Source organism: Kitasatospora sp. NPDC022856, assembly GCF_055561235.1.
Window position 1 is genome coordinate 1 of the sequence record NZ_JBVHHE010000001.1, and the last position, 55,163, is coordinate 55,163.

The 55,163-nt window shown below is 74.8% G+C and carries 50 protein-coding genes and 2 pseudogenes (1 of these 52 running past the window's edge); 30 read left to right on the top strand and 22 right to left on the bottom strand.

Annotation, left to right across the window (positions count from 1 at the left end):
- Positions 1–182 precede the first annotated feature (182 nt).
- Entirely contained in the window at positions 183–851 is a 669-nt protein-coding gene (locus ACZ34W_RS00005) for a TetR/AcrR family transcriptional regulator (protein WP_465600149.1), read from the bottom strand.
- A 259-nt stretch (positions 852–1,110) separates the two neighbouring features.
- Here ACZ34W_RS00005 and ACZ34W_RS00010 point away from each other — a divergent pair, with 259 nt between their 5' ends.
- Complete coding sequence (locus ACZ34W_RS00010; protein ID WP_359834249.1) at positions 1,111–2,145, top strand: medium chain dehydrogenase/reductase family protein; 1,035 nt, start codon at positions 1,111–1,113, stop codon at positions 2,143–2,145.
- Positions 2,146–2,220: 75 nt separating this feature from the next.
- On the top strand, positions 2,221–2,748 hold the full coding sequence (locus ACZ34W_RS00015) for an SRPBCC family protein (protein WP_465600152.1): 528 nt from the start codon (positions 2,221–2,223) through the stop codon (positions 2,746–2,748).
- A 47-nt stretch (positions 2,749–2,795) separates the two neighbouring features.
- On the opposite strand, the gene ACZ34W_RS00020 is transcribed toward ACZ34W_RS00015, so the two are convergent.
- Positions 2,796–4,277: an MFS transporter gene (locus ACZ34W_RS00020; RefSeq protein WP_465600155.1), complete on the bottom strand. Its 1,482-nt coding sequence runs from the start codon at positions 4,275–4,277 to the stop codon at positions 2,796–2,798.
- Positions 4,278–4,574: 297 nt separating this feature from the next.
- Between ACZ34W_RS00020 and ACZ34W_RS00025 the strand changes: the two genes are divergently transcribed.
- Positions 4,575–5,129, top strand: coding sequence for a MarR family winged helix-turn-helix transcriptional regulator (locus tag ACZ34W_RS00025; protein ID WP_465600158.1), 555 nt, complete (start codon positions 4,575–4,577; stop codon positions 5,127–5,129).
- A 40-nt stretch (positions 5,130–5,169) separates the two neighbouring features.
- On the top strand, positions 5,170–5,703 hold the full coding sequence (locus ACZ34W_RS00030; RefSeq protein ID WP_465600161.1) for a GNAT family N-acetyltransferase: 534 nt from the start codon (positions 5,170–5,172) through the stop codon (positions 5,701–5,703).
- Here ACZ34W_RS00030 and ACZ34W_RS00035 read toward each other — a convergent pair.
- On the bottom strand, positions 5,700–6,476 hold the full coding sequence (locus ACZ34W_RS00035) for an AraC family transcriptional regulator (RefSeq protein WP_329487139.1): 777 nt from the start codon (positions 6,474–6,476) through the stop codon (positions 5,700–5,702). The genes ACZ34W_RS00030 and ACZ34W_RS00035 overlap by 4 nt on opposite strands.
- A gap of 55 nt (positions 6,477–6,531) precedes the next feature.
- Between ACZ34W_RS00035 and ACZ34W_RS00040 the strand changes: the two genes are divergently transcribed.
- Positions 6,532–7,830, top strand: a complete 1,299-nt coding sequence (locus tag ACZ34W_RS00040; protein ID WP_465600165.1) for a CynX/NimT family MFS transporter — start codon at positions 6,532–6,534, stop codon at positions 7,828–7,830.
- Between the two features lie 92 nt (positions 7,831–7,922).
- Here the strand turns inward: ACZ34W_RS00040 and ACZ34W_RS00045 are convergent, their stop codons facing one another.
- Both ACZ34W_RS00045 and ACZ34W_RS00050 read right to left on the bottom strand, forming a co-directional pair.
- Complete coding sequence (locus ACZ34W_RS00045) at positions 7,923–8,432, bottom strand: methylated-DNA--[protein]-cysteine S-methyltransferase (protein WP_329487141.1); 510 nt, start codon at positions 8,430–8,432, stop codon at positions 7,923–7,925.
- Positions 8,429–9,949, bottom strand: a complete 1,521-nt coding sequence (locus tag ACZ34W_RS00050; protein ID WP_465600170.1) for a DNA-3-methyladenine glycosylase 2 family protein — start codon at positions 9,947–9,949, stop codon at positions 8,429–8,431. The genes ACZ34W_RS00045 and ACZ34W_RS00050 overlap by 4 nt, the downstream gene beginning before the upstream one ends.
- A gap of 258 nt (positions 9,950–10,207) precedes the next feature.
- Between ACZ34W_RS00050 and ACZ34W_RS00055 the strand changes: the two genes are divergently transcribed.
- Positions 10,208–10,612, top strand: a complete 405-nt coding sequence (locus ACZ34W_RS00055) for an ASCH domain-containing protein (protein ID WP_329492068.1) — start codon at positions 10,208–10,210, stop codon at positions 10,610–10,612.
- Between the two features lie 65 nt (positions 10,613–10,677).
- Here ACZ34W_RS00055 and ACZ34W_RS00060 read toward each other — a convergent pair whose 3' ends face one another.
- The 3 genes from ACZ34W_RS00060 to ACZ34W_RS00070 all read right to left on the bottom strand — a co-directional run bounded on the left by ACZ34W_RS00060 (position 10,678) and on the right by ACZ34W_RS00070 (position 14,048).
- Entirely contained in the window at positions 10,678–11,259 is a 582-nt protein-coding gene (locus ACZ34W_RS00060) for a YdeI/OmpD-associated family protein (RefSeq protein ID WP_465600173.1), read from the bottom strand.
- 76 nt (positions 11,260–11,335) lie between these two features.
- Positions 11,336–12,457 (bottom strand): ribosome small subunit-dependent GTPase A, encoded by a 1,122-nt coding sequence (gene rsgA / locus ACZ34W_RS00065; RefSeq protein WP_396486818.1) that lies wholly within the window; start codon positions 12,455–12,457, stop codon positions 11,336–11,338.
- 304 nt (positions 12,458–12,761) lie between these two features.
- A complete protein-coding gene (locus ACZ34W_RS00070; protein ID WP_465600177.1) occupies positions 12,762–14,048 on the bottom strand; it encodes a YihY/virulence factor BrkB family protein in 1,287 nt (428 codons plus the stop codon).
- A gap of 177 nt (positions 14,049–14,225) precedes the next feature.
- On the opposite strand from ACZ34W_RS00070, the gene ACZ34W_RS00075 reads away from it, so the two are divergent.
- The 11 genes from ACZ34W_RS00075 to ACZ34W_RS00125 all read left to right on the top strand — a co-directional run bounded on the left by ACZ34W_RS00075 (position 14,226) and on the right by ACZ34W_RS00125 (position 24,305).
- Positions 14,226–14,309 carry a putative leader peptide gene (locus ACZ34W_RS00075; protein WP_329492070.1) on the top strand — a complete coding sequence of 28 codons (84 nt, stop codon included), beginning with the start codon at positions 14,226–14,228 and terminating at the stop codon, positions 14,307–14,309.
- Positions 14,310–14,507: 198 nt separating this feature from the next.
- Positions 14,508–16,232, top strand: a complete 1,725-nt coding sequence (locus tag ACZ34W_RS00080; protein WP_329487145.1) for a nitrite/sulfite reductase — start codon at positions 14,508–14,510, stop codon at positions 16,230–16,232.
- Between the two features lie 73 nt (positions 16,233–16,305).
- A complete protein-coding gene (locus tag ACZ34W_RS00085) occupies positions 16,306–16,503 on the top strand; it encodes a hypothetical protein (protein ID WP_329487146.1) in 198 nt (65 codons plus the stop codon).
- Positions 16,484–17,185 (top strand): phosphoadenylyl-sulfate reductase, encoded by a 702-nt coding sequence (locus tag ACZ34W_RS00090; RefSeq protein ID WP_465600182.1) that lies wholly within the window; start codon positions 16,484–16,486, stop codon positions 17,183–17,185. Before ACZ34W_RS00085 ends, ACZ34W_RS00090 begins: the two co-directional genes overlap by 20 nt.
- 73 nt (positions 17,186–17,258) lie before the next feature.
- Positions 17,259–17,840 carry an adenylyl-sulfate kinase gene (gene cysC, locus ACZ34W_RS00095; RefSeq protein ID WP_465601119.1) on the top strand — a complete coding sequence of 194 codons (582 nt, stop codon included), beginning with the start codon at positions 17,259–17,261 and terminating at the stop codon, positions 17,838–17,840.
- Positions 17,837–18,775: a sulfate adenylyltransferase subunit CysD gene (cysD, locus tag ACZ34W_RS00100; RefSeq protein ID WP_465600185.1), complete on the top strand. Its 939-nt coding sequence runs from the start codon at positions 17,837–17,839 to the stop codon at positions 18,773–18,775. Before cysC ends, cysD begins: the two co-directional genes overlap by 4 nt.
- The gene (locus ACZ34W_RS00105) at positions 18,776–20,101 is read left to right on the top strand and encodes a sulfate adenylyltransferase subunit 1 (protein WP_352290309.1); all 1,326 of its coding nucleotides are present in this window, start codon (positions 18,776–18,778) and stop codon (positions 20,099–20,101) included.
- 268 nt (positions 20,102–20,369) lie between these two features.
- Positions 20,370–21,539: an aliphatic sulfonate ABC transporter substrate-binding protein gene (locus ACZ34W_RS00110; RefSeq protein ID WP_465600189.1), complete on the top strand. Its 1,170-nt coding sequence runs from the start codon at positions 20,370–20,372 to the stop codon at positions 21,537–21,539.
- Positions 21,540–21,785: 246 nt separating this feature from the next.
- Entirely contained in the window at positions 21,786–22,589 is an 804-nt protein-coding gene (locus ACZ34W_RS00115) for an ABC transporter ATP-binding protein (protein WP_329487151.1), read from the top strand.
- Entirely contained in the window at positions 22,576–23,478 is a 903-nt protein-coding gene (locus ACZ34W_RS00120) for an ABC transporter permease (protein WP_329487152.1), read from the top strand. Before ACZ34W_RS00115 ends, ACZ34W_RS00120 begins: the two co-directional genes overlap by 14 nt.
- A 20-nt stretch (positions 23,479–23,498) precedes the next feature.
- Complete coding sequence (locus ACZ34W_RS00125) at positions 23,499–24,305, top strand: sirohydrochlorin chelatase (RefSeq protein ID WP_465600194.1); 807 nt, start codon at positions 23,499–23,501, stop codon at positions 24,303–24,305.
- 122 nt (positions 24,306–24,427) lie between these two features.
- On the opposite strand, the gene ACZ34W_RS00130 is transcribed toward ACZ34W_RS00125, so the two are convergent.
- The 3 genes from ACZ34W_RS00130 to ACZ34W_RS00140 form a co-directional block, all read right to left on the bottom strand.
- On the bottom strand, positions 24,428–26,077 hold the full coding sequence (locus ACZ34W_RS00130; RefSeq protein ID WP_465600197.1) for a DEAD/DEAH box helicase: 1,650 nt from the start codon (positions 26,075–26,077) through the stop codon (positions 24,428–24,430).
- Between the two features lie 157 nt (positions 26,078–26,234).
- Entirely contained in the window at positions 26,235–26,438 is a 204-nt protein-coding gene (locus ACZ34W_RS00135; protein WP_329487154.1) for a cold-shock protein, read from the bottom strand.
- 298 nt (positions 26,439–26,736) lie between these two features.
- Positions 26,737–28,911, bottom strand: a complete 2,175-nt coding sequence (locus ACZ34W_RS00140; protein ID WP_329487155.1) for an MMPL family transporter — start codon at positions 28,909–28,911, stop codon at positions 26,737–26,739.
- 552 nt (positions 28,912–29,463) lie between these two features.
- Here ACZ34W_RS00140 and ACZ34W_RS00145 point away from each other — a divergent pair.
- From ACZ34W_RS00145 to ACZ34W_RS00155, 3 genes and pseudogenes are all read left to right on the top strand, one after another.
- Positions 29,464–30,851, top strand: a pseudogene (locus ACZ34W_RS00145) (MMPL family transporter); the annotation flags it as partial.
- Positions 30,852–31,004: 153 nt separating this feature from the next.
- Positions 31,005–31,898: a phosphotransferase enzyme family protein gene (locus tag ACZ34W_RS00150; protein WP_465600201.1), complete on the top strand. Its 894-nt coding sequence runs from the start codon at positions 31,005–31,007 to the stop codon at positions 31,896–31,898.
- 125 nt (positions 31,899–32,023) lie between these two features.
- Positions 32,024–33,109: a polysaccharide deacetylase family protein gene (locus ACZ34W_RS00155; RefSeq protein WP_465600204.1), complete on the top strand. Its 1,086-nt coding sequence runs from the start codon at positions 32,024–32,026 to the stop codon at positions 33,107–33,109.
- A 247-nt stretch (positions 33,110–33,356) separates the two neighbouring features.
- On the opposite strand, the gene ACZ34W_RS00160 is transcribed toward ACZ34W_RS00155, so the two are convergent.
- The 3 genes and pseudogenes from ACZ34W_RS00160 to ACZ34W_RS00170 all read right to left on the bottom strand — a co-directional run bounded on the left by ACZ34W_RS00160 (position 33,357) and on the right by ACZ34W_RS00170 (position 36,767).
- On the bottom strand, positions 33,357–34,058 hold the full coding sequence (locus ACZ34W_RS00160) for an exonuclease domain-containing protein (protein WP_329487158.1): 702 nt from the start codon (positions 34,056–34,058) through the stop codon (positions 33,357–33,359).
- An 893-nt stretch (positions 34,059–34,951) separates the two neighbouring features.
- A pseudogene (locus ACZ34W_RS00165) lies at positions 34,952–35,401 on the bottom strand (GNAT family N-acetyltransferase); the annotation flags it as partial.
- Between the two features lie 88 nt (positions 35,402–35,489).
- Positions 35,490–36,767 (bottom strand): SAV2148 family HEPN domain-containing protein, encoded by a 1,278-nt coding sequence (locus ACZ34W_RS00170; protein ID WP_329487159.1) that lies wholly within the window; start codon positions 36,765–36,767, stop codon positions 35,490–35,492.
- Between the two features lie 444 nt (positions 36,768–37,211).
- Between ACZ34W_RS00170 and glgX the strand changes: the two genes are divergently transcribed.
- The 3 genes from glgX to treZ all read left to right on the top strand — a co-directional run bounded on the left by glgX (position 37,212) and on the right by treZ (position 43,667).
- Entirely contained in the window at positions 37,212–39,344 is a 2,133-nt protein-coding gene (gene glgX, locus ACZ34W_RS00175; RefSeq protein WP_329487160.1) for a glycogen debranching protein GlgX, read from the top strand.
- Positions 39,345–39,483: 139 nt separating this feature from the next.
- Complete coding sequence (treY, locus tag ACZ34W_RS00180) at positions 39,484–41,925, top strand: malto-oligosyltrehalose synthase (RefSeq protein WP_465600209.1); 2,442 nt, start codon at positions 39,484–39,486, stop codon at positions 41,923–41,925.
- A complete protein-coding gene (gene treZ / locus ACZ34W_RS00185; RefSeq protein ID WP_465600212.1) occupies positions 41,922–43,667 on the top strand; it encodes a malto-oligosyltrehalose trehalohydrolase in 1,746 nt (581 codons plus the stop codon). The genes treY and treZ overlap by 4 nt, the downstream gene beginning before the upstream one ends.
- A 44-nt stretch (positions 43,668–43,711) precedes the next feature.
- Here the strand turns inward: treZ and ACZ34W_RS00190 are convergent, their stop codons facing one another.
- Positions 43,712–44,605: a transketolase family protein gene (locus ACZ34W_RS00190; protein WP_465600215.1), complete on the bottom strand. Its 894-nt coding sequence runs from the start codon at positions 44,603–44,605 to the stop codon at positions 43,712–43,714.
- Positions 44,606–44,663: 58 nt separating this feature from the next.
- Entirely contained in the window at positions 44,664–45,365 is a 702-nt protein-coding gene (locus ACZ34W_RS00195) for a thiamine pyrophosphate-dependent enzyme (protein WP_329487164.1), read from the bottom strand.
- 56 nt (positions 45,366–45,421) lie between these two features.
- Here ACZ34W_RS00195 and soxR point away from each other — a divergent pair, with 56 nt between their 5' ends.
- Positions 45,422–45,952: a redox-sensitive transcriptional activator SoxR gene (soxR, locus tag ACZ34W_RS00200; protein WP_465600219.1), complete on the top strand. Its 531-nt coding sequence runs from the start codon at positions 45,422–45,424 to the stop codon at positions 45,950–45,952.
- A gap of 66 nt (positions 45,953–46,018) precedes the next feature.
- On the opposite strand, the gene ACZ34W_RS00205 is transcribed toward soxR, so the two are convergent.
- Positions 46,019–46,939, bottom strand: a complete 921-nt coding sequence (locus ACZ34W_RS00205; RefSeq protein WP_465600222.1) for a PfkB family carbohydrate kinase — start codon at positions 46,937–46,939, stop codon at positions 46,019–46,021.
- 277 nt (positions 46,940–47,216) lie between these two features.
- Between ACZ34W_RS00205 and ACZ34W_RS00210 the strand changes: the two genes are divergently transcribed.
- From ACZ34W_RS00210 to ACZ34W_RS00225, 4 genes are all read left to right on the top strand, one after another.
- Complete coding sequence (locus ACZ34W_RS00210; RefSeq protein WP_329487167.1) at positions 47,217–48,077, top strand: helix-turn-helix domain-containing protein; 861 nt, start codon at positions 47,217–47,219, stop codon at positions 48,075–48,077.
- The gene (locus ACZ34W_RS00215; RefSeq protein ID WP_329487168.1) at positions 48,067–48,270 is read left to right on the top strand and encodes a DUF397 domain-containing protein; all 204 of its coding nucleotides are present in this window, start codon (positions 48,067–48,069) and stop codon (positions 48,268–48,270) included. Before ACZ34W_RS00210 ends, ACZ34W_RS00215 begins: the two co-directional genes overlap by 11 nt.
- A 34-nt stretch (positions 48,271–48,304) precedes the next feature.
- Complete coding sequence (locus tag ACZ34W_RS00220; RefSeq protein ID WP_465600227.1) at positions 48,305–48,991, top strand: HAD family hydrolase; 687 nt, start codon at positions 48,305–48,307, stop codon at positions 48,989–48,991.
- Positions 48,992–49,270: 279 nt separating this feature from the next.
- Positions 49,271–49,999, top strand: a complete 729-nt coding sequence (locus tag ACZ34W_RS00225) for a class I SAM-dependent methyltransferase (RefSeq protein ID WP_465600230.1) — start codon at positions 49,271–49,273, stop codon at positions 49,997–49,999.
- A 95-nt stretch (positions 50,000–50,094) separates the two neighbouring features.
- Here ACZ34W_RS00225 and ACZ34W_RS00230 read toward each other — a convergent pair whose 3' ends face one another.
- Positions 50,095–51,276, bottom strand: coding sequence for a hypothetical protein (locus ACZ34W_RS00230; protein ID WP_465600233.1), 1,182 nt, complete (start codon positions 51,274–51,276; stop codon positions 50,095–50,097).
- 259 nt (positions 51,277–51,535) lie between these two features.
- Here ACZ34W_RS00230 and ACZ34W_RS00235 point away from each other — a divergent pair, with 259 nt between their 5' ends.
- Positions 51,536–51,952 (top strand): hypothetical protein, encoded by a 417-nt coding sequence (locus ACZ34W_RS00235; protein WP_465600236.1) that lies wholly within the window; start codon positions 51,536–51,538, stop codon positions 51,950–51,952.
- Positions 51,953–52,026: 74 nt separating this feature from the next.
- On the opposite strand, the gene ACZ34W_RS00240 is transcribed toward ACZ34W_RS00235, so the two are convergent.
- Positions 52,027–52,908: a LysR family transcriptional regulator gene (locus ACZ34W_RS00240; protein ID WP_465600239.1), complete on the bottom strand. Its 882-nt coding sequence runs from the start codon at positions 52,906–52,908 to the stop codon at positions 52,027–52,029.
- Between the two features lie 76 nt (positions 52,909–52,984).
- Between ACZ34W_RS00240 and ACZ34W_RS00245 the strand changes: the two genes are divergently transcribed.
- On the top strand, positions 52,985–53,707 hold the full coding sequence (locus ACZ34W_RS00245; protein WP_465600242.1) for a CTP synthase C-terminal region-related (seleno)protein: 723 nt from the start codon (positions 52,985–52,987) through the stop codon (positions 53,705–53,707).
- A 50-nt stretch (positions 53,708–53,757) separates the two neighbouring features.
- Here ACZ34W_RS00245 and ACZ34W_RS00250 read toward each other — a convergent pair whose 3' ends face one another.
- The 3 genes in view from ACZ34W_RS00250 to ACZ34W_RS00260 are tightly spaced (at most 48 nt apart) and all read right to left on the bottom strand, a layout consistent with a single transcriptional unit that may run on beyond the window.
- Positions 53,758–54,309: a GNAT family N-acetyltransferase gene (locus ACZ34W_RS00250; RefSeq protein ID WP_465600245.1), complete on the bottom strand. Its 552-nt coding sequence runs from the start codon at positions 54,307–54,309 to the stop codon at positions 53,758–53,760.
- 38 nt (positions 54,310–54,347) lie between these two features.
- On the bottom strand, positions 54,348–54,944 hold the full coding sequence (gene coaE / locus ACZ34W_RS00255; RefSeq protein ID WP_329487177.1) for a dephospho-CoA kinase: 597 nt from the start codon (positions 54,942–54,944) through the stop codon (positions 54,348–54,350).
- Positions 54,945–54,992: 48 nt separating this feature from the next.
- Positions 54,993–55,163 carry the 3' portion of an MBL fold metallo-hydrolase gene (locus ACZ34W_RS00260; RefSeq protein WP_329487178.1) on the bottom strand. The gene runs 471 nt beyond the window's last position, so 171 of the gene's 642 nt are visible here — the last part of the coding sequence; its start codon lies beyond the right edge, outside the window; its stop codon occupies positions 54,993–54,995.

The window sequence follows — 55,163 nt, forward strand, 5'->3', positions numbered from 1 at the left end:
CCTGGGTTTTCCCTTTTTACCCCCTACTGCCCCCCGGCGGGCGCCCCCCCCCGGGTGGCGCCGCGGGCAGCGCCCCCCCCCCCCCCCGGGGGGGGGGGGGGGGCGGGCCCCCCCCCCCCCCCCCCGGCCGTCTCACCCCCGGCCGTCTCTCCCATCGGACGGGGCCGCCCGGTGGGCGGGCGTCACGGGGTGAGGGAGGCCACCTCGGCGGCGTAGAGCAGCTCCGGGTCGAGGTCCATCCCGGTGAAGTGGCCCGCCAGTTCCAGCGAGAGCGTGCCGTGCAGGCGGCTCCAGAAGGCGAGCGCGCGGCGCAGCTCGGCCGGGCGGGCGCCGGGGTGTCCGGCGGCCCAGGGGCGGTGGTGCTCCAGGTAGGCGTCGAGCGCGGCGGCCGGCCCCACCGGCTCCGGCCCCGGACCGGCGGCGACACAGGCGTCGAGCAGGGTCGACATGATCTCCGATGCGATCACGGTGGTGTCCTCGGGAGCGTGGTAGCCCGGGACCGGGGTGCCGTAGACGAGGAAGTAGCGGTGCGGGTCGGCCAGCGCCCAGCGGCGCAGGGTCCGGGTCAGCTCCAGCAGGTCCGCCGGGTGGGTGCCCCCGGCGGAGCCGGTGGCCAGCAGGGCGTCGGCGAGGCTGCGGTAGGCGTCCCGGACGAGCTCCGTGATCAGCTCGTCGCGGTTGGCGAAGTACCGGTACAGCGCGGGTCCGCTCAGGCCCATCTGCTTGGCGATCGCGTTCAGTGAGAGCGCGGACGCGCCCACCCCGGCGATCTGCTCCCAGGCCCGTTCCTTGACCTCCGCGCGGACCTGCTGCCGGTACCGCTCGCGTGGGGTAGGCGCCTTGTCGGCCATGTCTGTCTCCTTATTCCGCTCGCCCCGGGACCCGCCCGTCCCGGGATCGGTCCCTCCCGAGATCGGTCCGTCGCCGCACCCGCTCGCCCGCCCCGGCCGCCCGCCGGGTACGGGGACCACAGCACGGGTTAGACGGTATCACTCACGGCAGAGGCGCTCACGATCGATGGATTCGCTCGCTTGACACGACCCTCGGCGGCATTCATTATAGTTATAGCTTCTAACGGAAGCGATAACATCAAACACAGAGGAGATCACCATGGTTGCCACCGAGTACGTCGAGGTCGTCCTGCCGGGCAAGGTCGAGCCGGAAGGCCTGGAGGTCCGTTCGGGGCTGCCGCTCCCGGTGCCCGCCGCCGGTCAGGTGCTGGTCGGGGTGGAGGCCACCGGGGTCTCGTTCGCCGAGCAGCAGATGCGGCGCGGCCGCTACTACGACCAGCCGGCGTTCCCCTTCGTCCCCGGGTACGACCTGGTCGGTACGGTCCTGGCGGCCGGCCCCGGCGTCGGGCCCGAGCTGGTCGGCCGTCGGGTCGCCGCCATGACCAAGACCGGCGGCTGGGCGAGCCACGTCGCGCTGGACGCCGCGGACCTCGTCGAGGTGCCGGACGGCGTCGGCGCGGCGGCGGCCGAGACGGCGGTCGTCAACGGGCTGACCGCCTGGCAGATGCTGCACCGCAAGGCCCGGGTGCGGGCCGGTCAGACCGTCCTGGTCCACGGCGCCAACGGCGGGGTCGGCTCGGTGCTGGTCCAGCTGGCGCTCGGCGCCGGCGCCCGGGTGATCGGCACCGCCTCGGGCCGCCACCACGACGCCCTGCGGGCCCTCGGCGTCACGCCCGTGGACTACCGCCGCGAGGATGTCCCCGCCCGGGTCCGGGAGCTGGCCCCGGGCGGCGTGGACGCCGTGTTCGACCACGTCGGCGGCCCCGGCATCACCGACTCCTGGCGGCTGCTCGCCCCCGGCGGCACGCTCGTCTCCTACGGCAGCGCCGCCACCCGCGACGCCGAGGGCTCCAAGCAGCTGCCCGTGCTCGCGCTGCTCGGCCGGGTGTGGCTGTGGAACCTGCTGCCCAACGGGCGCCACGCCTACTTCTTCAACGTCTGGGCCGGCCGCGCGTTCGCCCCGAACCGGTTCCGGGCCCGCCTGCGCGCCGACCTCTCCCAGGTGTTCGCGGCCCTGCACCGGGGCGAGATCACGGCCCGGGTCGCCGCCGAGCTGCCGCTGGCACGCGCCGCCGAGGCGATGCGCCTGGCGGAGTCCGGCACCGTCGCCGGGAAGGTCGTCCTCGTCCCGTAGGCACGGCCCCGCCCGACCGCCCCCCAGGCATCCCCCTCAGGCATCCCCCTCAGGCACCCGACCAGGAGACCCACCGTGTTCACCACCCTCGCCGCCAGGGCCGCCGCCCTGCCCGTCGCCGTCGTCACCGGACTCTGCGGAGGCGGCGGGCAGCAGCCCGCCGTCCGGATCGACCACCGGGCCCCGGTGATCACCCGCTACGACATCGTCATCCACGCGCCGCTGGAACGGATCTGGCGGATCCAGACGGACATCGGGGCCTGGCCGTCCTGGCAGCCCGACGTCACCCGCACCGAGTGGCTGACTCCCGGCCCGCTGCGCACCGGCTCGGTGTTCCGCTGGTCGGTGCACGGCCTGAGCGACATCACCTCCACCGTCCGGGAGGTGCGCCCGCCGCACCGGATCGTCTGGGGCGGCCCGGCCCAGGGGATCACCGCCGTGCACGTCTGGACCTTCACCCCGGTCCGGGACGGCGTGCGCGTCCACACCGAGGAGTCCTGGGCCGGGGCACCGGTGGAGGCCGCCCGGCCGAAACTCCAGGCGGCGCTGGACGCCTCGCTGGACGCCTGGCTGCACCACCTCAAGGCCCGGGCCGAGGGATGACGGGTCAACGGGGCCGGCGCCCCGGGCCCCCTCCGCGGCGCCACCGGTCAGGCCCCGCCCGGCTCCGGCCGCCCCGGCGTCCGCCCGGCCGGGCGGACCAGCGCCACCGCGAGGACGGCCACGGCGGCGAGCGCGAGCAGGACCGTCCGCCCGCCGGACGCCGCGCCCGCCAGATGGACACCGAGGACGGGCAGCGCGGTGCCGAGCGCCGTTCCCAGGCTGCGGGCCATGTTGACCATGCCGCCGCCGACCGCCGAGCACTGCGGCGGGATCGCCCGCATCACCAGCGCGTTGTTGGCCGGCAGCAGCAGCCCCAGCCCGTACCCGGCGACCAGCAGCGGGCCCGCCGCCGTCGCCGCCCCCACCGGCAGCAGCGCGAGCAGCAGCAGCCCGGCGCCCGCGACGGCGGCGCCGAACCGGCAGCGGCCGACGTCCGACCAGCCCCGCGGCAGCAGCGCGCCGCCGACGGTCGCGGCGAGCGCGAAGGCGGCCGGGAGCAGGGTGATCACCAGACCGGCCCGGACCACCGGGACGCCCGCCCCGGCGAGCAGCACCGGGCCGAGCACCAGCGGGCAGAACAGCAGCAGATAGCCGATCAGCGCGACGGCCAGCCCGGACCGCACGCCCGGGGTGTTGACCAGCCCCGGCGCCAGGATCGGCCGGGCGGCCCGCCGCTCCTGGCGGACCAGGCCGAGGGTGAGCAGCGCCGAGGCGAGCAGCAGGGCCGCCGCGGCCCAGCCGGGCAGGGGCAGGCCGGAGGCGGTGGAGAGGGCGAGCAGCAGCGCGGTGGTGGCTCCGGTGAGCAGCAGCAGTCCGGACAGGTCGAACCGGCCGCCCCCGGTAGCGCCCCCGCCCCCGCCCCCGTCGCCGTCGCCGTCGGCGACACCGGGGACCCACGCCCGGGCGCGGGTGCGGGGCAGCAGGAACCAGCCCGCCAGGATGCCGAACAGTCCGATGGGCACATTGATCCAGAACACCCAGCGCCAGGAGGCGTGTTCGACCAGCAGCCCGCCGAGGCTGGGCCCGAGCGCCAGGCCGAGGCCCTGGGCGGCCGCCTGGATGCCCAGCGCCCGGCGCATCGCGTGGCCGGGGACGCCGCGGGCCACGAGGGCGACGCTGTTGGCCTGCATCATCGCGCCGCCGACCGCCTGCACGGCCCGGCAGGCCACCAGGATCCAGAGGCCCCCGGCGAACCCCGCGCCGAGCGAGGCCAGTGCGAAGACGGCGAAGCCGCCGAGGTACATCGTCTTGCGCCCGACCAGGTCGGAGAGCCGGCCGACCGGGGCCAGCAGGGCCACCAGCACCAGCAGATAGGCCAGCGCGACCCATTCCACCGCGGCGAAGTCGGCCCGGAAGTGCCCGCCGAGCGCGGGCAGCACCAGGGCGGTGATGCCGGCGGTGAGCTGGCCGAGGAACGCCCCGAGGCAGACGGTGCCGACGGCCAGCCAGTGGGCGTGCCGCCACCCGGCGATGCCGCGCGGCCGGGGGCGCTCGGCGAGCAGCCTGGTGGCGAGGGCGGTGGCGTTCATACGGCGAAATATATCGGATACAGATATGTTCCTTCTACGAGCTGATCGGTCACCGATGGGTGTCGGCCCGGTGTCGAGACGGTACGCGACCGGCGGCCGCGGCCTCCGGCGGGCGGCCGGGGGTGGGCGGTCGGCGGGCGGTCGGGGGTGAGCGGTCGGCGGGCGGCCTGGGGTGGGCGGTCGGCGGGCGGCCTGGGGTGGGCGGTCGGCGGGCGGCCTGGGGTGGGCGATCGACCCCTTTCTCGGCAGGTGATCAGGCCGACGGCGCGGCCGCCACCAGGCGCTACGCTGTCCGCCATGCCGTCGTCACCCCCCGTTCCCGACCCCGCCGCCGCGCCTGCCGACACCCAGGCCGCCCCCGGGATCCCGGCGGAGCTCCCCGCTCCGGCGATCGAACGCGCCCGGCGGCTGACCGACGTGGTCACCCGGCTGCGCCGCGCCCTGCGCAGCAGCATCCGCACCGAGTACCCGTGGGAGTCCCTGCCGATGGCGCAGGTCGAGCTCCTCCAGACGCTCGCCGCCGCGCCGCTGCGGGTCGGCGAACTCGCCGCCCGCCAGCGGCTGGCCCCGAACACCGTCAGCGGCCTGGTCGGCAAGCTGCTGGAGGCCGGCTTCGTCGACCGCCAGGCCGATCCCGGCGACCGCCGGACCGCCCGGATCGCGCTCACCCCGGCGGGCCTGCGCCAGCTGGACGACTGGCGGCACGCCCACGAGCGCCGCATCGCCACCGCCCTCGCCACCCTGACCGCCGCCGACCGCGAGGCCGTCATGCAGGCGCTCCCCGCCCTCGACCGGCTCGCCCGCGCGCTGGCCGACCCGGGTGCGCCCGAGCAACCGACCGGGCCCGAATAGTCGGGTGACGAGCGGGCCCGGCGGCGGCTACCGTCCGTGGATGGAGAGCACTCGGGCGGACGCCGCACGGATACGGATCGAGCCCTGGACGGACGCCGATCTGGCGCTGCTCCGCCAGGTCAACGCCCCGGAGATGAAGCGGCACGTCGGCGGCCCGGAGACGGAGCGGCAACTCCTCCACCGGCACCGCCGCTACCTCGACTTCGTCCCCTCCGGCGTCGGCTGCATGTACCGCATCGTGCTGCTCCCCGGCGGCGAGCCGGTCGGCACCGTCGGCTACGGCACCCGGACGTGGCAGGGCGCGACCGTCCACGAGATGGGCTGGAACGTCCTGCCCGCCCACCAGGGCCGGGGCATCGCGGTGGCCGCCACCAGGGCCGCCGTCGCCGCGGCCCGCCGCGAGGCCCGCCACCCCCATCTGCACGCCTTCCCCGACGTGGCCAACCCCGCCTCGAACGCCGTCTGCCGCAAGGCCGGCTTCACCCTCCTCGGCGAGACCGCCTTCGAGTTCCCGCCCGGGCGCCCCATGCGCAGCAACGACTGGCGGGTGGACCTCCGCGCGGACCCCGCCTAGCCACGCCCGCCGGGGAGTTGACGGGTGCGGTAACGGCCGGGGGTCTCGCCGACGAGAGCGGCGAAAGCCTCGATGAAGGTCGTCGGATTGGCCCAGCCGCAGGCGAGAGCGGTCTCGGTGACGGACTTCCCCGCGGCGAGCCGGGTGAGCGCGTGGTGGACGCGGAGCTGAGTGCGCCACTGGTGGAAACTCATCCGCAGCTCCTGCCCGAAGAGCCGGCTGAGCGTGCGCTCACTCGCCCCGACCCGCGTCCCGAGCTCGGCGAGCGTCTGCTGGTTGGCCGGGTCGGCGTAGAGGATGCCGGTCAGCGCCCGGAGCCGGTCGTCGGCCGGCTCGGGCAGGTGCAGCGGCTGCTCGGGCGCCAGGGCGAGCTCGTCGACGACGACGGCGTGCAGCCGGTCGACCGCCTCCGGCTCCCGCCCGCCGGCGGCAGCCTCCTCGGCCGTGAGGGCGAGCAGGGCTTCGCGGGCGAGCCCGGAGACGCTGAGCACGGCCGGACGCGCGGGCAGCCGTGCGGCGAGCGCGTCGACCAGGAACAGAATCCGCATGTCCGCGTTGCCGTGCGCGGTGTGGTGGTGCTCGAAGGCCGCGGGAGTCCACGCCACCCGGGTCGGCGGGGCGATCCACGTGCCCCCGACGGTGGTCACGGACAGCACTCCGGTAGCCGGATAGACCAGGTGACCGCGGTCGTGGGCATGGACGGGCAGCCGCTGCCCGTGCGCCAGGGCGATGCGGCCGCGTTCCGCAGGATCGAGATGGCGTGTTTCCCTCATAGCTTGGCATCCTATCGGTGGCCCGCCAGGCCGGCTCCGGCCGAGAGTGGACGGCATGACCAGCCCAGTGACCCATCAGGCCCCAGTGACCCATCAGGCGCCTGCGGCCCACCCGTCGGCGTCCCGGCAGCCGTCCCTCCCCGGACCGGCCGGAGCACGCGCCGTACAAGCCGCTCTCGCGTTCAGCCTGGCCGCGCTGAACCTGCGCATCGCCGTCGCGTCCCTGTCCCCCGTCCTCGCGGAGGTCGAGCACGACGAACACCTCTCGTCGTTCGGCGCCGGAGCCCTCTCGACGGTGCCGGTCGTCTGCTTCGGGGCGTTCGCGTTCCTCGCGCCCCGGCTCACCCGCCGCTTCGGCCCCCACCACCTGCTCTGGTACGCGCTGCTCGCGCTGGCCGGCGGCATCGTGCTGCGCTCCGTCCCGGGAGCGCCCGCCCTGTTCGGCGGGACCCTGATCGCCGGGGTGGCGATCGCGGTCGGCAACGTCCTCATGCCGCAGCTCATCAAGCACGACTTCGCCGGCCGCGCCGGGCTGATGCTCGGCTGCTACTCCCTGGCCCTGTCCGGCGGGGCCGCGCTCGCCGCGGGCCTGGTCGTCCCGCTGGCGTCGGCCACCGGCTGGGGCTGGCGGCCGGTGCTCGCGCTGTGGGCGGTCCCCGCCCTCATGGCCGCTCTCGCGTGGCTTCCCGAACTAATCGCGCCGGACCGGCGTTCGGCGAACCGCCGGCGACCGGAGCCGGTGCAGCGGGGAGGAGCCGATACCGCCGCACCCGGGTCGCTGTGGCGCGACCGGACCGCCTGGGCGGTGACCCTGTACATGGGTCTGCAGTCCCTCGGCTACTACGCGATCCTCTCCTGGCTGCCGACGCTCCTGCGGGACCACGGCATGAGCGACAGCGAGGCCGGCTGGATGCTCTCCTTCTCCAGCTTCCCCGGGATGGCCGCGTCCTTCGCGGCCCCCTGGCTGCAGCAACGGCTGCGCCGGGCCTTCGTCCCGCCCCTGGCGGCGTCCCTGCTGTGCGCCACCGGCTTCGTCGGCCTGCTCACCTCCCCCGTGTCGGGCGCCTACCTCTGGATGACCGCGCTCGGGCTGGGCCAGGGCCTCGCCATCGGTCTCGCCCTCGGCTACATCGTCGCCCGCTCGCCCGACGCTCACCACACCGGCCGGCTCTCGACCATGGCCCAGGGGATCGGCTACCTCATCGCCTGCCTCGGCCCGCTCGGTCTCGGCCTGCTGCACTCCGCGAGCGGGGGATGGTCGCTGCCGGTCGTCGTGCTGCTCGCCGTGCTCGTCGCCCAGACCGTCGCGGCCTTCGGCGCGAGCCGTGACCGCCACGTCCTGGCGTCCTCCTGACGGACCGGAGCGGTCCTCCTGAAGGACCGGGGCGGTCCTCCTGACCGGACCGGGCCCGGCGGGGACCACGCCGGGCCCGGTCCCCGCCGGGCTCAGAACAGCGTGCCGCCCTCCAGCTCCAGCAGCCAGCGCTTGCGGTCCACCCCGGCGGCGAAGCCGGTGAGGGAGCCGCTGGCCCCGATCACGCGGTGGCAGGGCCGGACGATCAGCAGCGGGTTGGCCCCCACGGCGCCGCCCACCGCGCGGACGGCGTTCGGCGAGGCACCGGCCAGCTCGGCGAGCCGGCCGTAGGTGACCGTCTCGCCGTACGGGATGCCGTCCAGTGCCGCCCAGACGCTCCGGCGGAAGTCGGTCCCGACCGGGGCCAGTGGGAGGTCGAAGGCGGTGCGCTCACCGGCGAAGTAGGCGGTGAGCTGGGCGACCGGCTCGACCAGCGCGTCCGGGTCGTGGACCCAGTGGTCGGCGGGCTCGGCCAGCGCGTACTTCTGGCCGGGGACGGTGACGGTGGCCAGCGCGGCCGGTCCGCCGTCCGTCGGCAGGACGCCGCTGAGCAGCAGCCGGCCGAAGGGGCTCTCCATGAAGGTGAAGACGGTGGTGCTCATGCTCGGGTGTTCTCCGTTCCAGTGCTGAGGTCACTCGCGGCGCCCGCCCAGAGGCGGTGGACGGCGTAGGAGCGCCAGGGGGCCCAGGCCTCGGCGGCGCGGTCGGCGGATCTCGGGTCGCCGGGGGCGCCGAGCCGGACGAGGCCGTGGCGCACGCCGACGTCGCTCGGCAGGAAGACGTCCGGGTCGGCGAGGGCCCGCATCCGCAGGTAGCCGACGGTCCAGGGGCCGATGCCGGGGAGGGCGAGCAGCCGCGCCGCCGCCTCCTCCCGGTCGACGCCGCCGTCCAGCCGGACGACGCCCTCGGCCAGCGCCGCGCAGAGACCGGTGAGCGCCCGGCGGCGGGCGGCCGGCATCGCGAAGTCCTCGGGGTCGGCCACCGCCAGGGCGGCGGCGGTCGGGAAGAGCAGCCGCAGCCCGCCGTTCGGCTCCGGCAGGACGGCGCCGTACTTCTCGGCGAGCCGGCCGGCCAGGGTGCGGGCGGCGCCGACGGTGACCTGCTGGCCGAGGACGGCGCGGACGGCCAGCTCGTGCGGGTCGACGTGACCGGGCGAGCGCAGCCCGGGGCGGGCGCGGACCAGCGCGCCGAGCACCGGGTCGGTGCCGAGCCGGCCGTCCACCGCGTCCGGGTCGGCGTCCAGGTCGAACAGGATCCGCAGCCGCTGGACGGCGGTCGGCAGGTCCCGCAGGTCGGTCAGGAAGAGGCGGCAGTCCAGCCAGCCGCGGGTCCGGGGTTCGTCGGCCGCCAGCCCGTCCACCTCGGCGATGCCGTGGCCGTACGGAAGCGTGAGGGTGCGGCGGTAGGTGCGCAGGCCCGGGCGCGGGCCGGGGACCATCTCCTCCACCCCGGGCACGGCGCGCAGGGCCAGGAAGCCGATCAGGTGGTCGCTGTCCAGCGCGCCCCGGTAGGCCAGCCGCAGGGTGAGCCCGCCGGCCGGGGTCGCGGTGCGCCGCCCCGCCGCGACCTCGGCGCGCAGCCCGCTGGGGGTGCGGTCGTAGACCTCGCGGACGGTGTCGTTGAACTGCCGGACGGAGGCGAACCCGGCCGCGAAGGCGATCTCGGTGACCGGCAGCTCGGTGGTCTGCAGCAGCAGCCGGGCGGTCTGGGCGCGGCGGGCCCTGGCCAGCGCGATCGGCCCGGCGCCGAGTTCGGCGGTGAGCTGGCGCTGGAGCTGGCGGGAGCTGTAGCCGAGGCGGTGGGCCAGACCGGCGACGCCCTCCCGGTCCACGATCCCGTCGCCGATCAGCCGCATCGCCCGGCCGACCAGGTCGGCGCGGTGGTTCCACTCGGGCGAGCCGGGCACCGCGTCGGGGCGGCAGCGCCGGCAGGCGCGGAAGCCCGCGCCCTGGGCGGCGGCGGCACTGGGGTAGAAGGTGCAGTTGACGCGCTTGGGGGTCACGGCGGGGCAGCTCGGCCGGCAGTAGATGCCGGTCGAGGTGACGGCCGTGAAGAAGACGCCGTCGAAGCGGGAGTCCCTGCTGTCCACGGCTCGGTACCGGATGTCGTCGTCAATCACGCTGTCCAGTCTGCGGCACTCGGCGGGGTGGGACTGGCGGGAATCGGACATGGGCGTGCGGGTCCGCCGGAGCGGCTTTCCGGCCGCTCGCCCGCGCCGGGAAAACCGCGAGCCGTGCGGCCGGGCCCGCGGCTACCCTGGCCGGGCCGGGCACCCGATCCGCCCGACCGACTGACCCTTTCTCCCGGTGACAAGGAGCCTCCCGTGACCGAGCAGCCCTACACCGGCCCGGACGATCCCCGGGTCACCGCGCTACGGGTGGAGCAGTTCGCCTTCCCCGGGCCGCTGCGCGACCGGCTGGTCGCGGCCGTCGTCAGCGGCGCCAAGACCAGCACCACCGGCCTGCTCGCCGAGTACCAGCACGAGGACGAACCGCTGCCGAGGGTGGGCGTCCGCTCGGCGGTGATCGACTCGGACGGCCGGGCGGTGGCGGTGACCGAGACCACGGACGTCCGGGTCGTCCCGCTCGCGGAGGTCGACCTGCGGCACGCCGTGGACGAGGGCGAGGGCTTCACCACGGTGGCCGCGTGGCGCGCGGGCCACGAGGACTTCTGGCACAGCGAGGAGCTGCGGGCGGCGCTGGGTGATCCCGGCTTCACCGTCGACGACTCCACTCCCGTCGTGCTGGAGCGGTTCCGCGTGGTGGCCGACCTCCTGCGCTGACGGAACTCCGCCGACCGGCCGCCGACGCCGCCCGCTCGGCGTCGCGCCGCACTGGCCGCCGACCGCTACGCCGCCGGGCCGCCGTCGCCCGTCAGCCGCCGCAGGGCCCGGTCGAGCCGGTCCCGCCGGGCCCGCGGGGTGAGCGCCTGGAGCAGCGGGAGCACGAGCCGGTAGCGCGCCGTCCGGTCGAGTGCCTCGAACGCCCGCCGGGCCCGCGGGTCCGCCTCCAGCGCCGCAGCCAGCTCCGGCGGCACGGTCGCGGCCCGCTGCGAGGCGTAGGCCGCCGCCCACCGGCCGTCCGCCTGGGCGCGGCGCACCTCGGCCAGCCCGGGTCCGCGCATCCGGCCCTCGGCCGTCAGGGCCGCCACCCGGTCGACGTTCACCTGCGACCAGAGGCTCCCGGGCCGGCGCGGTACGTACTTCTGCAGGTAGTACCGCTCGTCGAGCGCGCGGCGCTGCCCGGAGATCCAGCCGTAGCAGAGGCCGATGTCGACCAGTTCGTCGTCGGTGACCGACGCGATGCCGGACTTCCGTCTGGCCATCCTGATCCACACGCCTTCGTGGCGCGGGTGGTTGGCGGCCAGCCAGTCCTCGAAGGCCCGGGCGTCCACGAAGGCGAGGACCTCCACCCCGTCGATCTCGTCCACGCGGTCGAGCGTAGCGGCACGCGCCCGGCGGGGCGACGGGCCGCCGCAGCGCGCCCGCCGCCCCGCCGGTCCGCCGTCACCGCTTGACGACGCCCCGGGCGCGCACCGACTTGGTGATGGTCTTCCACTTCTTCAGCCGGGCCGAGGCCAGCCGGGCGTCCGAACGGGAGGCGATCCACTCGCTCTCGCGCTGGAGCTTGAGGTAGCTGTCCATCCGCCGCTGCGGGAGCGTGCCGTCCTCCAGCGCGGCCCGCACCGCGCAGCCGGGCTCGGTGTGGTGGCCGCAGTCGTGGAAGCGGCAGCCCTCGGCCAGCTCCTCGATGTCGGAGAAGGCCATCGCCACGCCCTCGCCGCCGTAGAGGCCGACCTCGCGCAGGCCGGGCGTGTCGATCAGCACGCCGCCGCCGGGCAGCGGGATCAGCTCGCGGGTGGTCGTGGTGTGACGGCCCTTCTGGTCGACCGCCCGGGCCTGCTGAACGGTCATCACCTCGGCACCGGCCAGCACGTTGGTGAGCGTGGACTTGCCGACGCCGGACTGGCCGATCACGGCGGTGGTGCCGGGCGTGCAGGCGCGCAGCACGTCCACCCCCTCGCCGGTCTCGGCGCTGACCACCAGCACCGTGACGCCGGGGGCGATGGCCTCGACGTCGGCCCGGATGAAGTCGGCGTCGTCCACCAGGTCGGCCTTGGTGAGGACGACCACCGGATCGGCGCCGGACTCCCAGGCCAGGGCCAGGAAGCGCTCGATCCGGCCCAGGTCGGGCTCGGCGGCGAGCGAGGCGGCGATCAGGACGGTGTCGACGTTGGCCGCCAGCACCTGGCCGTCCGAACGCTTGCCGGCCACCTTGCGGATGATCGCGGTGGAGCGCGGCAGCAGCGCCGCGACGGCCGGCATCGGCTGGGCCGCGAGGTCCACGGCCGCCCAGTCGCCGGTGCAGGGGCAGTTGATCATGTCGACGTCGCCGACCGACCGGGTGTCGGCCCGGACGGTGCGCGGCTCGCCGGTCGACGGGTCGGCCAGGACGACGTCGCACTGGCCGCGGTCCACCCGGACGATCCGGGCGGGCGTCAGCCCGGCCTCGGCGAGCGGGGCGAAGAGCTCCTCGGACTCGGCCGTCCAGCCGTAGTCGGCCAGCGGGAAGTCACAGGAGTCGGAATCGGAGGAGAGGAGGGACGAAACGGAGGCAGCGTTGAACAACGCAGTGGGCCCTTCGGGAGGAAAGTGATCCCGCCGGGCTACGGCTGCGCGCGCGAAGGCGGCGTCAGCCGACGGCCGGGAGGGAGAGGTGGTGGGTGCGAGCGCTGCCCAGGGCAGCCGTGACGGCAAAGACGGTCACAAGGCTCACCTCGCTTCTCTTCTCCGTGGACCGGTACAGCGGTCCCCTCAAACCGAACTGGTCACACCGTAGCGGCCGTCTCCGGCGCTGCCAACCGTTTTTCCACCTGCGCCGATCCGGTCGCCGACGGCCGGCGCCGCGCCGACCGCCCGGCGCCGCGGCGCGTCAGCGCTGGTCCCACGGCGGCCGCGGCGGGTGGCTGGGCAGCGTGCGCTCGGGCGGCGGCGCGGTCGGCCGGTCGCTGTCCGGCGGCGGCGGGGTCGGCCGGTGGTGCGGACCGCTCCGGCTGGTGAGCCGGGCCCGGACGTTGTCGGCGGCGAGCACGTCGGCCCAGCGCTCGGGGTACTCGGAGGGCACGTCGACGTCCTCCCCCTCCTCGGCGTACTCCTCCTCGGCCCCCTCGGCGAGGCCGAGCTCGCGCGCCCGCCGGGCGCGCTCGGCGGCGCGCCGGGCGGCCACCTCGCGGACCACGGCGGCGGCGGCCTCCTCCTGCGCGCGCTCGTTCTCGGCGCGGGCGTCGGCGGTCTCCAGGGTGGGCCAGCGGCGGTCTATGGCGGCGTTCATCGCGGCGCCGATCAGCACCGCGAGCGCGACCACGAAGATCCAGAGCAGCACGGCCACCGGCGCGGCCAGCGAGCCGTACACCGAGGGGCCCTCGACCGAGCTGACCAGGTACAGCCGCAGTCCGACGCTGCAGAAGACCAGCACCACCAGCGCGACCAGCGCGCCCGGGATGTCCTCCCGCCAGGGCGTCGAGACGGGTACGGCCAGGTGGTACAGGGTGGTCAGGAAGACGATCAGCAACAGGATCGCGACCGGCCAGTAGAGCGCGTTGACCACGGTCGCGAGGTCCTGGACGGTGTTCTGGACCAGCCCGGGCCCGACCAGCAGCAGCGGCAGGACCAGGGAGCCGATCACCAGGGCGCCGAGGTAGAGGCCGAGGGACATCAGCCGGGTCTTGACGATGCCGCGCTTCCCGTCGAGCCCGTACATCACGGTGATGGTGTCGATGAAGATGTACAGCGCCCGGGACCCGGACCAGAGCGAGAGCAGGAAGCCGATCGAGACCAGGTCCGGGCGGGTGTGCTTGAAGACCTCGTCCAGCAGCGGGATCACCACGTCCTGGATGGACGAGTCCGAGAGGACCGTCCCGGAGGCCTTGAGGATGTCCTGCTTCAGCTTGTCGATCGTGCCCGCGCCGAGGAGGTCGTCCAGGTAGCCGAGGGTGCCGGCCAGGCAGAGCAGCAGCGGCGGGATGGACAGCAGGGTGAAGAACGCCGCCTCCGCCGCGAGCCCGGTGACCCGGTACTCGACGCAGGTGTTGGTGGTGTCCCTGACCAGCGCCCAGGCCGTCGTGCGCCAGGTGGCCTTGGCCGCCCGTCGGGAGCCCTTGCCCCGACGACGGGAGGGCCGCTCCGGGTTCGGTCTCGTCGTTTCGCCTGCTGCTTGCACAGGGCTAACGGTATCGGGCCGGGGCAGGTCCGTTGATCTCCCGTGTCGCGGGCCGTTCGACGAGGGTCCGATCCGGGGAGCGGGGGGAACGTCTCGGCATCTCGGTATGCGAAACCTTTGCGTCCATCATTCGGACGTTAGTGGACCTCGCGTCGTGCTCCGTGCGAATCTCTTGCCATGCCTAGCGCCGGAACCACCCTAGTAGGTCGACTCCACGTCGATCTCCTTCGCGTGTCCAGCGCCATCTGTCCGGTGATCTGAGCCCCACCCCGCCGCCACCCACCGCACCCGGCGCCACCACCCCGCCATCCCCGCCGACGCGGATGCGCAGGCGCCCGCCCGGCCACGGTCACTGCTCTCCCGGCCTTGAGAAACCCGCAGGTCACAGCAGCAGCGCCCGGCCGAGCACGCCCAGCGACCGATCCGGCGTCAGAGCCACCTGCCCCGAAGGACTTCACCATGGCCACCACCCCCGAGACCGCCGAGCCGACGGCCGATCGCGCCGAGGCACGCCGCCCCGCCGCGCCTCGCAAGGTGACCCGCCACCGCGGTGAGGGCCAGTGGGGCATGGGCCACTTCACTCCTCTGAACGCCAACGAGCAGTTCAAGAAGGACGACGACGGTCTCAATGTGCGGACACGTATTGAGACGATCTACTCGCAGCGCGGCTTCGACTCGATCGACCCCGCCGACCTGCGCGGCCGGATGCGCTGGTGGGGCCTCTACACCCAGCGCAAGGAAGGCATCGACGGCGGCAAGACCGCGATCCTGGACCCGCACGAGCTGGACGCCGAGTACTTCATGCTCCGCGTCCGCATCGACGGCGGCCGGCTGACCGTCGCCCAGCTCAAGGCGATCGCCGAGGTCTCCGAGCTCTACGGCCGGAACACCGCCGACCTGACCGACCGGCAGAACGTCCAGTACCACTGGATCCGGATCGAGGACGTCCCCGCGATCTGGCAGAAGCTGGAGGCCGTCGGCCTGTCCACCACCGAGGCCTGCGGCGACACCCCGCGCGTCATCCTCGGCTCCCCGGTGGCCGGCATCGCCGAGGACGAGATCATCGACGGCACCTCCGCCATCGAGGAGATCCAGCGCCGCTTCATCGGCAACAAGGACTTCTCCAACCTGCCGCGCAAGTTCAAGTCCGCCGTCTCCGGCTCCCCGCTGCTGGACGTCGCGCACGAGATCAACGACGTCGCCTTCGTCGGCGTCGAGCACCCCGAACACGGCCCCGGCTTCGACCTCTGGGTCGGCGGCGGCCTCTCCACCAACCCCAAGCTCGGCGTCCGCCTGGGCGCCTGGGTCCCGCTCGACGAGGTCGCGGACGTCTACGGCGGCGTCATCGGCATCTTCCGCGACTACGGCTACCGCCGGCTGCGCAACCGCGCCCGGCTGAAGTTCCTGGTCGCCGACTGGGGCGTGCAGAAGTTCCGCCAGGTCCTGGAGGACGAGTACCTCAAGTACCAGCTGGTGGACGGCCCCGCGCCGAAGGAGCCCGCCGGCCGCTGGCGCGACCACGTCGGCGTGCACCGGCAGAAGGACGGCAACTACTACGTCGGCTTCGCGCCGCGGGTCGGCCGGGTCGACGGCGCCCTGCTCGGGCGGATCGCCGACCTCGCCGCCGCCCACGGCAGCGACCGGCTGCGCACCACCGCCGAGCAGAAGATGCTCGTCCTCGACATCGCCGAGGACCGGGTCGAGTCGCTGGTGGCCGGCCTGGAGGCGCTGGACCTGCGGGTCACCCCCTCGCCCTTCCGCCGCGGCACCATGGCCTGCACCGGCATCGAGTACTGCAAGCTCGCCATCGTCGAGACCAAGGAGCGCGGCCGCACGCTCATCGACGAGCTGGAGAAGCGCCTGCCGGACTTCGAGGAGCCGCTGACCATCAACATCAACGGCTGCCCGAACGCCTGCGCCCGCATCCAGGTCGCCGACATCGGCCTCAAGGGCCAGCTGGTGACCGACGCCGACGGCCGGCAGGTCGAGGGCTACCAGGTGCACCTGGGCGGCGCGCTCGGCCTGGAGGCCGGCTTCGGCCGCAAGGTCCGCGGCCTCAAGGTCACCAAGGACGGCCTGCCGGACTACGTCGAGCGGGTGCTGACGCGCTACCAGGCCGACCGCGCCGAGGGCGAGCGCTTCGCCCAGTGGGCCGCCCGCGCCAGCGAGGAGCAGCTGTCATGAGTGAGCGCAGCGAGCGAATCACGGGGCAGGGGCGTGTCTCGCGAAGCGGACGCCGAGCGCAGCGAGGTGGGCAATGAGTGAGCGGGCGGCACCGTTCTTCTGCCCGTACTGCGGCGACGAGGACCTGCGCCCCTCCGAGGCCGGGCACGGCGCCTGGGAGTGCCACGGCTGCCGCCGGGCCTTCCAGTTGAAGTTCCTCGGCCTGCTCTCGGCACCCGACAGGACCACGGCGACCGACGGGGGTACGTCACATGACCGGCACGACGACTGACTACGAGGCGATCGCGACCGCCGCCGGCCGCGAGCTGGAGGAGGCGACCCCCCAGGAGATCCTGGCCTGGGCCGCCGACACCTTCGGCGCGCGGTTCTGCGTCACCTCCTCGATGGAGGACGCGGTCGTCGCCCACCTCGCCTCCTCGGTCTTCCCCGGCGTGGACGTGGTCTTCCTGGACACCGGCTACCACTTCCCCGAGACCATCGGGACCAGGGACGCGGTGGCCGCGGTGATGCCGGTCAACCTCATCACCCTCAAGCCGCTGCAGACGGTCGCCGAGCAGGACGCCCAGTACGGGCCCGCCCTGCACGACCGCGACCCGGACCTCTGCTGCTCGCTGCGCAAGGTCGAGCCGCTGAACCGCGGCCTCGGCGGCTACGACGCCTGGGCCACCGGGCTGCGCCGCGACGAGTCGCCCACCCGGGCCGGCACCCCGGTGGTCGCCTGGGACGCCAAGCGCCGCAAGGTCAAGATCGCCCCGATCGCCCGCTGGACGCAGGAGGACGTGGACGCCTACGTCAACGCCAACGGCGTCCTGCTCAACCCGCTGCTGTGGGAGGGCTACACGTCGGTCGGCTGCTCGCCGCTGTCGTGCACCCGCAAGCCCGAGGAGGGCGAGGACGCCAGGTCCGGCCGCTGGTCCGGCTCCGGCAAGACCGAGTGCGGCATCCACCTCTGAGCGACCCACCGCCCCACCACCGATCCACCGTCACTACCCGTCTGGAGAACCCACCGTGAGCACAGCCACCACCCTGGCCGCCGACGGAGCCGCGGAGGCGGCCCCCGCGGCCGCCCCCTGCGAGCGCGGCGCCACCGTGTGGCTGACCGGGCTCCCGAGTGCGGGCAAGACCACGCTCGCCTTCGCCCTGGCCGAGCGGCTGCGGGCCGAGGGCCACAAGGTCGAGGTCCTGGACGGCGACGAGATCCGCGAGTTCCTCTCCAAGGGCCTCGGCTTCACCCGGGAGGACCGGCACACCAACGTCACCCGGATCGGCTTCGTCGCCGAGAAGCTCGCCGCCAACGGCGTCAAGGTGCTCGCCCCGGTGATCGCCCCCTACGCGGACTCCCGGGCGGCGGTCCGCGAGCGGCACGCCGCCCACGGCACCGGCTTCCTGGAGATCCACGTCGCCACCCCCGTCGAGCTCTGCGCCGAGCGCGACGTCAAGGGCCTGTACGCCAAGCAGGCGGCCGGCGAGCTCTCCGGCCTGACCGGCGTCGACGACCCGTACGAGGCCCCCGTGGACCCGGAGCTGCGGCTCCAGACCCAGGGCCGCGAGGTGGCCGAGACCGCCGCCGAACTCCACGCCTTCCTGACCGAGAGGGGCCTCGCGTGACCACCGCGACCGACAGCCTGGTCCACACCGAAGAGAGCGGCTTCGCGCTGTCCCACCTGGACGCGCTGGAGGCCGAGTCGGTGCACATCTTCCGCGAGGTCGCGGGGGAGTTCGAGCGCCCGGTGATCCTGTTCTCCGGCGGCAAGGACTCCATCGTCATGCTGCACCTGGCGCTCAAGGCCTTCTGGCCGGCCGCCGTCCCGTTCTCGCTGCTGCACGTCGACACCGGCCACAACTTCCCCGAGGTCATCGAGTACCGCGACCGGGTGGCGGCCGAGCACAACCTGCGCCTGCACGTCGCCCACGTCCAGGACTTCATCGACGACGGCCGGCTGCGCGAGCGCCCCGACGGCACCCGCAACCCGCTGCAGACCGTCCCGCTGCTGGACGCCATCGAGCGCAACCGCTTCGACGCCGTCTTCGGCGGCGGCCGCCGCGACGAGGAGAAGGCCCGCGCCAAGGAGCGCGTCTTCTCCCTGCGCGACGAGTTCGGCGCCTGGGACCCGCGCCGCCAGCGCCCCGAACTCTGGTCGCTGTACAACGGCCGGCACGCGGTCGGCGAGCACGTGCGCGTCTTCCCGCTCTCCAACTGGACCGAGCTGGACGTCTGGCAGTACATCGAGCGCGAGGGCATCGAGCTCCCGGCGATCTACTACGCGCACGAGCGCGACGTCTTCTCCCGCAGCGGCATGTGGCTGACCGCGGGCGAGTGGGGCGGCCCCAAGGAGCACGAGCCGGTCGAGCGGCGCCTGATCCGCTACCGCACGGTCGGCGACATGTCCTGCACCGGCGCCGTCGACTCCGACGCCGCCGACATCGGGGCCGTGATCGCCGAGATCGCCGCCAGCCGCCTCACCGAACGCGGCGCCACCCGGGCCGACGACAAGCTTTCCGAGGCCGCGATGGAAGACCGCAAGCGCGAGGGATACTTCTAAATGAGCACCACCACCCGGACCAGCGCCACCGCCCTGCTGCGCTTCGCCACCGCCGGCTCCGTCGACGACGGCAAGTCCACCCTGGTCGGCCGGCTGCTGCACGACTCCAAGTCGGTGCTCGCCGACCAGCTGGAGGCCGTCGAGCGCGCCTCCCTGAGCCGCGGCCAGGAAGCGCCCGACCTCGCACTGCTCACCGACGGCCTGCGCGCCGAGCGCGAGCAGGGCATCACCATCGACGTCGCGTACCGCTACTTCGCCACCCCCCGCCGGCGGTTCATCCTCGCCGACACCCCCGGGCACGTGCAGTACACCCGCAACATGGTGACCGGCGCCTCCACCGCCGAACTCGCCGTCGTCCTGGTGGACGCCCGCAACGGCGTGGTCGAGCAGACCCGCCGGCACGCCGCCGTCGCCGCGCTGCTGCGGGTGCCGCACGTGGTGCTGGCCGTCAACAAGATGGACCTCGTCGAGTACGCGGAGCCCGTCTTCGCCGCCATCGCCGAGGAGTTCACCGCCTACGCCGCCTCGCTCGGCGTCCGGGACGTGGTCGCGGTCCCGATCTCCGCCCTCGCCGGGGACAACGTGGTCGAGCCGTCCGCCCACATGGACTGGTACGGCGGCCCCACCCTGCTGGAGCACCTGGAGACGGTGCCGGTCGGCAGCGACCCGAGCGTCGAGCCGGCCCGCTTCCCGGTCCAGTACGTGATCCGCCCGCAGAGCGACGAGCACCCCGACTACCGCGGCTACGCGGGCCAGTTGGCCTCCGGCGTGCTGCGGGTCGGCGACCCGGTGACGGTGCTGCCCTCGGGCCACACCACCACCGTCGCCGGCATCGACGCGCTCGGCGCGGAGACCGACCTCGCCTGGGCCCCCCAGTCGGTGACCGTCCGCCTCGCCGACGACATCGACGTCTCCCGCGGCGACCTGATCGCGGCCGGCCCGGTCCCGGTGCCCACCAAGGACATCGAGGCCACCGTCAGCCACCTCAGTGAGCGCCCGCTGCGCGCCGGTGACAAGGTGCTGCTCAAGCACACCACCCGCACCGTGCGCGCGCTGGTCAAGGCGATCTCCTACCGCATCGACATCGACAGCCTCGAACAGCGCTCCGGCGCCCAGGGGCTGGAGGTCAACGACATCGGCCACGTGGTGCTGCGCACCGCCGAGCCGCTGGCCCTCGACGACTACCGCGTGAACCGCCGGACCGGTTCGTTCCTGCTGATCGACCCGGCCGACGGCACCACCCTCACCGCCGGCATGGCGGGCGAGGCCTTCGACACCGTGCGCCCCGACGCGTCCGGCGCACCCGACGAGGAGGACTGGGTCTGATGCCCCGCGAGGCGTTCTCGGGCATGGACAAGGAAGGCGGCCGCATCGGCAGCGGCGTCCTCGGCAGCGGCCAGGGCGGCCTGACCCGATGTGCGGGCCGACAGGGCTGACCGGAGCCCTGTCACCGGGCCGGCCGCTGTCCCACCCCACAGCTGGTGCAGCGCACCGACCCGGCTTGCCCGGCATCCCCCGATGCCGCGAGCACGACCCGCCCCTTCCCGCCCGGGACCGTCCCCGCGACGGTCCGCCCGTGAACAGGACTTCGCCCATGGCACCGAACCACGCACTCGCGCCCGCCACCTTCCCCGATCGGCCGACACACCCGGCCGCCGGCCGGATCAGACGCTCCGCCGCGGCCGCCGTCGCCGGCCTCACCGCGGTGGCCCTGCTCTCCGCCTGCGGCTACGGCTCGAAGAGCGAGGACGACAAGCCCGCCGCGGCCGCCGCCGGCGGTTCCGCCTCCGGTGTGAAGCTCTCCGCCGACACGGTCAAGATCGGCTACTTCGCCAACCTGACCCACGGCACCCCGCTGGTCGGGCTCCAGGAGGGCCTCTTCCAGAAGGAGCTCGGGGCCACCCAGATCAAGACCCAGGTCTTCAACGCCGGTCCGGCCGAGATCGAGGCGCTGAACGCCGGCTCCATCGACATCGGCTGGATCGGCCCCTCCCCCGCGATCAACGGCTACAGCCAGTCCAACGGCGAGTCACTGAAGATCATCAGCGGTTCGGCCTCCGGCGGCGTCAAGCTGGTGGTCAACCCCGAGAAGATCCAGAGCCTGGACGACCTCAAGGGCAAGAAGATCGCCACCCCCCAGCGCGGCAACACCCAGGACGTGGCGCTGCTCAACTACCTGGCGGGCAAGGGGCTGAAGGTCAACCCCGACACCGGCGCCGGCGACGTCTCGGTGGTGCGGACCGACAACAAGGTCACCCCGGACGCCTACAGCTCCGGCTCGATCGACGGCGCCTGGGTGCCCGAGCCGACCGCGTCCAAGCTGGTCACCCTCGGTGCGAAGGTCCTGCTCAACGAGAAGGACGTCTGGCCGGACAAGAAGTTCGTGATCACCAACATCATCGTCTCGCAGAAGTTCCTCAAGGAGCACGCCGACGTGGTGGAGGCCGTGCTGCGCGGCTCGGTGAACACCAACACCTTCATCAAGGCCAACTCCGACAAGGCCAAGGCCGACGCCAACGCCGCCATCAAGAAGGAGGCCGGCAACGCCCTGCCGGCCGAGATCCTCGACCCGGCCTGGGCCGACATCGACTTCCTGGACGACCCGCTGGCCGGCACCCTCCAGGCCGAGGCCGACCACGCCGTCACCGCCGGCCTGCTCAAGAAGCCGAACCTGGCCGGGATCTACGACCTCACGCTGCTCAACAAGGTGCTCAAGGAGAAGGGCCAGGCTCCCGTGGCGGACGCCGGGCTCGGCGCCAAGTAGCACCGCGCGGCACCCGCGCCACCCGCGGCGCACGGAAGCCCCGCCGCACCCAAGCCCCGAGGTCCGGTTCCCCGCCCGCCCGGTCGATGCCCGATCGATGCCCCCAGAGCACACGGGACGGGCGGGGCCGGACCCCGGCCCCGATTCCTTCGCCACCCGCCCTCCTCGCCCGCCGACCGGCAGGAGGGGCCCATGACCGCCCCCGGCCCCGGCCGGGAGCTGCCCCCAGATGCAGGAGGTGCCCGGATGACCCCGGCACTGACCACCTCGGACGACGCCGTCGGCGTCGACACCCGCGGCGGCTCGCCCGCCGTCCGGATCTCGCACGTGCACAAGTCCTTCGGCCGCCCGGGTGCCGCCACGCACGTCCTGGACGACATCACGCTCGATGTCGCGCCCGGCGAGTTCGTCACGCTGCTCGGCGCCTCGGGCTGCGGAAAGTCCACCCTGCTCAACCTGGTCGCCGGCCTCGACAAGCCCACCGCGGGCTCGATCGAGGTGACCGGCGGACGCCCCGCGCTGATGTTCCAGGAGCACGCGCTCTTCCCCTGGCTCACCGCCGGCAAGAACATCGAACTCGCGCTCAAGCTCGCCGGCGTGCCCCGCCCCGAGCGCCGCCCCGAGGCAGAGCGGCTGCTCGAACTCGTCCGGCTGGGCGGCTCCTACGGCAAGCGCGTGCACGAGCTCTCCGGCGGCATGCGCCAGCGCGTCGCACTGGCCCGCGCGCTCGCCCAGGGCGCCTCGGTCCTGCTGATGGACGAGCCGTTCGCCGCGCTCGACGCCATCACCCGGGACGTGCTGCACGACGAGATCACCCGGATCTGGGCCGAGCACAAGCTCTCCGTCCTGTTCGTCACGCACAACGTGCGGGAGGCCGTCCGGCTCGCCCAGCGCGTGGTGCTGCTCTCCTCGCGCCCCGGCCGGGTCGCCCGCGAGTGGCGGATCGACCTGCCGCAGCCGCGCCGGATCGAGTCCGCCGGCGTCGCCGACCTGTCCATCGAGATCACCGAAGAACTGCGTGGGGAGATCCGCCGCCATGGCCAGCACTGACAGCACCACCACCCTGGCCAAGGACCGGCCGGCGGACATCGCCGACGTCGGCGCCGGCCTGGACGCGCTGGACGCCGTCCAGGTGCGGCGCGTGCCGCTCGGCGAGATCCTGCGGACTAAGGCGCTGCCGCCGCTGCTCGGGCTGCTGCTCGTGCTGGCGCTCTGGCAGGGCGCCTACAGCCTCGAACTGACCTCCTCCTACAAGCTGCCCAGCCCGGCCGACGTCTGGCGCTCGCTGGTCGAGCTCTGGGAGGCCGGGACGCTGTTCAGCATCATCTGGACGAGCGTCTGGCGCGGTATCTCGGGCTTCCTGATCGCGGTCGTGATCGGCACCCCGATCGGTCTGCTGGTCGCCCGGGTCAAGCCGGTCCGGGCCGCGCTCGGCCCGGTGCTCTCCGGCCTGCAGTCGCTGCCCTCGGTCGCCTGGGTGCCCGCCGCCGTCATCTGGCTCGGCATCAACGATTCGATGATGTACGCCGTCATCCTGCTCGGCGCCGTCCCCTCCATCGCCAACGGCCTGGTGGCCGGCATCGACCAGGTGCCGCCGCTGTTCCTCCGGGCCGGCCGCACCCTGGGCGCCACCGGCCTGTCGAACGCCCGCCACATCCTGCTGCCGGCCGCCCTCCCCGGTTACCTGGCCGGCCTCAAGCAGGGCTGGGCGTTCTCCTGGCGCTCGCTGATGGCCGCCGAACTCGTCGCGTCCTCCCCCGACCTGGGCCTGGGCCTGGGCCGGTTCCTGGAGAACCAGCGGGAGTCGGCCAGCATGTCCGGCGTCCTCCTCGGCATCATCCTCGTCCTGTTCGTCGGCATCGCCATCGACCTCCTGCTCTTCGCCCCGCTGGAGCGCCGGGTGCTGCGCAACCGGGGCCTGGTGGGCACGGCCCGCTGACCATCGAGGTTCCTGTGATCATGTCTGCACCGGATCGACCGCTCCTGCTGATCGCCCACGGCAGCCGCGACCCCCGCCACGCCGCGACCGTGGCGGGGGTGGTCGAGCAGGTCCGGGCGCTGCGCCCCGGGCTGGAGGTCGCCACCGCGTACCTGGACCACTGCGCGCCGCGGATCCCGCAGGTGGCCGGCCGGCTGTTGGCGGCCGTGGCCGTTCCGCTGCTGCTGAACCGGGCCTTCCACGCCAAGCACGACATCCCCGCCGCCCTGCGCGCCGCCGGCGCCGACCTGCCGGTCGCGGACGTGCTGGGCCCGGCGCGACCGCGCGTCGCGGACGCGGCGCCGGCGACCGGGCCGCTCCCCGCCCCCTCCCCGCTGCTGCTCGCCGCGCTGGACCGCCGCCTCGCCGGGGCCGGGCTGGCCGTCGGCTCCCCCGCCGTCCGCGCCCGCACCGGTGTCGTGCTGGCCGCGGCCGGCTCCTCCGACCCGGCCGCCGACGCCGCCACCCGGGCGGTGGCCGCCGAGTGGCGCCGGACCCGCGGCTGGGCCGGCGTCGAGGTCGCGTACGCCTCCGCCGGCGGCCCGCGCGTCCCCGCCGCCGCCGCCGCGCTGCGGGCGGCCGGGGCCCGCCGGGTGGCCGTCGCGCCCTACCTGCTCGCCCCGGGTCTGCTGCCGGACCGGATCGTGGACGCCGCGGCCGAGGCGGAGGCGGACGTCCTCGCCGAGGTCCTCGGCGCCGCCCCCGAGATCGCCCGCCTGGTGCTCAGGCGCTACCTCGGGGCCTGCCGCGGGGCCGTCGCCGCACCGGCGCTCAGCGCCAGCGCCTGAGCGGCCCGGCCGGAGCCGGCCGGGACACACCCCCCGGCACGCCCCTGCCGGCGCACGCGAACGGCCCGGCTCCCCCACAGAGGGGAGCCGGGCCGTTCGTCCTCGTCCGCGTCCGGAAGGACTCAGTCGGTCTTGCGGCGCTGGCGGCCGGTGCCGTAGTTGGCGCCGGTCTTGGAGCCCGAGCCGGGCGCCGGGCGGCCGGAGGAGCGGCCGATGAAGCCCGCGGCCTGGCGGCTGCCACCGCCGCCCTGGCCGCCGCCGGCACCGCCGAGGCGCTGCTTCGGACGGGGGCGGCGCGGGTTGCCGTTCATGTCGACGTCGGTGGGCAGGCCCGAGCGCTTGGCGGGGCGGCGGCGCGGGGCGCCGGCCTTGGCCTCGGCGGCCGGAGCGGCGGCCGGAGCCGGGACGACCACCGCGACGGGTACGCCGCTGGGAGTGCGGGCACCGGTGATCCGGGTCAGCTCGGCGTCGCCCGGGCGGATCTTCGTCGTGGTCGGGCGGATGCCGGCGACCGTCATCAGCCGGTTGACCTCGCGCCGCTGGTCGGGCAGGACCAGGGTGACGACCGTGCCGGACTCGCCGGCCCGGGCGGTGCGGCCGCCGCGGTGCAGGTAGTCCTTGTGGTCGATCGGCGGGTCCACGTTGACGACCAGGTCGAGGCCCTCGATGTGGATGCCGCGGGCGGCCACGTTGGTGGCGATCAGCGCGGTCACCAGACCGTCGCGGAACTGGTCGAGCACCCGGTTGCGCTGGGGCTGGGACTTGCCGCCGTGCAGGGCCGCCGCCTTCACGCCGTTGGCCAGCAGCTGCTTGGCGAGGCGGTCGGCGCCGTGCTTGGTGTGCACGAACATGATCACGCGGCCGTCGCGCGAGGCGATGTGCGCGGTCGCGGAGGCCTTGTCGGCCGGGTCCAGCTGGAGCACGTGGTGGTCCATGGTGGTCACCGCGCCGGCCGACGGGTCGACCGAGTGGGTGACCGGATCGGTCAGGAAGCGCTTGACCAGCCGGTCGACGTTGCGGTCCAGGGTGGCGGAGAACAGCATCCGCTGCCCGCCCTCGGCGACCTGCTCCAGCAGCTTGGTGACCTGCGGCAGGAAGCCCATGTCGGCCATCTGGTCGGCCTCGTCGAGGACGGTGATGGCCACGTCGCCCAGTCGGACGTCGCCGCGGTTGATCAGGTCGTCCAGCCGGCCCGGGGTGGCGACCAGGACCTCGGCGCCCCGGCGCACGGCGTTGGCCTGCCGGGTGATCGACATACCGCCGACGACGGTGGCGATCCGCAGGTTCACGGCGGTGGCGTACGGGGTGAGCGCGTCGGTGACCTGCTGGGCCAGCTCACGGGTGGGCACCAGGACGAGGGCCAGCGGGTGCCGGGAGTCGGCGCGCTTGCCGGCCGTGCGGGCCAGCAGCGGCAGGCCGAAGGCGAGCGTCTTGCCGGAGCCGGTGCGGCCGCGGCCGAGCACGTCGCGGCCGGCGATGGAGTCCGGCAGGGTGGCGCCCTGGATCGGGAACGGCTCGGTGACGCCCTCGCGGGTGAGCGCGCTGAGGATGCCCTTGGGCAGGTCCAGCTCGCCGAAGGTGGCCGCCGGGGGCCGCGGCGGGGTGCCCCCCTGGACGACGGTGAAGTCGGCGGGCGCCTGGACGGCGCGCGGGGCGCTGGTGCGGGAGGCACGGGGGGCGCCGCCGTTGCGGGCGCCGCCGCCGGTGCGGGGCTTGCGCGAACGGTCGCCGCCGCGCTCGTTGTCACGGGGTGCGCGGGCAGGGGTGGTCATGGATTCTCCATCCGATGGGAGGCACAGCCCGGTCGGGGCTGGTCGGCCGTCGGGTGGGAATTCGCCGCCCCGGCCGTTCGGCGGCATGCACGAGGGCCCGCACCGTGCGGTACGGGCCCTCGCTACGCGAGATCGCGAGTCAGCTCGGAAGCTGGACTCAGATGACGCGGATGTTCTCGGCCTGCGGGCCCTTCTGGCCCTGCGTGACGTCGAACTCGACCTTCTGGCCCTCGACGAGCTCACGGAAGCCCTGAGCGCTGATGTTCGAGTAGTGGGCGAACACGTCAGCGCCGCCACCATCCTGCTCGATGAAGCCGAAGCCCTTTTCGCTGTTGAACCACTTCACGGTGCCGGTAGCCATAACCGTCTCCTCAAAAAAACTGGGGCATCAGAGCCCACACTTCGTGGACCCCAAGTAGCCGCGATCCCCATCCGGAGACTGAAACACCGGACAAAACAAATGCGCCTGTTGGGTTGAACCAGCAGGCGCACACAAACGTTCATGGGAACCAAAACTGCAACTGAGTCGACTGTAGCACGGCGCCACCCCGATTGACCGGGGACTTATTGCCTGGCACGTCACGTTTGCCCGCGCCGCAAAGGGGGCACGCGGCGCCCGCCGAAGCGGACGCCGCGTGCCGTGCGGTGCGACGGGGCGGTCAGTGCCGTCCGGCCGGCTCCGGCACACCGTGCGAACCGGCCACCGGGGCCGGGCCGGACTGGTGCTGGTCGTCGGCGCCGTGGCCGGGCCACCAGGCGGCGCGGCCGATCAGCGCGGTGAGCGCCGGGGTGAAGAAGAGCGCCATCACGAAGGCCGCCAGGGCGATGCCGAAGGCCATCGCGAAGCCGAACTCCAGCATGAACACGTTGCCCGCGAGCATGAAGGTCGCGAACGACGCCGCCAGGATGAACCCGGCCGCCGCGACGGTCGGGCCGCCGTGGCGCAGCGCCTCACGGGCCGCCTCACGCGGGTTGCGGCCCGCGCGGGCCTCCTCCCGCAGGCGGGCGATGATCAGGATGTTGTAGTCCGTCCCGATCGCCACCACGAAGAGGTAGATCAGGATCGGCAGCATGAACATCAGACCGCTCTCGCTGCCCAGCTTCTGGAAGAGCAGCGTGGCGGAGCCGAGGGTGGCCGTGAAGCCGAGCCCGACCGAGACCATCAGGTACCACGGGGCGACCACGCTGCGCAGCTGCAGGCCCAGGATCAGCAGGATCAGCAGACCCGCGACCGGGAACACCAGCTTGTAGTCGTGGTTCATCGCGAGGTTGATGTCCTTGTAGACGGCGGTCAGACCGCCGACCTTCGCCTCCGTGCCGGTCGGCGCCTGGCTGTGCGCGACCTCCCGCAGCTCGGTGACCGAGTCGATCGCCGCGTTGCTGGACGGCTCGTTGTTGAGCAGCACGGTGAAGTCGGCCGTCGTGCCGTCCTCGCTGAGCTGGGGCTTCGCCGCGACCGGGGACACCCCGTGGACGCCGCCGAGCTTGGCCGCGAAGCCCTCGAACGCGGCCGGGTCGAGCTTGGTACCCGCGGTGCTGGTCAGGTAGACGTGGCTCGGGTCGGCCGCGCCGGCCGAGAAGCCGTTCATCAGCTTGTCCTGGACGACCATCGACTCCTTGTCCTTGGGCATGGAGCTGCCCGCGAGGTCGAAGGTGCCGTTGTAGCCCAGGGCGCCGGCCGACAGCGCCACCAGCACGCCGCCGGAGGCCAGGGCGACCAGGGCGGGGCGCTTCTCGACCATGCGGCCGAGCGCGGTGAAGCGGGCGTTGCCCGGCTCGTTCATCCACTTCTTGCCCGGCCAGAACACACCGCGCGCCGGGATGACCGCGAGCACGGCGGGGGCCAGGGTGAGCGAGGCGAGCGCGGTGACGATCACCGCGATGGCCAGGGCCGGGCCGAGGGCCTTGAACATGCCGAGGCTGGAGAGGATCAGCACCGCGAAGGCGACGGTGACGGCGCCGGCCGCCGAGGCGATCGCCTCACCGACCCGGCCGACGGCGTTGGCCACGGCCTCCTTGCGGTCGTCCCCGGCCCGCAGCCGCTCGCGGTAGCGGAACGCCAGGAAGAGGAAGTAGTCGGTGCCGACACCGAGCACGACGACGATCAGGATCGCCGACAGCACCGGGGTGCTCTCCAGGCCGAACGCCTTGGTGGCGTAGGCGATCACGCCGTTGGCGGTCGGCATGGCGACCACCAGCGAGATCAGGATCGGCAGAAGTCCGGCCAGGACGCTGCGGAAGATGATTCCGACGATGAGCGCGACCAGGACGACCGTGGACATCGCGATGAGCGCGTCGGCCGAGCCGGAGGACTCCTTCTGGTCCAGCGCCTGGGCGGCGGCGCCACCGAGCTGGAACTTCAGGTCGGTCCCCGAGGTGAGCGACTTGCCCTCCTCGCGGAGGTGCTTGGCGGCCTCGCCGAAGTCCTCGGACTGCTGCTTGGCCTTGTCGATGGCTATCGGCGCGAGCGCGTACTTGCCGTCCTTGGACGTCGTCTGCTCGCTGACCGGGATGACCTTCTCGACGTCCGCGATCTTCTTGTCCGAGAGACCCTGGACGATCTTGGCCATGGCGGCCTTGTCGGCGTCGTTCATCGCGGCGCCGTCGTTGCGCTCGAAGAGCACCATCGCGGAGGGCGTGAAGTTGGCCGGGAACGCCTTCTCCTGGAGCGCCGAGGCCTGGATGGACTCGTAGTGCTTGGGAAGGAAGGAAGCCTCGTCGGTCTGTGCGGTGATCGTCGGCGCGCCGGCCACGATCGCGATCATCGCGACAACCCATGCCGCGATCACCCACCAGGCGCGACGGACGACGAAATGTCCGAGTCGGTGGAACATGCTCGTGATGCCTCCTGGGCATGGTTCACCGCCAGCCCTTGGGGGACGGGACTCCGGGCGACGGAGGACCGGCAGGGCATGGCGACGAGGCCCGCCCCTAGCCGGTCGGCAGGTAAGTGAGATGAGGACATCATCATACGAGAACTTGCTTGCCGACCGGCAAGCAAATATCCCCCGTAGACCAACCCCCTCAGGGACGCCGTCCAGCCGCCCCGCACCATCTTCACCCGCCGACCGGCCCTCTCACCTCGTGCTCGGGGTGGAGACCGCTCCCCCTCAGGGTGGAGTTCGCACCCACTCTGAGGGAGGAGAAGTCAGGGTTCCCCGGTAGGGATAACCCCACCCCGCCCCCGTGGCAGACCCCCGGGACGACTCCCCCGCCAGCCGGATGCCTGCTCAACGGCCCCTTCCCTACTGTCGGTTGTGACGCCGAACGCACACCGGCGCCCGATTCCGGCGGCCGGCTCTCCGACGGCACTCTCGCCCCGCGACGACCGCCGCTCTCCCAGGGGGAACGACTCCGTGAAGACCAAGCTCGGCCTCGCCGCCGCGATGGGCGCCTGGAGCGCCCGGCACAGAAAGGCAGCCGTCTTCGGCTGGCTGCTCTTCGTCGTCCTCTCCGGCTACCTCGGCGGACCGCACGGCAGCACCGAGGTCGCCGACTCCGAGGCGATGCCCGGCCAGGTCTCCCGAGCCGCGCGGATCCTCGACGACGCCGGGCTGACCGCCCCGGCGAGCGAGACCGTGCTGATCCAGAGTGCCACCACGACCGCCGACGCACCGGCCTTCCGTGCCGCCGTCGACCAGGTGCTCGCCGGGGTGACCGGCACCGGCCGGGCCACCGACGTCCGCTCCCCGTACGACACCGGGGCGGTCTCGGCGGACGGCCGCTCCGTCCTCGTCCGCTTCAACGTCGCCGGCGGGGACGAGGTGGCTGTGAAGAACGTCACGGCCGTGCGGGACGCCGTCGCCGCCGTCCGGCGGCAGCACCCGGACCTCACCGTGGCCGAACCCGGCGACGCCAGCTCCGGCAAGTGGATCGACGAGCAGTTCTCCGGCGACTTCACCCGCGCCGAGTGGACCGCCGTCCCGCTCGCGCTGGGCATCCTGCTGATCGCCTTCGGCGCGCTGGTCGCCGCCGTCCTGCCGGTCGTGCTCGCGGTCACCGCCTTCGTCGCGGCCGGCGGACTGGTCGCGCTCGGCAGCGGCGTCCTGCACACCACCGACAGCGCCGGCTCGGTGATGCTGCTGGTCGGCCTCACCATCGGCGTCGACCACTGCCTCTTCTACCTGCGCCGCGAACGCGAGGAGCGGGCCGCCGGGCGGGACCTGGAGACCGCGCCGGCGGTCGCCGCCGCCACCAGCGGCCGGGCCGTGCTGGTCGCCGGGGTCACCGTGGTGGTCGCGATGGCCGGCATGTTCCTCACCGGCATGGCCGAGTTCCAGGCGATGGCCTACGCCACCATCGTGGTCGTGGTCACCGCCGTGCTCGGCTCGCTCACCGTGCTGCCCGCCCTGCTGTCCATGCTGGGCGACCGGGTCGAGAAGGGCCGCGTCCCGCTGCTCGGCCGGCTGCGCCGCCCCGGCACCGCCGGCACCGGCGGCCGGTTCTCACCGCCGGGGTGGTCACCAGCGCGGCAGTGATCATGGTCGCGGTGTTCGCGGTCCTCGGCACCCTCTCCATGCAGGCGATGAAGCAGATGGGCGTCGGCCTCGCCGTCGCGGTACTGATCGACGCGACGGTGATCCGCGCGGTGCTGCTGCCCGCGGTGATGACCCTGCTCGGCGAGCGCAACTGGTACCTGCCGACCTGGCTGCGGTGGCTGCCCGGGCTCTCGCACGGCGGGAGCCTCCCGCCGGTCGGCGCAGCGGTCCACGGCCCCGGAACCACCACCGGGCCGGCCGAACCCGAGCGGGCCCGGCACCGCCGGGTCGGGGTCCGACACCACCGCCGGCACCCCGCCGTCCACCGGCCGCCACCCGCCCGTCGCCCGCCGGCCGCCGGCCGTGACCGGGCCCCGCGTCGCGCGGGGCCCGGTCCGCGTGCGTCATGATGATCACCGTCCAGGCGTCCCGCGGAACGGAGCAGCCCCATGATCCCCTTCGACGAGGGCCGCGCCCGGCTGCTGCTCGCCCGCGCCTGCGCGTCCGCCGGCCTGCCCGAGCCCGGCGGCGCCCGGCTGCTCGCCCTGGGCGAGAACGCCGTCTTCGACCTCGGCGACCCGGCCGTGGTGGCCAAGGTCGGCCGCGGCCCCGAGCTGTCCGACCGGGCCGGGCGGGAGCTCGGCTTCGCCCGCTGGCTCGCCGACCGGGGCGTCCCGGTGGTCCGCCCGTACGACGCCGTCCCGCCCGAGCCGAACGTCGTCGACGGCCACCCCGTGACCTTCTGGGAGCGGCTGGCCCCCGCCGAACGGCCCGCCCGGCCGGTGGACCTCGCGCCGCTGCTGCTCGCCCTCCACCGGCTGCCGCTGCCGCCCTTCCCGCTCGCCCGGCGGGACCTCCTCGCCCCCGTCGAGCGCTGGCTGGCCTCCGCCGAGGGGCACGTCGACCCCGCCGACGTCGCCTTCCTCCGGGACCGCCGCGACGACTTCGCCGCCGCGCTGCCCGGCCTGCCCGCGCAGCTGCCGACCGGCGTGATCCACGGCGACGCGCTGCCGCGCAACGTCCACATCGGGGCGGACGGACCCGTCCTGCTCGACCTGGAGTACGCCTCGCACGACCTGCGCGAGCACGACCTGGTGGTGCTCGCACTCAGCCACGACCGGTACGGCGTCCCGGCCGAGGAGTACCGGGCGTTCACCGAGGCGTACGGCTGGGACGTCCGGGAGTGGGCGGGCTTCGCGGTGCTGCGCGGCGCCCGCGAGACGGCAAGCGCCTCCTGGGTGGCCCAGCAGGCGCCGGGCAACCCGGCCGCGCTGGCGGAGTTCCGCCGGCGGGTCGATTCGCTGCGCGAGGGCGCCACCGGGGTGCGCTGGTACCCGTTCTGAGCCTGCCGTCTCCCGGGTGGGATCGGCGGCTCCGGCGTGCAACCGGGGCGGTCCGATGGGCGTCTTGTCGGACAGTCTCCCTGACCGGGGACCGGTAGCCGCCCAGTGCCTCAGGAGCCGCAGCCATGCCGGAGCACACCTCCTCGCAGCGTCCCTCCCCCTCCGTCCGACGCCGCCGCCGGCTGCTCGCGGGCTGCGTGGCGGTGGTCGCCTCACTCGCCCTGGCCGCCTGCGGCACCGCCAACGGGGCGCTGCAGCCGCAGCCGGGCACCACCGCGTCGGGGAACGCCTCGGGCACCACCGCGTCGGCCACCGGCGCCCCGGCTCCGTCCGCCTCGCCCGCCGGGTCCCCCTCCGGCTCCTCCTCGGCGTCCTCGTCCCCGTCCTCGTCCACGCCGTCGGGCAGCGCCCCCGCCGCCACCCCGCCGGGCGACGCCGTCCCGGCTTCGAAGCCCGCGACCGGCGGACCGGCCACGCCCAAGCCACCGGCTCCTCCGCGGACCCCGGCGCCCTCGAAGACCCCGGTACCCGCCAAGACCCCGTCCACCGCACAGGCCACCCGGCCGCCCACGACGACACCGGCCCCGCCCGCCCCGCCCGCGACCGGGGTGTCCACCTCGGTCGTCCGCTCCACCGCCTCCGGCGGGCGGACGGTGGCGCTCACCTTCGACGACGGGCCGGGCCCCGCCACCGGCGAGGTCCTGGACCTGCTGGCCCGGTACGGCGTCAAGGCGACGTTCTGCCAGATCGGCCAGCAGGCCGCCGCCCAACCCGCCATGGTCAAGCGGATCCGGGCGGCCGGCCACCGGCTCTGCGACCACACCGTGAGCCACCCGCTGCCGTTCGCCCCGCTCTCGCACGACAAGGCCGCGTCCCAGATCTCCGGCGGCCGGGACATGATCGTGCGGGCCGGCGGGCCGGGCACCGAGGTCGCCTGGTTCCGGGCCCCCGGCGGCGGGTTCACCGCCGACAACCAGCACATCGCCGCGGCCGAGGGCCTGCGCCCGCTCGGCTGGTCGGTCGACCCGCGCGACTGGTCCCGCCCGGGCGTCGCCTCGATCGTCTCCACCGTGCAGAGCCAACTCCGGCCCGGCGGCGTGATCCTGATGCACGACGGCGGCGGCGACCGGAGCCAGACCGTCGCCGCGCTGAAGCAGCTGCTCCCCTGGCTGATCGCCCAGGGCTACCGCTTCGACCTCCCCGCGCGCTGACCCGGCCGACCGACCGAACACCTCGCGACAGCCCGGCCCGGTGATCACCGCTCCGCACCGGGCGACCGATCAACCCGACGCGCCCGGACAGCGGTTGAACACCGGGTACGGGGTGCGACGCCTCCCTACCGCCGGCCACCCGGTCGGCGGACCTGATCACCGTCCCGCACGACCGGGCCGGTGCCCGACGCGGTGCGAGACCCGGTCGGCCCGGCCCGCCCGGCCGGGTGCTCCGGCGGTCAGGCCCTCAGCGCAGGGGCCAGCGCGGGTCGATGACGGCCTGCGGGTCCTTGCCGCGGCGGAGCCAGGCCTCCAGGCCCTCCGCCCAGCTCCGGTACCAGTCGATCTGGCGGGTGTGCAGGACGGCGAGCGGCACCTCGCCGACCTCGGCCGGGTACCGCTCCGCGAGGGCGACGGCGACCCGGACGGCGGCGAGGGCGTCGCTGCCGGCCTCGTGGGCGTCGGTCAGCTCGACCCCGTACACCTCGCAGACCCGCTGGAGGGTGCGCGAGCCCTTGCGGTACTTGTCGACGGCCCGGTCGATGACCAGGGCGTCGAGGACCGGCGCGACCGGACCGCCGAGGCGCTCGGCCAAGGGGGCCAGGCCGTGGCGGCGCAGCTCGGCGTCGAGCATCGAGAGGTCGAAGGGGGCGTTGAAGGCGACCACCGGGTGACCGGCGGCGAGCCGCTCGCACAGGGCGGTGGCTATCTCGTCGACCGCCGCCTTGGCCGGGCGGCCCTTGCTGCGGACGAGCTCGTCGCCGATGCCGTGGATCGCCTCCGCCTCGGCGGGGATCGGGACACCCGGGTCGACCAGCCAGCCGGTGGCGCTCAGCCGGCGGGCTCCGACGGTGTCCACGAGGGCGGCCGTGACGATGCGGTCCACGGTCGGGTCGGTGCCCGTGGTCTCCAGGTCGAAGCCGACCAGTGGCTGCTGCCACCAGCTCATAGGGGTGCGTCCTTCCGTCCTGCTGGTCGAAACAGCCCCTATCATCGCCCGGGCCACCGACAACGCCGCCGGTGGGGCGGGCGGGCACCGCCCCCGGGCCTCGCCGGGCAGGCTCCGGCCCGGCCCGCCGGCACCGTCCCGGGCCCGGTGGAGACCGGCGAAGTGCCCAGCGGCGGTGGCCCGCCGCGAGTGGCCCGGCGGCCGGTCCGGGCCGCCGCTGACCGACGCGGCCATGACGGCTCCGCCACTGGCCCAGGCCCGGTCGACAGCCCCCGGGGTCGGTGAGCGGCCACCCGGGGCCGCCGCGAGCGGGCCGGGCCCGCCGGACCGACGCGGCGGCGGCGCTTCGGCGGTGGTGGCCGGACGCCGCCCGCGGATCAGTTCGCCGCCGCGGCCGACGCCCCGGCCGCCGCCCCGGCCCCGGCCCCCGTGTGCGCGGTCAGCCGGCGGGCCTCGGCCCACACCTCCTCGTCGAGTTCGCCGCGCGTCCGGGTGCTGCGGCCGAGCAGGTCGTAGTCGTCGTCGAGGAGGGCGAGCGCCTCGGCCGGCCCGTCCTCGTGCCCCCACCGCCGGTGCGCCGCGTGCGCCAGCTCCCTCGGCGTCAGCTCGCCGGTCAGCAGCCGGGCGGCCAGCGCCACCAGCCCCGCCCGATCGGCGGAGCGGCTGTCGACCGGCGGGAGGTCGAGTCCGAGCTCCGCGAGCGCCGGCGCCAGCAGCTCGGCGACCGAGGCGTCCGCCTCCCCGTAGGTGCAGGCGGCGAGGGCCCGCAGGGCCGGGGTGTCGAGCCCGGCGGCCAGGGCCCCGCAGGCCGCCTCCACCACCTCGCGGGCCCGCAGCTCGCCGATGGTCCAGAGCAGGGCCCGGTCCCGCAGCCGGGCGGCGGCGGGCGAGCCGACGGGCCGGCGGAGCAGCCGGACGTCCACCGGGTCCTCGGAGACCAGGGTGAAGCCGTGCCGCTCGTAGAGGCGGCGCGCGGGGCTGCCCCGGAGGACGTCGAGCCGCACCGGCTCGCCGGCGGCGTCGGCCTCGGCCAGGACGGACCGCAGGACGCCGGAGCCGACGCCCCGGCCCTGGAGCTCCGGGGCGAGGTAGAAGTGCTCCAGCAGCCGCCCGCCCCGCCCGTCGGGGCGGACGGTGACGCAGCCGGCGAGGGCGCCGTCGACCAGCACGGCCGACGTCCAGCGGGTGGAGAAGGAGTCGCGCAGCCGCCGCCGGACCCGGTGCTCGTCGTAGCGGCCGAGCCGTTCGAGGTCGGGGCGCAGCACCACGGCGCGCAGCTCGACCAGGGGTTCGAGGTCGGCGGTCGTGGCGGGGCGCTTCGTCCAGGCGGGGGTGGTGGTCACCGGGGCAGTCTTCCAGCGGCCCGGCCGGCCGGGCCAGCCGGTTTCGCGGCGGCCCCGGCCCCTGCGCGCCAACCGGCCCGCCGGCCGCTCAGGAGACCGGCCGGGAGTCCCCCCAGATGCCCTCGAACTCCTCGCGGTAGACCTCCAGCAGCCCGGCGTCGGTGCCGCCCGGCTGCTGGCCAGCGCCGCCGCGCAGGACCAGGGCGGGCGACTCCATGCCGCGGGCCCGGCGCAGGTAGGGCTGGACCACCCCGAGGTCCCGGGTCTGCCGGCGGGGGCCGCCGGTCTGGCCGGACGGGCGCGGGCCCTCGACCAGGTAGGCGGTGAAGCGCGGGGTCTCGTCGAAGACCCGGATCTCGAAGCCGCCCTGGTCGCGCAGCCGGGCCCGGACCCGGCGCACGTGCATGATGTTCATCTCGATCGAACGGGCCAGCTCGCCGCGGCCGAGGCCCAGTTCGCGTTCCCGGCGGCGGACGGCGCTGCTCGCCGGGTTGAGGAAGAGCAGCCGGACCCGGCAGCCGTCGGTGGCGAGGCGGACCAGGCGCTTGCCGGTGTAGTTCTGGCAGAGCATGCCGAGGCCGATGCCGAGCGCGTCCAGCCGCCGGGCGCCGTCCAGCAGGTCCTCCACCGGCAGGTCGCGCTGGAGCCGGACCCGGTCGGCGTGCACCGCGACCACGTCCGCGTACCGGCCGGCCACCAGGGACTCGACGACGTCGGCGGGGACGCCGCCGGTCCCGCCGTCCAGCACGGCGAGCAGCCGGGCGGCGGCGCGTTCGGTCTGGGCGAGCACGGTCGGGGTGAGGACGCGGTTGCGGGAGACGACGTGCCGGGCCACCTCCAGTTCGTCCAGCGCCAGCTCGATCTCCCGGCGGTCGGCCAGGTAGGGGTCGAAGCAGGGCCAGTGCTGGACCATCAGCTCGCGCAGCTGGGGCAGGGTGAGGAAGACCAGCGGGTCGTCGTCGGCCGGGTCGAGCAGGTAGCCCTTGCGGCGGCTGACCTCGCGGACGGCGCCGGCCCGGTGGGCCCACTCCTCGCCGGCCGGGCCGGCCGCGGCCGTCACCCAGTCCTCGCCGTGGGCGGGCGCGTAGATGGGGTAGAGCACCTCGTCGACGAGGGAGCGCAGCCGCTGCTCGACCAGGTTGAGCCAGACGTACGCCCGCCCGGCCAGCCGGACCCGCTGGTAGGCGTCCTCCCACTCGGCGCCGGACCAGGCGAGGGCCGGTATCTCGACCGGGCCGCCCTGGGCCGGCACCACGGCCCGGCCGGTCATGGCGGGGCGCATGACGACCGTCGGGGCCTCGCTGCGGGCGCCGCCCCGGTCGGGGCCGCCGGGCCCACCGCCACGGCCGCCGGCGGGGTACACCATGCGCCACCTCACCTGGTTGCTGCCGGAGCCGGTGGTCTGCCGGATCGCCTGTCGGGTCTTCTGTCGGGTGCTGCCGGTCCTGCCGCGTCCGCCGGCGCCGCACTCCCTGATGGATCGCCACGGCGCGGGAAGCGGCCGGACGATCAAGGGTACTGCCCGCCGCGAGGCGCCCGCAGCCGGTTGGCCGAGGGGGCGCGTGCGCCCCGGCCGCCCCGTGCGTCCCGGCGGCCCCGGGGGTACCCGGCGGACACCCGTTCGGGCGAACACGCGGCGAATGGCCCCGCCCTCGGGGGCGGCGTCGGGGAGTATGCGGACTGTGCCGTGCGTCACGGCGCGCGACCGTCGCACATGCCCGGCCGCCCAGCCGGGAAGAGAGCGTCGGGGTCCGGGCTGATAGTCGGACTACCTGTCAGTTTCCCTCCGACACAAGGAAGTTGAGGACTCATGCAGGTCTGGCCAGGGAAGCCCTACCCCCTCGGTGCCACCTTCGACGGGGCCGGTACCAACTTCGCGGTGTTCTCCGAGAGCGCCGACCGCATCGAGCTCTGCCTGCTCGACGAGGACGGGTCGGAGACGGCCGTCGAGCTGCGCGAGACGGACGCCTTCGTCCGGCACGCCTACCTCCCCGGGGTCCAGCCCGGCCGGCGGTACGGCTTCCGCGTCCACGGACCGTACAACCCGGGCCTCGGCCAGCGGCACAACAGCGCCAAACTGCTGCTGGACCCGTACGCCAAGGCGATGAGCGGGAACATCGACTGGGACGAGTCGGTCTACGGCTACCACTTCGGCGCGCCCGAGCGCCGCAACGACCTCGACTCCGCCCCGCACACCATGCACTCGGTGGTCGTCAATCCGTACTTCGACTGGGGCACCGACCGGCCGCCGCGCACGGACTACCACCGCACGGTGGTCTACGAGGCCCACGTGAAGGGCCTCACCAAGCTCCACCCCGGCATCCCCGAGGAGATCCGCGGCACCTACGCGGGGCTGGCCCACCCGGCGGTGATCGAGCACCTGGCCAAGCTCGGCGTCACCGCGATCGAGCTGATGCCGGTGCACCAGTTCGTCCGCGACCACCGGCTGCGCGACCTCGGCCTGGCCAACTACTGGGGCTACAACACGGTCGGCTTCTTCGCCCCGCACTCCTCCTACTCCTCCACCGGGGACAGAGGCCAGCAGGTGCAGGAGTTCAAGTCGATGGTGAAGGCGCTGCACGCGGCCGGCATCGAGGTGATCCTGGACGTCGTCTACAACCACACCGCCGAGGGCAACCACCTCGGGCCCACCCTCTCGCTGCGCGGCCTGGACAACGTCTCCTACTACCGGCTCGCCCAGGACCAGCGGTTCTACGAGGACACCACGGGCACCGGCAACAGCCTGCTGATGCGCAGCCCGCACGTCCTCCAGCTGATCATGGACTCGCTGCGCTACTGGGTCACCGAGATGCACGTCGACGGCTTCCGCTTCGACCTCGCCGCCACGCTGGCCCGGCAGTTCCACGAGGTGGACCGGCTCTCCTCGTTCTTCGACCTCGTCCAGCAGGACCCGGTGGTCTCCCAGGCCAAGCTGATCGCCGAGCCGTGGGACCTCGGCGAGGGCGGCTACCAGGTGGGCAACTTCCCTCCGCTGTGGACGGAGTGGAACGGCATGTACCGGGACACCGTGCGCGACCTGTGGCGCGGCGAGAACGCCACGCTCGCCGAGTTCGGCTCCCGGCTCACCGGCTCCTCCGACCTCTACCAGGACGACGGCCGCCGCCCGATCGCCTCGATCAACTTCGTCACCTGCCACGACGGCTTCACCCTGCGCGACCTGGTCTCCTACAACGACAAGCACAACGCGGCCAACGGCGAGGACAACCGGGACGGCGAATCCTTCAACCGCTCCTGGAACTGCGGCGTCGAGGGCCCGAGCACCGACCCGGCCATCGAGGAACTGCGCGCCCGCCAGCAGCGGAACCTGATCGCCACCCTGATGCTCTCCCAGGGCGTGCCGATGCTCTCGCACGGCGACGAGCTCGGCCGCACCCAGGAGGGCAACAACAACGCCTACTGCCAGGACAACGAACTCGCCTGGGTGCACTGGCCCGAGGGTGACGGCCCCGAGTCCCGGCTGCTCGAATTCACCCAGGGCATGATCTGGCTCCGCCGCGACCACCCCGTCTTCCGGCGGCGCCGCTTCTTCCACGGCCGCCCGGTCTCCGGCCGCCCGGCCGCCGGCCACTACGAGGACCTCACCGACATCGCCTGGTTCACCCCCGGCGGGGAGGAGATGACCAAGCGCAACTGGGGCGCCAGCTACGCCAAGTCGCTCACCGTCTTCCTCAACGGCTACGCCATCTCGGAGCCGGACCGGCGCGGCGGGCGGATCGTCGACGACTCCTTCCTGCTGATGTTCAACGCCCACTTCGAACCGCTGGAGTTCACCGTCCCGGCCGACCACGGCCAGGAGTGGCAGGTCGTGGTCGACACCGCCCAGCCCCGGCTGCCCGCCCCCGGCGCCGGCGCCCGGGTCAAGGCGGGGGACGCGCTCTCGCTCGTCGACCGCTCGCTGATGGTGCTCCAGCGGCCGGCCTAGGCCGGGTGCCGGACGCCCGGCCGCGGGGCGGCGCCCGGGGTCCGCGGCCGGGCCCCACGGCGTGCCGCGGTCACCACGTTCACCTGTTCGGATCAGCAACGGGTCTTGGCCGCGGGCTCGCACGGGTAGTCATGGACACATGACCTACGCCGCCGAGCCCGCCCAGCCCCGCCCGGCCGCAGTACCGTCCGCCACCTACCGCCTCCAGTTGCAGCCCGGCTTCACCCTCCACGACGCCACCGCCGCGGTGCCCTACCTCGCCGCCCTCGGCGTCTCCCACCTCCACCTGTCCCCGCTGCTGGAGGCCGCCCCCGGATCCACCCACGGCTACGACACCGTCGACCACGGCCGGATCAGCGCCCAGCTCGGCGGCGAACCGGCGCTGCGCGCGCTGGCCGCCGAAGCCCACCGGCACGGCCTGCGGCTGCTCGCCGACGTGGTGCCCAACCACATGGCCGTCCCCGTCCCCGAACGGCTCAACCGGCCGCTCTGGCACGTCCTGCGGGACGGCCCCGACTCGCCGTACGCACCCTGGTTCGACATCGACTGGACCGCCCAGCCGGGCCCCCCGGACTCCCCCGGCCGCGGCCGGGTGCTGCTGCCGCTGCTGGGCGACCGGCTCGGGGCCGTCCTCGGCGACCTCGTGGTCGACGGCGAGGAGCTCCGCTACCACGACCACGCCCTCCCGCTGCGGCCCGGCACCGCCGGCCTCCCGCTCCCCGAGCTGCTCAGCCGGCAGTGGTACCGGCTCGCCTGGTGGCGGCTGGCCCGCACCGAGCTGAACTACCGGCGGTTCTTCACCGTCAACGAGCTGATCGCCGTCCGGGTCGAAGTCCCCGAGGTGTTCGAGGCGACCCACGGCGTGCTGCTGCGGCTGCACCGCGAGGGCGTCCTGGACGGGTTCCGGATCGACCACCCGGACGGCCTGGCCGACCCGCGCGGCTACCTGCGCCGGCTCGCCGGGGCCACCGGCGGCGCCTACACGGTGGTGGAGAAGATCCTCACCGGTGAGGAGCGCCTCCCCGGGGACTGGCCGTGCGCCGGCACCACCGGGTACGACGCGCTGCGCCGCATCGACGGCGTGCTCACCGACCACGCCGGCGCCTGCCGGCTGGCCGGCGCCTACGAGCACGCGGTCAGCGGGGCCGGGTCCGGCGGGGAGCCGTGCGCGGACCCGCACCCGGCCGTCGCCGCCGCCCGGCGCGGGCGGGCCGACATGACCGGCCCGCGCGGCGAGCTGGCCGCCGAGGTCGAGCGGCTGGTCCGGCTCGCCGTGCGGATCGGCGCCGCCGAACCCGCCCACGCCGACCACGCGCCCTGGCAGCTGCGGGACGCCCTGCGCCGGGTGCTCACCGGCTACCCCGCGTACCGCCCGTACGTCCGGCCCGGCGAGCCCGCCCCGGCGGTCTCCGAGGAGCAGGTGCGGGAGGCCCTCGACGGCTCCGAGGACGCCACCGGGCGGCTGGTCGCCGACCTCGCCCTCGGGCGGCTCGGCAGCGGGCCCGAGAAGGACGAGTTCTGCGCCCGCTTCGCGCAGACCGCCGCCGCCGTCGCCGCCAAGGGCGTCGAGGACACCGCCTTCTACCGGTGGAACGCGCTGCTCGCGCTGAACGAGGTCGGCGGCGAGCCGGCCCGGCCCGGGCTCCCGCCCGCCGCGTTCCACGCCTGGTGCCACTACGTCGAGGAGCACTGGCCGGCCACCATGACGGTGCTCTCCACCCACGACACCAAGCGCAGCGCCGACGCCCGCGCCCGCCTCGCCGTGCTCGCCGAGCAGCCGCGGGCCTGGGCCGACGAGGCCGCCGCCTGGTCCACCACCGCCGGCCCGGGCGGCGACCCGAACAGCGACTGGCTGCTCTGGCAGACGCTGGTCGCGGCCTGGCCGATCACGCCGGACCGGCTCGTCCCCGCGCTGCTCAAGGCCGCCCGCGAGGCCAAGCTGCGGACCTCCTGGACGGCCCCCGACGCCGGCTTCGAGCAGGCCCTGGCCGACCGGGCCCGGGCCGCCTACGCCAACCCGGGGCTGCTCCCGCGGATCGAGGGCTTCGTCCGGGCCCTCGCGCCCCACGCCCGGGCCAACACCCTCTCCGCCGCCCTGCTGCACCTGACCGTGCCCGGCGTGCCGGACCTCTACCAGGGCAGCGAGGAGCCGCTGTACACCCTGGTCGACCCGGACAACCGGGGCGTGGTGGACCTCGGCGCGCTCGCCGTCCGGCTCACCGACTCGGCCACCCCCCGGGCGGGCGACCTCGCCCGGGAGAAGCTGCACCTGACCGCGACGGCGCTGCACCTGCGCCGCCGCCGGCCGCTGGGCGCCTACCGGCCGCTGGCCGCCCGGGGCCCGGCCGCCGACCACCTGCTCGCCTTCGCCCGCGGCGACGACGTGATCACGGCGGTCACCCGGCTGCCGTACGGGCTCGCCCGGGCCGGCGGCTGGCAGGACACCGCGCTGGACCTGCCGGCCGGCGGCGCGTGGACGGACGAACTGACCGGACGCCGCCACCCGGCCGGCCCGGTACCGGTGGCGGAGCTGCTGACCGCGCAGCCCGTGGCGCTGCTGACCAGGAGGGGCGAGGCGTGACGACGCACGAGGTCCGGACCTACGAGGTGTGGGCCCCGGCGGCCACCGAACGGGTCGAGGTGGAGGTCGACGGCGCGCGGCACCCGCTGGCCCGGGACGACGGCCGGCCCGGCTGGTGGCACGGGCCGGCGCCGGCCGGGGACTACGCGTTCAGGCTGGACGGCGGCCGCCCGCTGCCCGACCCTCGCTCGCCCCGGCAGCCGCACGGACCGGACGGGCCCAGCCGGTCCGTCGACCACGCCGCGTTCCGCTGGTCGCAGACCGGCTGGCGCGGCCGCCCGCTGCCCGGCGCCGTGCTGTACGAACTGCACGTCGGCACCTTCACGGCCGCCGGCACCTTCGACGCCGCCGCCGAACACCTCGACCACCTCGTCGAGCTGGGTGTCGACTTCGTCGAACTGCTGCCGGTCTGCCCGTTCCCCGGCCGGCACGGCTGGGGCTACGACGGGGTCTCGCTCTGGGCCGTGCACGAGCCCTACGGCGGTCCGGAGGGGCTGAAGCGCTTCGTGGACGCCGCGCACCGCAAGGGCCTCGGCGTCGTGCTGGACGTGGTGCACAACCACCTCGGCCCGTCCGGCAACCACCTGCCCGCCTTCGGGCCGTACTTCACCGACCGGCACCACACGCCGTGGGGCTCGGCGGTCAACCTGGACGCCCCCGGCTCGGACGAGGTGCGCCGGTACCTGATCGGCAGCGCGCTGGCCTGGCTGCGCGACTACCGGATCGACGGCCTGCGGCTGGACGCCGTGCACGCCCTCGCGGACGACCGCGCCGTCCACTTCCTGGAGGAACTCTCCTGCGAGGTGGACCGGTTGGCGACCGCCACCAACCGGCCGCTGTTCCTGGTCGCCGAGTCCGACCTCAACTCCCCCCGCACCACCACCCCCCGCGAGGCCGGCGGCCAGGGCCTCACCGCCCAGTGGAGCGACGACTTCCACCACGCGCTGCACACCGCGCTCACCGGCGAGTCCCAGGGCTACTACGGGGACTTCGCCCGCGCCCCGCTGGCCGCCGTGGCCCGGACGCTCACCCGCGGCTTCTTCCACGACGGCACCTGGTCCTCGTTCCGGGAGCGCAGCCATGGCCGGCCCTTCCCGCCCGCGCACGGCCACCGGCTGCTCGGTTACCTGCAGACCCACGACCAGATCGGCAACCGGGCCCTCGGCGACCGGCTCTCCCCCGGTCTCTCCCCGGGGCGGCTCGCCTGTGGGGCCGCCCTGGTGCTCGCCTCGCCGTTCACCCCGATGCTGTTCATGGGCGAGGAGTGGGGCGCGGCCACCCCGTGGCAGTACTTCACCGACCACACCGACCCGAACCTGGCCGAGGCCGTCCGCCAGGGCCGGCGGCGGGAGTTCGCCGAGCACGGCTGGCGGGCCGACGCGGTGCCGGACCCGCAGGAGCCGGCCACCGTGCTGCGCTCCGTCCTCGACTGGACCGAGCCGGGGCGCGCCCCGCACGCCGAACTGCTCACCTGGTACCGGACGCTGATCCGGCTGCGGCGCACCCGGCCGGAGCTCTCCGACCCGGACCTCGCGGCCGTCCGGACCGAGTACGACGAGGCGGCCCGGTGGCTGGTGCTGCACCGGGGGGCCCACCGGGTGGCGGTCAACCTGGGCGGCGCCCCCGCCGCGCTGCCGCTCGGGGGGCCGGGGCGGGAGGTGGTGGCGTCCTTCGGCGAGTGCGCGCTCGACGGGGCGGCGGTGCGGCTGGGGCCGGACTCCGTCGCGGTCGTCCGGCTGTGAGCGGCGCGGCCGGGGCCGGCCCGCGCCTCGGTTCGCCCGCCGGATCACCAGAGGAAGGTGCCGATCCGCTCCCGCAGCCCGGGCGCGTCCAGGCCGTAGGCGGCCAGGTGCTCGGCCATCGAGCCGTAGTGCCGGTGCTCCGCGCGCGGCACCCCGAGGGCGAGCACCCGGTGCGCCCGGTCCGCCAGCGCCGCGTGCACCTCCCCGGCGGACGTCCCGGCCAGGTAGGGCTCGACCACCACCACGTCCGCGCGTCCGCGGACCACCGCCCGGAGCCCGGCCGCGTCGAACGGCCGCACGGTGGCCGCGTACAGCACCGAGACGTCCAGCCCCTCGGTGGCCGCCAGCACGGCGTCCAGCATCGGGCCGACCGCGAGCACCACGCCGTTGGCGCCCCGGCGCAGGACGGTGAACCGCCCCGCCTCGACCGGTACCGCCGAGGCGTTGCGGTGCTCGGACAGCCGCACGTACACATTGCGGTCGCCGTCGGCCACCGCGTGCCGCAGCAACCGCTCCGCCTCGTCGGGGTGCCCCGGGACGTGGACCGTCCAGTCCGGCAGGGTGTCCAGCAGCGCGACGTCGCCCGGCGACATGTGGGTCCGGCCGCCGGCGGGCCAGTCGTAGGAGCCGACGGCGCTCACCAGCACCGCGCCGACGCCCTGGTGGACGAGGTCCAACTTGACCTGCTCGAAGGGGCGTTCGATCAGGAAGCTGGCGAAGGTGTGGGCGATCGGCCGCATCCCGGTGAGCGCCAGTCCGCCGGCCGCGCCGATCAGCAGCTGCTCGCGGATGCCCACGTTGACCACCCGGTCGGGGTGGCGCTCGGCGGCGGGGGCGAAGCCCGAGGCGCTGATGTCGGCCAGCACGACGGCCAGCCGCGGGTCGTCGTCGAGCAGCCGGGCGGTCACGTCGACGAAGCGCTCGCGCATGGTGTCCATGGAGGTGAAGTCCCTTACTGGTGAGAGGTCTTGTCGGGGCGGCGGACGGACGCGGCACTCAGGGGTTCTTCGGCTCCACCCGGGCCACCACGACGCGCGGGCGCCCCGGGTGCTCCGCGGTGAACGCCGCGTACAGCGCCTCGTGGTCGCGCCCGTCCACGGTCTCGGCCGACCAGCCCTCGCCCGCGAAGCGCGCCGCGATGCCGCCCCGCCACCCGTGCGTGGCCGAGGAGTTGTCGATGACGACGACGTGCAGCCGGTCCAGCCCGTACGCGCCGGCGAAGGCCAGCGCCTCGTGGTTCGAGCCCTCGTCGAACTCCGCGTCCCCGAGCAGGACCCAGACCGCCGGGTCGTCGAGTCCCTGGGCGCGCAGCCCGAGCGCGGTCCCGACCGCCAGCGGCAGACCGTGCCCGAGCGAGCCGGAACTGATCTCCACCCCGGGGATCAGCAGGCGGTCCGGGTGGTGGCCGAGCGGCGAGTCGTAGGCGCCGAAGCTCGGGAGCAGCTCCGGGTCGATGAAGCCCTTCGCCGCCAGCACCGCGTAGTACGCCATCGGGCCGTGGCCCTTGGAGAGCAGGAAGCGGTCCCGCTCCCGGTCCTCCGCGGTGCCCGGGGTGACCCGCAGGACGCGGTCGTACAGCACCCAGAGCACGTCCAGGGTGGAGGTGGCGGCCGGGCCGTGCTTCTCGGCGCCGGTCATCCGGCCGATCAGGTCCGGGAGTTGCTCGAAGCCGGCCGCGGTGGCGGTGTTCGTCGTCATGCCCACGATCCTGCAACTTGAAGTCAGCTTGAAGTCAAGCGGCTACAGTGAGCGGCATGACCGCCCCCGCATCCGCCCGCGGCGAGAACTCCGGAGCCTCCACCGGACCGAGCCGGCACGACCTGCTCACCATCGGCCAGCTCTCCGAACGCAGCGGCCTCGCCACCTCCGCGCTGCGCTACTACGAGAAGCTCGAACTGATCCACGCCACCCGCACCACCGGCGGCCAGCGCCGCTTCACCCGCGGCACGCTGCGCCGGATCGCCTTCGTCCGCGCCGCCCAGCGCGTCGGCCTCTCCCTCGACGAGGCCAGGGTCGCCCTGGACCGGCTCCCCGAGCACCGCGCCCCCACCGGCACCGAGTGGGACGGCGTCGCCCGGTCCTGGCAGAACCGGATCGACGAGCAGATCGCCGAGCTGGAGCGGCTCAGGGCCAAGCTCACCGGCTGCATCGGCTGCGGCTGCCTCTCGCTCTCCCGCTGCGCCCTGTACAACGCCGCCGACCGCGCCGCCGCGGCCGGCCCGGGCGCGCGCTACCTGCTCACCCGCGACCCGGACACCGGCCCCGAACCGGGCACCGACGATTGACCGCTCTCCCACGACGCACGCCGAGGGCGGCCGCACCGGGCGCCGTGACGGCGAACGGCCCGGGCCTCACCCTCCGAGCAACCGCTCCAGGTCGGCGCGGCCCGGCACGGCGCCGCGGGCACCGAGCGCGGTGACGGCGAAGGCTCCGGCGGCCACCGCGGTGGCCGCCGCCCGGGCGAGCGGGAGGCCGCGGGCGAGTTCGGCGGCGAGCGCGCCGCAGAAGACGTCACCGGCGCCGGTGCTGTCGACGACGGCGACCGGCGGCGCCGTCACGCGTTCGCCGCGGCCGTCCTCGGCGACCAGCGCGCCGTCGCCGCCGAGGGTGACCACCGCGGCCCCGCCGAGCGCCGCCAGCGCCCGGGCCGCCCCGGCCGGATCGTCGTCGCCGGTGAGCTGCCGGGCCTCGACCGCGTTGGCGACGAGCAGGGTGCCCGGTCCGGCCGCCCCGGCCGGGAGCGTCCCGGCCGGCGCGGCGTTGTGCACCCATCGCGCACCCGGCACCGCGGCGACGGCCCCGGCCGCCGCTTCGAGGCACGGCGGCGGGACTTCGCCGCTGGTCAGCACCACGTCGCCGGCGCGCAGCCGCAGCGCGGCGAGGGCGTCGGCGACGTGCCCGGCCGAGAGCAGCGCGTTCGCGCCCGGCAGCACCAGGATGCTGTTCTCCCCGCCGGGATCCACCATGACCAGGGCCTGCCCCGTCGCGGCCGCGCCCTCGGTGCCCACCGTGCCGGTGCCGACCGCGCGGCGCCGCAGCTCGGCGAGTGCCCGGCGGCCGGCGTCGTCCGCGCCGACCCTCGCGACCAGGTGGGTGGCCGCCCCCAGCGCGGCGGCGGCGACCGCCTGGTTGGCACCCTTGCCCCCGAAGCCCTCGTCGACGGAGGTCACCAGCACCGTCTCACCGGGCGCGGGCAGGACGGGACAGCGCAGGATCCGGTCGGCGTTCACCGATCCGACGGCCACCACACGGCCGGGAGTCTCTCTGTTCACCCCTCCTGTCTAGACGGTCGGACGCCCGCGTGCCAGGCCGCCACGGACGGGTCGCGTGCGCGAGTGAATATCCGGGCCGGCCGACTTCCCGCTCCCGGCACGACCACCGCCCCGGCATTCCGGCTATTCACCGGCATCACTCCCGCCGGAATTCCGCCGAACCCCGCGCCTTCCGCACATTCGCACGCATGGAATTGCGCTCACTGGTAAGACTCTTGTGATCACGAGAGGAGGTGGCAGACTGTGACTCGACGTCAACTGACAAGGAGCGGCCAGAGTGGACAGCCCGACCGTGCTCCGGCGTAGGCTCGGATCCGAGTTCCGCCGCCTGCGCGAGCAGACCGGGCTGCAGGCGAAAACCGTCGCCGACACCCTGGGATTCAGCGCCGCAAAGGTCTCGCGCATCGAATCGGGCCAGACCACCCTGAAGGAATCGGACGTCCGCGCACTGCTCGAACTGTACGGCGTCCGGGACGATTTCGAGCGGCGGCAGTTCATCTCACTGACCCGCCGCAGCACCCAGCGGGGTTGGTGGCACGACTACGGGGACGCCCTCCCCGACTGGTTCCAGACCTACGTCGGGCTGGAGGCCGATGCCGCCCGCATACGCGCCTACGAGACCGAGTTGATCCCCGGGCTGCTGCAGACGCCGGACTACGCCCGCGCCATGTTCCGGATCTCGCCGTCGGAGCAGGGGCACGGGGAGATCGAACGCCGGGTCAGACTCCGGATCCAGCGCCAGGAGGTCTTCCAGCGCGCCGATCCGCCGGTCGTCCAGGCGGTCCTCAACGAGTCCGCCCTGCGCCGCGCGGTCGGCGGGGCAGAGGTCATGCGCGCCCAGGTGCGCCATCTCGCCGAGTTGGCGCACAAGCCCAGCGTCACGATCCAGGTGCTTCCCTTCAGCACCGGAACGCACCCCGCCATGAGCATGGCCTTCCACATTCTCTCCTTCGCCGACGTACCGGGCGACATCGTCTATGTCGAGGCATTGACGAGCAGCCTCTACCTGGAGAAGGAGTCGGACATCGCGCGTCATGTGCTCGTGTTCGACCAGCTCGCGTCGACCGCCATGAACGCCGAGGAGTCCCTGTCCTGGATGCACGATCTCGTCGCGGAGGGGTACGGAAATGACGACTGACCTGGTGTGGCGCAAGAGCAGCTTCAGCGGCAGCGAGGGCGGGAACTGCGTGGAGGTCGCGGACGGTGCCCCCGGTGCGGTGCCGGTGCGGGACAGCAAGGACCCGTACGGCCCCTCCCTCACCTTCACCGCCGACGCCTGGTGCTCCTTCCTGACCGCCCTGCACAGCGGTGAGCTGCCCGTCCGGCCCTGAAGTCGCCGGCGACGCCTGTGGTCTACTGCCGGTCATGCCGCTGCTGATGCTGGACCTCGACAACACCCTGATCGACCGTGATGCCGCCTTCCTGGCCTCCGCCCGGGCGTTCCTGGCCGAGCACGGCCTGCCCGGCAGCGACCTCGGCTGGATCGCGGAGCTCGACGCGAGCGGGTACACCCCGGAGGACCGGATGGCCGCCGCCCTGGCGGCCCGGTACGGGAGTTCGGTCCCGGCGCGCGCCGTCGACGCCCTGCTCGACAACGGTGGAGCCGACCTCGTGGAGCTCGCCGCTCCCACCCGCCGGGCACTGGCCCGGGCCCGGGCCGACGGCTGGTCGTGCGTCATCGTCACCAACGGCCGTACCGGGCAGCAGGAGGCGAAGATCCGGCGTACCGGGCTCGACCGGATCGTCCAGGGCTGGGTGGTCTCCGAGGCCGTCGGCCACAAGAAGCCCGCTCCGGAGATCTTCCGGGCCGCGGCCGAGACGGTGGGGCAGCCGCTCAGCGGCGCCTGGATGGTCGGCGACTCGGCGCACGCCGACATCGCGGGCGCGCACGCGCTCGGCCTGGGCAGCGTCTGGGTGTCGGCCGGCCGCCCGTGGGCGCAGGACGCGTACCGGCCCACCCTGGTCGCCGAGGACGTCGCCACCGCGATCGGCCACGCGCTCGACCACGCCTGCGGCGGGGCGACCGGCGGCGGGGCGACCGGCGGCCGGTGACGGCCCGGAAAGCTTTACCTCCTGCTGGGCAAACGGCCCCCTCCGCCGAGCTCCCCACGCCCCCTCGACGGCCGCCGGAGGCACCCCCGGCGGGCGGACGCGGCGGGCCGCGAGGGGTGGGGCCAGAGCCGTCCGACGGGCCGTCGGGGCCGCCCCGGCGGGCTTCCGGCACGGCCTCCACCGGCCTGGAAAATGGCCTCTGACCAGCCGCTTTCCCTCTTGCGGCGACTAGAATCGAGGGGACCGGACGGCCCCGCGTCCGCCCGTGGAGAGGACCAGATGCACCGCGATATCCGCACCACCGACGACGTCCTGGACCTGCTGGACCGGCTCTTCCTCCCCGCCGCCGACCGGTGGACGGACCAGGCCCGCGACTGGTGGGACCAGTTCTACGCGGACCGCTCCGCGCCGCGCCCCTTCTTCGTCCCCAAGCCCGACGAGAACCTCGTCTCCTACCTGGACCGCGGCCTGCTCACCCCCGGCCGTGCCCTGGACCTCGGCGCCGGCCCCGGACGCAACGCCATCCACCTCGCCTCGCAGGGCTTCGAGGTGGACGCCGTCGACCTCTCCCCCACCGCCGTCGCCTGGGCCGGCGAACGGGCCCGCGAGGCCGGCGCCGACGTGCGCTTCCACTGCGGCAACATCTTCACCGTCGAACTCCCGCACCGGCAGTACGACCTGGTGTACGACTCGGGCTGCCTGCACCACCTCCCGCCGCATCGGCGGATCAGCTACCTCGCCCTCCTGGAGCGGGTGTTGAAGCCCGGCGGGCACCTCGCCGTGAACGCCTTCGCGGCCGGCGCCATGGGCTCCGAACTCCCCGACCGGGAGCTCTACCGCAACGGCCGGCTGGACGGCGGCCTCGCCTACACCCCGGACGAACTGCGCCACCTCTTCTCGGAGTTCACCGAGATCGAGATCCGCCCGATGGTGGCGCACGGGCCCGACTCGCCGCTCTTCGGCATCCCGGTGCTGCTGAGCGCCCTGTTCCGGCGCCCGGCCGAGTAGGCCCGGGCGCCGGGGTTCGCGTGGTGCCGGGGTTCGCGTGGTGCCGGGAGTGCGTGGTGCCGGGGTTCGCGTGGTGCCGGGAGTAGGTGGTGCCGCTACGCCACGACGGCGAGCGGCATCACCCGCCCACCGTCGGTCAGCAGCATCGCCACCGCGCTCACCGCGCCGGTGGCGAGGTCGACCCGCAGGACCAGCACCCGCTGCCCCTGGTTCTCCGAGCCGTGCTGGACGGTGGTGTACGCCGCGTTGGCGGCGCGGTCGACCACGAACGCCTCCTCCTGGACGGCGGGCCCCCAGAACTGCTCGGGGATGGTGGCGAGCGGCTTGAGCGCGATCCGCGGGTGGGCCGGGTCGGCGGTGTCCACGGTGGCCAGCGCGAGTTCGCGCCCGTCGGCGCTGAGCACCTGGCGGTCGCCCACCAGCGCCTTGGGGTTGAGCACTCCGCCGCTGACCTCCGCGACCGGGTTGGCGGCGAGCGTGGCCACCGGGCCGACCCGGACGGTCCGCCGGTCGTCCGCGGCGACCGTCAGCGAGCCGTCGCCGTTGGCCACCGCCCGCTTCGCCACCTGCGCCGGCACCACCCGGCCGCCGAGGAAGGCGAGCGCCTCGGGGGCGCGCACGCCGATCCCCTCGACCGGGTGCTCCCCGGTGCCGTCCGGCCGGACGGCCCGCAGGCGCCCGTCGGCCGCCGGACCGCTCGACTCGCTCCAGTGCACGACCTCGCCGCTCACCGGGTCGACGACCGGGGCGCTCTGGCGGGTGCCCGCACCGGCGGCGGGCAGGCCGGAGATGTCCTTGAGGTCGGCCGGGCCGCCCTGGCCGAGCACGGAGACGCGGGGCTCACCGGGGTGGTCCGCGTCCTGGAAGCCGTACTGCGCGGTGCCGACCATCCCGGCGAAGCCGGCGGTGAAGCCGGCCGGGGTCGCACAGCCGCGGATGTTGGTCGGCGGCTTGGCGAGCCCGTTGCTGACCGCGAAGCTGCGCACCTTCCGCGCCGCGCCGTCCGCGCCGACGGTGACCAGGACGCAGCGCTCGTCCGGCGTCCCGGCGTGCGTGCTCACCGAGAGGACCAGCCCGCCGACCTCGGTCGCGGTGGGCAGCGTGTCGAGGAGCACCTTCTCCGGGAACCGCACCTCGGCCGTCGGCCCGCCGGTGCCCGTCGTGGCACCCGCCGACGGGGTGGCCTCCCCCGTCCCCGTACCGCCGCTCTGGCACGCCGTCAGCGCCAGCAGCGGCACGGCGGCCGCCGCCAGGACAGCCCTGCGCAAGGGCTTCATGCCCCCCACCTCCACCCGTTTCGGTTCCGGCCCAGGGTAGCCGGGCCCGGTTCCGGGCCGTACGGCGGCGGCCGGTCGGTCCGGCGGGTGGCCGGGGGCGGTCCCGCCGACCACCGGGCGCGGTCGCGGCCGCGGCAGCTCAGGACCGCGCCGGGGCAGTGGTCCAGGGAGGGGTACCGGAAGGCGGACTCCTCGTCGCCGCCCCCCTGGCCGTCGCCGGACGCCGATGCCCTACGGTGGGCGCCGGAAGGGGTGGCACATGACCGACGACCGACCGACGAACTCGGCTCCAGCGCCCGCGCCTTGGCCGCTGATCGCGACCGGGAAGCCGTTCGCCGACCGGGTCGGCGACCTGGTCCGGGCCTGGGAGGCCGACGGGCGGGCCCCGGACCGGCTGGTGCACGGGAAGCCGTTCTTCGCCCTGTACTGCTGGCACCTGTGGACCATCCGCGAGGGCCGGCCGCACGACGCCGCCACGGCCGCGTACGTGGCGAGCGCCCACCGGGCGAACGGCGGCGCGGCCGGCTGGGGCGCCCTGCTGCGCGACCGGGCGTACTGCTCCTGCCACGGCGAGCGCTGGCGGCTGGAGAACCTCTCGATCTGCCTCGGCTGCCTGGAGTACGTCTGCTTCGAGCTCGGCCGGCCGTGCTGCCACGGCGCGCCGGTCGTCGGCTGAGACTCGGCCGGGACCGGACCCGCCGGACCGCCCCACCGCCAAGCCCGCCCGGGTACCGCCCGACCGACAGTCCGTCAGCCGGCCAGCAGCCGGGCCAGCAGCGCCGCCGGACCCTCCGGCAGGCTGCCGTGCACCAGCTCCGTCCGGTGGACCAGCCGCGGCTCCCGGACCGGCACGGCGACGACACCCGCCGCGCCCTCCGCCGCCGGGGCCGGGAGGACGACCAGGCCGTGCCCGGCGGCGACCAGGGCGAGCAGGCCGCGGACGTCCGTACCCAGGTAGCGCGCGGCCGGGCGGAACCCGTCGACGGCGGTGGCGGCCCGCAGCCGGGCCGCGTCCGGCGCCAGGTCGGGAGCGTCCAGCCAGCGCGCGGCGGACAGGTCGGCCAGGGCCAGACCCGCGCGGCCGGCCAACGGGTGCCCGGTGGGCAGCGCGACGGCGAGCGGCCGCTCCCCGACCGCGACCGTGCCGAGCGGGCCGACCTCCGGGAGCGGCAGCGGGTCGCTCGGGGCCGCGAGCCCGTCGATCAGGGCGAGGTCCACCTCGCCGGTGGCCACCTGGGCGGGCAGCGCCTGCGGGGGGAGGACCCGCACGACGAGGTCCAGCCGCGGGTACTCCCGGCGCACGTCGGCCAGCGCGCTCCCGAGCGCGGCGCCGACCGCCAGCGGGGTGGCCCCGAGCACCAGGCGGGTGCTCGGGGTGCCCGCCAGGCGTGCGACGTCGGCGCGCGCCGCGTCCAGCCGCACCAGCAGCGGGGCGGCGTGCTCCAGCAGCCGCGCGCCGGCCTCGGTCGGGCCGACCGGGCGGCGGCCGAGCAGGACCGTCCCGAGATCGGCCTCCAGCGCGGCGATCTGCTGGGAGACCGCGGACTGCGTGAAGCCGAGCGCACGGGCCGCCTCGGAGAAGGAGCCGAGCCGGACCACGGTGACGAAGGTGCGCAGCTGGTGGGGGTCCATGGCTATCAGATCCTCTGATCCAAAGGTAAGAGATCATCGTTGGCGCTGATCCGGAGTCAGGGGTCAGGATAGCCGCATGACCTACCTGACCCCCCGCCTCGCCCTGGTCGGCGACCGCTCCCCCGCCGTCCGCTCGCACGCCCGCGTGCCCGGGCTGCTCGACGCCCTCGCCACCCGCGACCAGCTCGCCCTGGACGCCTACTGGATCCCCACCGGGGACGCCGGGGCACCGGGCGCCCTCGACGGCTTCGACGCCGTCTGGCTGCTCCCGGGCAGCCCCTACCGCAGCGAAGCGGGCGCGCTGGCCGCCGTCCGCACCGCCCGCGAGCGGGGCATCCCGTTCCTCGGCACCTGCGCCGGCTTTCAGCACGCCGTGGTGGAGTACGCCCGCAACGTCTGCGGCATCGACGGCGCGGCGCACGGCGAGAGCCACCCCGACGAGGACGACCTGGTGATCGTGCCGCTCAGCTGTTCACTGGTCGGACACGAGGGCGCGGTGCGGATCGCCCCCGGCACCCTCGCCGAACGCGTGCTCGGGGAGACCCGGACGCTGGAGCGCTACCACTGCCAGTACGGGCTGAACCCGGCCTACCTGGAGCGGCTGCGCGCGCCCGGGCTGCGGTTCAGCGGTACGGACGAGGCCGGCGAGCCGCGGATCCTCGAACTGCCGGAGCACCCCTTCTTCCTGGCCTCGCTCTTCCAGCCCGAACTGGCCGGGGACGGCACCCGGGCGCACCCCTTCGTCCGGGCGCTGGCGGCCGCGGCGGCCGAGCACGCCGGCGCGGCCGCCCGCGCCTGAACCGGCCGCACCTGAGCCGGCCGCCGGGGTGGGTGGCGGGAACGGCGGGCTCACATCGGCAGCGACCGCAGCCGCACCGGCCCGTCGGGCAGCCGCGCCCCCTCGGTCAGCGGTGTCCACATGGTCCGCAGCGGCATCGGTACGACCCGCCCGCCCGGCTGCTCCACCAGCACCTCACCCGCCGTCTCCCGCCAGCCGAGCCGCTCGTAGAGCGCGACCAGCGGCGGCCGGCAGAACAGCAGCGCGTACCGCGGGCCCAGCGTCCGGGCGTGCGCCAGGGCCGCGCCGACCACCACCCGGGCCAGGCCCCGGCCCCGGGCGTCGGGGGCGACGGCCACGCCGCCGACCCCCACCGCCTCGGTGTCCGTCCCGCCGACCGTCAGCGGCAGCGGCAGCAGGCCGGCGTGGGCGACCAGGCGGCCGTCCGCCGCCCGGACGCCGAAGTGGATCTCCTTCGGCAGCCAGGTCAGGCCGGTGTGCGCGACCCCGAAGGGATCGTCACCGGCGCCCAGGATCTCTTCGAGGTCGCGCCGGGCGTACTCGGCGAGGCGAACGGCAGCGGCGGGCGCGGGAGCGGGAGCGGGTGCGGAGTGATCGGCCATCCCCCCATGATCGCCTTCCCGGCCGGCTTCGAGAAGGGTCAGCCCTGACGGGCCTTCAACGCGTTCCAGACCTCGTCGACCCGGGGGGCGAGTGCCTCCAGCGGTCCGCTGTTGTCGATCACCACGCCCGCGACGGCCAGCCGGTCGGCCCGGGAGGCCTGCGCGGCCATCCGGGCCCGGGCCTCCTCCTCGGTCATGCCGCGCAGCCGGACCAGCCGGTCGATCCGCACCTCGTCGTCGGCGTCGACCACCAGGACCAGGTCGTACAGCGGGGCGAGACCGTTCTCCGCCAGCAGCGGGACGTCGTGCACCACCACCGCGTCCGGGGCGGCGGCCGCCTCCAGCTCGGCGGACCGGGCCCGGACCAGCGGGTGGACGATCGCGTTCAGCGCCCGCAGCCGCTCGGGGTCGGCGAAGACGACGGCGCCGAGCGCCGGGCGGTCCAGCGCACCGTCCGGCCGCAGCACGCCCTCACCGAACTCGGCCACCACGGCGCCCAGGCCGTCCGTCCCGGGGGCGACCACCTCACGGGCGATCACGTCCGAGTCCACGATCACCGCGCCGTGGGCGGCGAGCAGCCGCGACACCTCGCTCTTGCCCGCACCGATGCCACCCGTCAGTCCGATCTTCAGCATGGCGCCAGGCTACCGGCGCCCCCGGCCCGCGGTCAGCCCCGACCGGGCTCAGTCCAGGTCGAGGCTCTCGCCGTCCCCGAGGGTGCGCAGCTCGGCGCCCGTCCCCGGGCCGCCGGGGCCGACCAGGCGGGTGTGCACGGCCAGGCCCGCCGGGCTGAGCACCGCGTCGTGGATCGGCAGCGCCCGGCGCGGGCCCGCCTCCCGGACGTAGTCGACCAG

What these genes read in the sequence shown, in the direction of transcription:
- ACZ34W_RS00005 (WP_465600149.1), bottom strand. Translation starts at nt 851, where the DNA reads ATGGCCGACAAGGCGCCTACCCCACGCGAGCGGTACCGGCAGCAGGTC.
- ACZ34W_RS00010 (WP_359834249.1), top strand. Translation starts at nt 1,111, where the DNA reads ATGGTTGCCACCGAGTACGTCGAGGTCGTCCTGCCGGGCAAGGTCGAG.
- ACZ34W_RS00020 (WP_465600155.1), bottom strand. Translation starts at nt 4,277, where the DNA reads ATGAACGCCACCGCCCTCGCCACCAGGCTGCTCGCCGAGCGCCCCCGG.
- ACZ34W_RS00025 (WP_465600158.1), top strand. Translation starts at nt 4,575, where the DNA reads ATGCCGTCGTCACCCCCCGTTCCCGACCCCGCCGCCGCGCCTGCCGAC.
- ACZ34W_RS00030 (WP_465600161.1), top strand. Translation starts at nt 5,170, where the DNA reads ATGGAGAGCACTCGGGCGGACGCCGCACGGATACGGATCGAGCCCTGG.
- ACZ34W_RS00035 (WP_329487139.1), bottom strand. Translation starts at nt 6,476, where the DNA reads ATGAGGGAAACACGCCATCTCGATCCTGCGGAACGCGGCCGCATCGCC.
- ACZ34W_RS00040 (WP_465600165.1), top strand. Translation starts at nt 6,532, where the DNA reads ATGACCAGCCCAGTGACCCATCAGGCCCCAGTGACCCATCAGGCGCCT.
- ACZ34W_RS00045 (WP_329487141.1), bottom strand. Translation starts at nt 8,432, where the DNA reads ATGAGCACCACCGTCTTCACCTTCATGGAGAGCCCCTTCGGCCGGCTG.
- ACZ34W_RS00075 (WP_329492070.1), top strand. Translation starts at nt 14,226, where the DNA reads ATGCCTAGCGCCGGAACCACCCTAGTAGGTCGACTCCACGTCGATCTC.
- ACZ34W_RS00080 (WP_329487145.1), top strand. Translation starts at nt 14,508, where the DNA reads ATGGCCACCACCCCCGAGACCGCCGAGCCGACGGCCGATCGCGCCGAG.
- ACZ34W_RS00085 (WP_329487146.1), top strand. Translation starts at nt 16,306, where the DNA reads ATGAGTGAGCGGGCGGCACCGTTCTTCTGCCCGTACTGCGGCGACGAG.
- ACZ34W_RS00090 (WP_465600182.1), top strand. Translation starts at nt 16,484, where the DNA reads ATGACCGGCACGACGACTGACTACGAGGCGATCGCGACCGCCGCCGGC.
- ACZ34W_RS00105 (WP_352290309.1), top strand. Translation starts at nt 18,776, where the DNA reads ATGAGCACCACCACCCGGACCAGCGCCACCGCCCTGCTGCGCTTCGCC.
- ACZ34W_RS00110 (WP_465600189.1), top strand. Translation starts at nt 20,370, where the DNA reads ATGGCACCGAACCACGCACTCGCGCCCGCCACCTTCCCCGATCGGCCG.
- ACZ34W_RS00115 (WP_329487151.1), top strand. Translation starts at nt 21,786, where the DNA reads ATGACCCCGGCACTGACCACCTCGGACGACGCCGTCGGCGTCGACACC.
- ACZ34W_RS00120 (WP_329487152.1), top strand. Translation starts at nt 22,576, where the DNA reads ATGGCCAGCACTGACAGCACCACCACCCTGGCCAAGGACCGGCCGGCG.
- ACZ34W_RS00125 (WP_465600194.1), top strand. Translation starts at nt 23,499, where the DNA reads ATGTCTGCACCGGATCGACCGCTCCTGCTGATCGCCCACGGCAGCCGC.
- ACZ34W_RS00130 (WP_465600197.1), bottom strand. Translation starts at nt 26,077, where the DNA reads ATGACCACCCCTGCCCGCGCACCCCGTGACAACGAGCGCGGCGGCGAC.
- ACZ34W_RS00135 (WP_329487154.1), bottom strand. Translation starts at nt 26,438, where the DNA reads ATGGCTACCGGCACCGTGAAGTGGTTCAACAGCGAAAAGGGCTTCGGC.
- ACZ34W_RS00140 (WP_329487155.1), bottom strand. Translation starts at nt 28,911, where the DNA reads ATGTTCCACCGACTCGGACATTTCGTCGTCCGTCGCGCCTGGTGGGTG.
- ACZ34W_RS00150 (WP_465600201.1), top strand. Translation starts at nt 31,005, where the DNA reads ATGATCCCCTTCGACGAGGGCCGCGCCCGGCTGCTGCTCGCCCGCGCC.
- ACZ34W_RS00155 (WP_465600204.1), top strand. Translation starts at nt 32,024, where the DNA reads ATGCCGGAGCACACCTCCTCGCAGCGTCCCTCCCCCTCCGTCCGACGC.
- ACZ34W_RS00160 (WP_329487158.1), bottom strand. Translation starts at nt 34,058, where the DNA reads ATGAGCTGGTGGCAGCAGCCACTGGTCGGCTTCGACCTGGAGACCACG.
- ACZ34W_RS00170 (WP_329487159.1), bottom strand. Translation starts at nt 36,767, where the DNA reads ATGGTGTACCCCGCCGGCGGCCGTGGCGGTGGGCCCGGCGGCCCCGAC.
- glgX (WP_329487160.1), top strand. Translation starts at nt 37,212, where the DNA reads ATGCAGGTCTGGCCAGGGAAGCCCTACCCCCTCGGTGCCACCTTCGAC.
- treY (WP_465600209.1), top strand. Translation starts at nt 39,484, where the DNA reads ATGACCTACGCCGCCGAGCCCGCCCAGCCCCGCCCGGCCGCAGTACCG.
- ACZ34W_RS00190 (WP_465600215.1), bottom strand. Translation starts at nt 44,605, where the DNA reads ATGGACACCATGCGCGAGCGCTTCGTCGACGTGACCGCCCGGCTGCTC.
- ACZ34W_RS00195 (WP_329487164.1), bottom strand. Translation starts at nt 45,365, where the DNA reads ATGACGACGAACACCGCCACCGCGGCCGGCTTCGAGCAACTCCCGGAC.
- soxR (WP_465600219.1), top strand. Translation starts at nt 45,422, where the DNA reads ATGACCGCCCCCGCATCCGCCCGCGGCGAGAACTCCGGAGCCTCCACC.
- ACZ34W_RS00215 (WP_329487168.1), top strand. Translation starts at nt 48,067, where the DNA reads ATGACGACTGACCTGGTGTGGCGCAAGAGCAGCTTCAGCGGCAGCGAG.
- ACZ34W_RS00220 (WP_465600227.1), top strand. Translation starts at nt 48,305, where the DNA reads ATGCCGCTGCTGATGCTGGACCTCGACAACACCCTGATCGACCGTGAT.
- ACZ34W_RS00225 (WP_465600230.1), top strand. Translation starts at nt 49,271, where the DNA reads ATGCACCGCGATATCCGCACCACCGACGACGTCCTGGACCTGCTGGAC.
- ACZ34W_RS00230 (WP_465600233.1), bottom strand. Translation starts at nt 51,276, where the DNA reads ATGAAGCCCTTGCGCAGGGCTGTCCTGGCGGCGGCCGCCGTGCCGCTG.
- ACZ34W_RS00235 (WP_465600236.1), top strand. Translation starts at nt 51,536, where the DNA reads ATGACCGACGACCGACCGACGAACTCGGCTCCAGCGCCCGCGCCTTGG.
- ACZ34W_RS00240 (WP_465600239.1), bottom strand. Translation starts at nt 52,908, where the DNA reads ATGGACCCCCACCAGCTGCGCACCTTCGTCACCGTGGTCCGGCTCGGC.
- ACZ34W_RS00245 (WP_465600242.1), top strand. Translation starts at nt 52,985, where the DNA reads ATGACCTACCTGACCCCCCGCCTCGCCCTGGTCGGCGACCGCTCCCCC.
- ACZ34W_RS00250 (WP_465600245.1), bottom strand. Translation starts at nt 54,309, where the DNA reads ATGGCCGATCACTCCGCACCCGCTCCCGCTCCCGCGCCCGCCGCTGCC.
- coaE (WP_329487177.1), bottom strand. Translation starts at nt 54,944, where the DNA reads ATGCTGAAGATCGGACTGACGGGTGGCATCGGTGCGGGCAAGAGCGAG.